Source organism: Ramlibacter sp. bp-362, assembly GCF_054956735.1.
This window is the reverse complement of sequence record NZ_JBUDXE010000019.1, coordinates 1-52,111: the sequence shown is the minus strand read 5'-3', so window position 1 is coordinate 52,111 and position 52,111 is coordinate 1. Positions and strand designations below refer to the sequence as shown.

General features: G+C 69.1%; 65 protein-coding genes (1 of these 65 cut by a window edge). 28 read left to right on the top strand and 37 right to left on the bottom strand.

Annotated features, from left to right (window positions below):
* On the top strand, window positions 1–230 hold the 3' portion of the coding sequence (locus tag ACY0MJ_RS20115) for a hypothetical protein (RefSeq protein WP_462640326.1). It extends 169 nt beyond the left edge of the window; the window shows 230 of its 399 coding nt (coding positions 170–399); the start codon falls outside the window, past its left edge; it ends in the stop codon at window positions 228–230.
* Window positions 231–263: 33 nt separating this feature from the next.
* A complete protein-coding gene (locus ACY0MJ_RS20110; RefSeq protein WP_462640325.1) occupies window positions 264–1,361 on the top strand; it encodes a phospholipase A in 1,098 nt (365 codons plus the stop codon).
* A gap of 3 nt (window positions 1,362–1,364) precedes the next feature.
* On the opposite strand, the gene ACY0MJ_RS20105 is transcribed toward ACY0MJ_RS20110, so the two are convergent.
* Window positions 1,365–2,249, bottom strand: coding sequence for a universal stress protein (locus ACY0MJ_RS20105; RefSeq protein ID WP_462640324.1), 885 nt, complete (start codon window positions 2,247–2,249; stop codon window positions 1,365–1,367).
* 71 nt (window positions 2,250–2,320) lie between these two features.
* On the opposite strand from ACY0MJ_RS20105, the gene ACY0MJ_RS20100 reads away from it, so the two are divergent.
* Window positions 2,321–2,884, top strand: coding sequence for a sugar O-acetyltransferase (locus ACY0MJ_RS20100; RefSeq protein ID WP_462640323.1), 564 nt, complete (start codon window positions 2,321–2,323; stop codon window positions 2,882–2,884).
* A 2-nt stretch (window positions 2,885–2,886) separates the two neighbouring features.
* Here ACY0MJ_RS20100 and ACY0MJ_RS20095 read toward each other — a convergent pair whose 3' ends face one another.
* Window positions 2,887–3,678: an exodeoxyribonuclease III gene (locus ACY0MJ_RS20095; protein WP_462640322.1), complete on the bottom strand. Its 792-nt coding sequence runs from the start codon at window positions 3,676–3,678 to the stop codon at window positions 2,887–2,889.
* Window positions 3,679–3,688: 10 nt separating this feature from the next.
* On the opposite strand from ACY0MJ_RS20095, the gene pyrE reads away from it, so the two are divergent.
* The 3 genes from pyrE to ACY0MJ_RS20080 all read left to right on the top strand — a co-directional run bounded on the left by pyrE (window position 3,689) and on the right by ACY0MJ_RS20080 (window position 5,224).
* On the top strand, window positions 3,689–4,369 hold the full coding sequence (pyrE, locus tag ACY0MJ_RS20090) for an orotate phosphoribosyltransferase (protein WP_462640321.1): 681 nt from the start codon (window positions 3,689–3,691) through the stop codon (window positions 4,367–4,369).
* A 12-nt stretch (window positions 4,370–4,381) separates the two neighbouring features.
* Window positions 4,382–4,855, top strand: a complete 474-nt coding sequence (locus ACY0MJ_RS20085; protein ID WP_462640320.1) for a hypothetical protein — start codon at window positions 4,382–4,384, stop codon at window positions 4,853–4,855.
* Window positions 4,856–4,939: 84 nt separating this feature from the next.
* Complete coding sequence (locus tag ACY0MJ_RS20080; RefSeq protein WP_462640319.1) at window positions 4,940–5,224, top strand: GIY-YIG nuclease family protein; 285 nt, start codon at window positions 4,940–4,942, stop codon at window positions 5,222–5,224.
* 291 nt (window positions 5,225–5,515) lie between these two features.
* On the opposite strand, the gene gatB is transcribed toward ACY0MJ_RS20080, so the two are convergent.
* From gatB to gatC, 3 genes are read right to left on the bottom strand one after another with little or no spacing between them, the layout of a single operon-like run.
* Complete coding sequence (gene gatB / locus ACY0MJ_RS20075) at window positions 5,516–6,961, bottom strand: Asp-tRNA(Asn)/Glu-tRNA(Gln) amidotransferase subunit GatB (protein ID WP_462640318.1); 1,446 nt, start codon at window positions 6,959–6,961, stop codon at window positions 5,516–5,518.
* A complete protein-coding gene (gene gatA, locus ACY0MJ_RS20070) occupies window positions 6,958–8,424 on the bottom strand; it encodes an Asp-tRNA(Asn)/Glu-tRNA(Gln) amidotransferase subunit GatA (protein WP_462640317.1) in 1,467 nt (488 codons plus the stop codon). The genes gatB and gatA overlap by 4 nt, the downstream gene beginning before the upstream one ends.
* Window positions 8,421–8,720 (bottom strand): Asp-tRNA(Asn)/Glu-tRNA(Gln) amidotransferase subunit GatC, encoded by a 300-nt coding sequence (gene gatC, locus ACY0MJ_RS20065; RefSeq protein ID WP_462640316.1) that lies wholly within the window; start codon window positions 8,718–8,720, stop codon window positions 8,421–8,423. Before gatC ends, gatA begins: the two co-directional genes overlap by 4 nt.
* A 171-nt stretch (window positions 8,721–8,891) precedes the next feature.
* On the opposite strand from gatC, the gene ACY0MJ_RS20060 reads away from it, so the two are divergent.
* From ACY0MJ_RS20060 to mrdA (ACY0MJ_RS20040), 5 genes are all read left to right on the top strand, one after another.
* A complete protein-coding gene (locus ACY0MJ_RS20060; RefSeq protein ID WP_462640315.1) occupies window positions 8,892–9,935 on the top strand; it encodes a rod shape-determining protein in 1,044 nt (347 codons plus the stop codon).
* Between the two features lie 44 nt (window positions 9,936–9,979).
* Window positions 9,980–10,903 carry a rod shape-determining protein MreC gene (gene mreC / locus ACY0MJ_RS20055; protein ID WP_462640314.1) on the top strand — a complete coding sequence of 308 codons (924 nt, stop codon included), beginning with the start codon at window positions 9,980–9,982 and terminating at the stop codon, window positions 10,901–10,903.
* 13 nt (window positions 10,904–10,916) lie between these two features.
* Entirely contained in the window at window positions 10,917–11,435 is a 519-nt protein-coding gene (gene mreD / locus ACY0MJ_RS20050) for a rod shape-determining protein MreD (protein WP_462640313.1), read from the top strand.
* Between the two features lie 4 nt (window positions 11,436–11,439).
* Window positions 11,440–13,446, top strand: a complete 2,007-nt coding sequence (mrdA, locus tag ACY0MJ_RS20045; RefSeq protein WP_462640312.1) for a penicillin-binding protein 2 — start codon at window positions 11,440–11,442, stop codon at window positions 13,444–13,446.
* A gap of 74 nt (window positions 13,447–13,520) precedes the next feature.
* Window positions 13,521–15,659 (top strand): penicillin-binding protein 2, encoded by a 2,139-nt coding sequence (gene mrdA / locus ACY0MJ_RS20040; protein WP_462640311.1) that lies wholly within the window; start codon window positions 13,521–13,523, stop codon window positions 15,657–15,659.
* A gap of 4 nt (window positions 15,660–15,663) precedes the next feature.
* Here the strand turns inward: mrdA (ACY0MJ_RS20040) and ACY0MJ_RS20035 are convergent, their stop codons facing one another.
* Genes ACY0MJ_RS20035 through ACY0MJ_RS20025 form a run of 3 tightly spaced genes read right to left on the bottom strand, consistent with a single transcriptional unit; the run spans window position 15,664 to window position 17,934 of the window.
* On the bottom strand, window positions 15,664–16,728 hold the full coding sequence (locus tag ACY0MJ_RS20035; RefSeq protein WP_462640310.1) for a YheT family hydrolase: 1,065 nt from the start codon (window positions 16,726–16,728) through the stop codon (window positions 15,664–15,666).
* Entirely contained in the window at window positions 16,706–17,158 is a 453-nt protein-coding gene (locus tag ACY0MJ_RS20030; protein WP_462640309.1) for a YybH family protein, read from the bottom strand. The genes ACY0MJ_RS20035 and ACY0MJ_RS20030 overlap by 23 nt, the downstream gene beginning before the upstream one ends.
* A 35-nt stretch (window positions 17,159–17,193) precedes the next feature.
* Window positions 17,194–17,934 carry a hypothetical protein gene (locus ACY0MJ_RS20025; RefSeq protein ID WP_462640308.1) on the bottom strand — a complete coding sequence of 247 codons (741 nt, stop codon included), beginning with the start codon at window positions 17,932–17,934 and terminating at the stop codon, window positions 17,194–17,196.
* A gap of 43 nt (window positions 17,935–17,977) precedes the next feature.
* On the opposite strand from ACY0MJ_RS20025, the gene ACY0MJ_RS20020 reads away from it, so the two are divergent.
* The 5 genes from ACY0MJ_RS20020 to ACY0MJ_RS20000 all read left to right on the top strand — a co-directional run bounded on the left by ACY0MJ_RS20020 (window position 17,978) and on the right by ACY0MJ_RS20000 (window position 22,055).
* A complete protein-coding gene (locus tag ACY0MJ_RS20020) occupies window positions 17,978–18,595 on the top strand; it encodes a LemA family protein (RefSeq protein WP_462640307.1) in 618 nt (205 codons plus the stop codon).
* 10 nt (window positions 18,596–18,605) lie between these two features.
* On the top strand, window positions 18,606–19,520 hold the full coding sequence (locus tag ACY0MJ_RS20015) for a TPM domain-containing protein (protein WP_462640306.1): 915 nt from the start codon (window positions 18,606–18,608) through the stop codon (window positions 19,518–19,520).
* The gene (locus ACY0MJ_RS20010; protein ID WP_462640305.1) at window positions 19,520–20,029 is read left to right on the top strand and encodes a TPM domain-containing protein; all 510 of its coding nucleotides are present in this window, start codon (window positions 19,520–19,522) and stop codon (window positions 20,027–20,029) included. Before ACY0MJ_RS20015 ends, ACY0MJ_RS20010 begins: the two co-directional genes overlap by 1 nt.
* Before the next feature lie 71 nt (window positions 20,030–20,100).
* Window positions 20,101–20,676 carry a DUF2239 family protein gene (locus ACY0MJ_RS20005; protein WP_462640304.1) on the top strand — a complete coding sequence of 192 codons (576 nt, stop codon included), beginning with the start codon at window positions 20,101–20,103 and terminating at the stop codon, window positions 20,674–20,676.
* Window positions 20,673–22,055 (top strand): MATE family efflux transporter, encoded by a 1,383-nt coding sequence (locus ACY0MJ_RS20000; protein ID WP_462640303.1) that lies wholly within the window; start codon window positions 20,673–20,675, stop codon window positions 22,053–22,055. Before ACY0MJ_RS20005 ends, ACY0MJ_RS20000 begins: the two co-directional genes overlap by 4 nt.
* Here the strand turns inward: ACY0MJ_RS20000 and ACY0MJ_RS19995 are convergent.
* The 11 genes from ACY0MJ_RS19995 to ACY0MJ_RS19945 form a co-directional block, all read right to left on the bottom strand.
* Window positions 22,052–23,155 (bottom strand): ABC transporter substrate-binding protein, encoded by a 1,104-nt coding sequence (locus tag ACY0MJ_RS19995; protein ID WP_462640302.1) that lies wholly within the window; start codon window positions 23,153–23,155, stop codon window positions 22,052–22,054. The genes ACY0MJ_RS20000 and ACY0MJ_RS19995 overlap by 4 nt on opposite strands.
* 119 nt (window positions 23,156–23,274) lie before the next feature.
* A complete protein-coding gene (locus ACY0MJ_RS19990; RefSeq protein ID WP_462640301.1) occupies window positions 23,275–23,703 on the bottom strand; it encodes a F0F1 ATP synthase subunit epsilon in 429 nt (142 codons plus the stop codon).
* 86 nt (window positions 23,704–23,789) lie between these two features.
* Window positions 23,790–24,218, bottom strand: a complete 429-nt coding sequence (locus ACY0MJ_RS19985; protein ID WP_462640300.1) for a F0F1 ATP synthase subunit epsilon — start codon at window positions 24,216–24,218, stop codon at window positions 23,790–23,792.
* Window positions 24,219–24,221: 3 nt separating this feature from the next.
* Window positions 24,222–25,631, bottom strand: coding sequence for a F0F1 ATP synthase subunit beta (gene atpD, locus ACY0MJ_RS19980; protein ID WP_462640299.1), 1,410 nt, complete (start codon window positions 25,629–25,631; stop codon window positions 24,222–24,224).
* A gap of 18 nt (window positions 25,632–25,649) precedes the next feature.
* Window positions 25,650–26,531 (bottom strand): F0F1 ATP synthase subunit gamma, encoded by an 882-nt coding sequence (gene atpG / locus ACY0MJ_RS19975; RefSeq protein ID WP_462640298.1) that lies wholly within the window; start codon window positions 26,529–26,531, stop codon window positions 25,650–25,652.
* 75 nt (window positions 26,532–26,606) lie between these two features.
* Window positions 26,607–28,160 (bottom strand): F0F1 ATP synthase subunit alpha, encoded by a 1,554-nt coding sequence (gene atpA / locus ACY0MJ_RS19970; RefSeq protein ID WP_462640297.1) that lies wholly within the window; start codon window positions 28,158–28,160, stop codon window positions 26,607–26,609.
* Between the two features lie 29 nt (window positions 28,161–28,189).
* Entirely contained in the window at window positions 28,190–28,720 is a 531-nt protein-coding gene (locus ACY0MJ_RS19965; protein WP_462640296.1) for a F0F1 ATP synthase subunit delta, read from the bottom strand.
* Window positions 28,721–28,729: 9 nt separating this feature from the next.
* Window positions 28,730–29,200: a F0F1 ATP synthase subunit B gene (locus tag ACY0MJ_RS19960; protein ID WP_462640295.1), complete on the bottom strand. Its 471-nt coding sequence runs from the start codon at window positions 29,198–29,200 to the stop codon at window positions 28,730–28,732.
* Window positions 29,201–29,269: 69 nt separating this feature from the next.
* Window positions 29,270–29,533 (bottom strand): F0F1 ATP synthase subunit C, encoded by a 264-nt coding sequence (atpE, locus tag ACY0MJ_RS19955; protein ID WP_440480530.1) that lies wholly within the window; start codon window positions 29,531–29,533, stop codon window positions 29,270–29,272.
* A gap of 62 nt (window positions 29,534–29,595) precedes the next feature.
* Complete coding sequence (gene atpB, locus ACY0MJ_RS19950) at window positions 29,596–30,468, bottom strand: F0F1 ATP synthase subunit A (protein WP_462640294.1); 873 nt, start codon at window positions 30,466–30,468, stop codon at window positions 29,596–29,598.
* Between the two features lie 6 nt (window positions 30,469–30,474).
* Complete coding sequence (locus tag ACY0MJ_RS19945; protein WP_462640293.1) at window positions 30,475–30,954, bottom strand: ATP synthase subunit I; 480 nt, start codon at window positions 30,952–30,954, stop codon at window positions 30,475–30,477.
* Window positions 30,955–31,107: 153 nt separating this feature from the next.
* On the opposite strand from ACY0MJ_RS19945, the gene ACY0MJ_RS19940 reads away from it, so the two are divergent.
* From ACY0MJ_RS19940 to ACY0MJ_RS19910, 7 genes are all read left to right on the top strand, one after another.
* Window positions 31,108–31,554, top strand: a complete 447-nt coding sequence (locus ACY0MJ_RS19940) for a DUF4149 domain-containing protein (RefSeq protein ID WP_462640292.1) — start codon at window positions 31,108–31,110, stop codon at window positions 31,552–31,554.
* A 69-nt stretch (window positions 31,555–31,623) separates the two neighbouring features.
* Entirely contained in the window at window positions 31,624–32,505 is an 882-nt protein-coding gene (locus tag ACY0MJ_RS19935; RefSeq protein ID WP_462640291.1) for a D-amino acid aminotransferase, read from the top strand.
* Between the two features lie 4 nt (window positions 32,506–32,509).
* Window positions 32,510–32,812 (top strand): YbeD family protein, encoded by a 303-nt coding sequence (locus tag ACY0MJ_RS19930; protein ID WP_462640290.1) that lies wholly within the window; start codon window positions 32,510–32,512, stop codon window positions 32,810–32,812.
* A 4-nt stretch (window positions 32,813–32,816) separates the two neighbouring features.
* Entirely contained in the window at window positions 32,817–33,473 is a 657-nt protein-coding gene (gene lipB / locus ACY0MJ_RS19925; protein WP_462640289.1) for a lipoyl(octanoyl) transferase LipB, read from the top strand.
* A gap of 8 nt (window positions 33,474–33,481) precedes the next feature.
* Window positions 33,482–34,480, top strand: coding sequence for a lipoyl synthase (lipA, locus tag ACY0MJ_RS19920; protein WP_462640288.1), 999 nt, complete (start codon window positions 33,482–33,484; stop codon window positions 34,478–34,480).
* A gap of 68 nt (window positions 34,481–34,548) precedes the next feature.
* Complete coding sequence (locus ACY0MJ_RS19915; RefSeq protein ID WP_462640287.1) at window positions 34,549–36,201, top strand: alpha-amylase family protein; 1,653 nt, start codon at window positions 34,549–34,551, stop codon at window positions 36,199–36,201.
* A gap of 35 nt (window positions 36,202–36,236) precedes the next feature.
* Window positions 36,237–37,058 (top strand): DMT family transporter, encoded by an 822-nt coding sequence (locus ACY0MJ_RS19910; RefSeq protein ID WP_462640286.1) that lies wholly within the window; start codon window positions 36,237–36,239, stop codon window positions 37,056–37,058.
* Here the strand turns inward: ACY0MJ_RS19910 and ptsP are convergent, their stop codons facing one another.
* From ptsP to ACY0MJ_RS19890, 4 genes are read right to left on the bottom strand one after another with little or no spacing between them, the layout of a single operon-like run.
* Window positions 37,059–38,825 carry a phosphoenolpyruvate--protein phosphotransferase gene (ptsP, locus tag ACY0MJ_RS19905; protein WP_462640285.1) on the bottom strand — a complete coding sequence of 589 codons (1,767 nt, stop codon included), beginning with the start codon at window positions 38,823–38,825 and terminating at the stop codon, window positions 37,059–37,061. It lies immediately after the preceding gene.
* Window positions 38,822–39,091 carry an HPr family phosphocarrier protein gene (locus ACY0MJ_RS19900; RefSeq protein WP_462640284.1) on the bottom strand — a complete coding sequence of 90 codons (270 nt, stop codon included), beginning with the start codon at window positions 39,089–39,091 and terminating at the stop codon, window positions 38,822–38,824. The genes ptsP and ACY0MJ_RS19900 overlap by 4 nt, the downstream gene beginning before the upstream one ends.
* The gene (locus ACY0MJ_RS19895) at window positions 39,060–39,515 is read right to left on the bottom strand and encodes a PTS sugar transporter subunit IIA (RefSeq protein WP_462640283.1); all 456 of its coding nucleotides are present in this window, start codon (window positions 39,513–39,515) and stop codon (window positions 39,060–39,062) included. The genes ACY0MJ_RS19900 and ACY0MJ_RS19895 overlap by 32 nt, the downstream gene beginning before the upstream one ends.
* Window positions 39,512–40,741, bottom strand: coding sequence for an MFS transporter (locus ACY0MJ_RS19890; RefSeq protein ID WP_462640282.1), 1,230 nt, complete (start codon window positions 40,739–40,741; stop codon window positions 39,512–39,514). The genes ACY0MJ_RS19895 and ACY0MJ_RS19890 overlap by 4 nt, the downstream gene beginning before the upstream one ends.
* Before the next feature lie 75 nt (window positions 40,742–40,816).
* Here ACY0MJ_RS19890 and ACY0MJ_RS19885 point away from each other — a divergent pair, with 75 nt between their 5' ends.
* The 3 genes from ACY0MJ_RS19885 to ACY0MJ_RS19875 all read left to right on the top strand — a co-directional run bounded on the left by ACY0MJ_RS19885 (window position 40,817) and on the right by ACY0MJ_RS19875 (window position 43,384).
* Window positions 40,817–42,052 (top strand): CaiB/BaiF CoA transferase family protein, encoded by a 1,236-nt coding sequence (locus tag ACY0MJ_RS19885; protein ID WP_462640281.1) that lies wholly within the window; start codon window positions 40,817–40,819, stop codon window positions 42,050–42,052.
* 1 nt (window position 42,053) lies between these two features.
* Window positions 42,054–42,788, top strand: coding sequence for an alpha/beta fold hydrolase (locus ACY0MJ_RS19880; RefSeq protein ID WP_462640280.1), 735 nt, complete (start codon window positions 42,054–42,056; stop codon window positions 42,786–42,788).
* 92 nt (window positions 42,789–42,880) lie between these two features.
* Complete coding sequence (locus ACY0MJ_RS19875) at window positions 42,881–43,384, top strand: TlpA family protein disulfide reductase (protein ID WP_462640279.1); 504 nt, start codon at window positions 42,881–42,883, stop codon at window positions 43,382–43,384.
* A gap of 65 nt (window positions 43,385–43,449) precedes the next feature.
* Here ACY0MJ_RS19875 and ACY0MJ_RS19870 read toward each other — a convergent pair whose 3' ends face one another.
* Complete coding sequence (locus ACY0MJ_RS19870) at window positions 43,450–43,908, bottom strand: c-type cytochrome (RefSeq protein ID WP_462640278.1); 459 nt, start codon at window positions 43,906–43,908, stop codon at window positions 43,450–43,452.
* Window positions 43,909–44,049: 141 nt separating this feature from the next.
* On the opposite strand from ACY0MJ_RS19870, the gene ACY0MJ_RS19865 reads away from it, so the two are divergent.
* Both ACY0MJ_RS19865 and ACY0MJ_RS19860 read left to right on the top strand, forming a co-directional pair.
* Window positions 44,050–44,739: a cytochrome b/b6 domain-containing protein gene (locus tag ACY0MJ_RS19865; RefSeq protein ID WP_462640277.1), complete on the top strand. Its 690-nt coding sequence runs from the start codon at window positions 44,050–44,052 to the stop codon at window positions 44,737–44,739.
* A 110-nt stretch (window positions 44,740–44,849) separates the two neighbouring features.
* Entirely contained in the window at window positions 44,850–45,326 is a 477-nt protein-coding gene (locus ACY0MJ_RS19860; protein WP_462640337.1) for a GNAT family N-acetyltransferase, read from the top strand.
* A 6-nt stretch (window positions 45,327–45,332) separates the two neighbouring features.
* Here ACY0MJ_RS19860 and ACY0MJ_RS19855 read toward each other — a convergent pair whose 3' ends face one another.
* The 13 genes from ACY0MJ_RS19855 to ACY0MJ_RS19795 all read right to left on the bottom strand — a co-directional run.
* Window positions 45,333–45,839 (bottom strand): redoxin family protein, encoded by a 507-nt coding sequence (locus tag ACY0MJ_RS19855; protein ID WP_462640276.1) that lies wholly within the window; start codon window positions 45,837–45,839, stop codon window positions 45,333–45,335.
* Window positions 45,840–45,918: 79 nt separating this feature from the next.
* Entirely contained in the window at window positions 45,919–46,188 is a 270-nt protein-coding gene (rpsQ, locus tag ACY0MJ_RS19850; RefSeq protein ID WP_462640275.1) for a 30S ribosomal protein S17, read from the bottom strand.
* A gap of 12 nt (window positions 46,189–46,200) precedes the next feature.
* Entirely contained in the window at window positions 46,201–46,410 is a 210-nt protein-coding gene (gene rpmC, locus ACY0MJ_RS19845) for a 50S ribosomal protein L29 (protein ID WP_462640274.1), read from the bottom strand.
* Window positions 46,411–46,424: 14 nt separating this feature from the next.
* On the bottom strand, window positions 46,425–46,841 hold the full coding sequence (gene rplP / locus ACY0MJ_RS19840) for a 50S ribosomal protein L16 (protein WP_462640273.1): 417 nt from the start codon (window positions 46,839–46,841) through the stop codon (window positions 46,425–46,427).
* Between the two features lie 2 nt (window positions 46,842–46,843).
* Window positions 46,844–47,782, bottom strand: coding sequence for a 30S ribosomal protein S3 (gene rpsC / locus ACY0MJ_RS19835; protein WP_462640272.1), 939 nt, complete (start codon window positions 47,780–47,782; stop codon window positions 46,844–46,846).
* Between the two features lie 8 nt (window positions 47,783–47,790).
* The gene (gene rplV, locus ACY0MJ_RS19830; RefSeq protein WP_462640271.1) at window positions 47,791–48,123 is read right to left on the bottom strand and encodes a 50S ribosomal protein L22; all 333 of its coding nucleotides are present in this window, start codon (window positions 48,121–48,123) and stop codon (window positions 47,791–47,793) included.
* Window positions 48,124–48,132: 9 nt separating this feature from the next.
* Window positions 48,133–48,411, bottom strand: a complete 279-nt coding sequence (rpsS, locus tag ACY0MJ_RS19825; protein WP_462640270.1) for a 30S ribosomal protein S19 — start codon at window positions 48,409–48,411, stop codon at window positions 48,133–48,135.
* Window positions 48,412–48,424: 13 nt separating this feature from the next.
* On the bottom strand, window positions 48,425–49,249 hold the full coding sequence (rplB, locus tag ACY0MJ_RS19820; protein ID WP_462640269.1) for a 50S ribosomal protein L2: 825 nt from the start codon (window positions 49,247–49,249) through the stop codon (window positions 48,425–48,427).
* A 2-nt stretch (window positions 49,250–49,251) separates the two neighbouring features.
* A complete protein-coding gene (gene rplW / locus ACY0MJ_RS19815; protein WP_462640268.1) occupies window positions 49,252–49,569 on the bottom strand; it encodes a 50S ribosomal protein L23 in 318 nt (105 codons plus the stop codon).
* Complete coding sequence (rplD, locus tag ACY0MJ_RS19810; protein WP_462640267.1) at window positions 49,566–50,186, bottom strand: 50S ribosomal protein L4; 621 nt, start codon at window positions 50,184–50,186, stop codon at window positions 49,566–49,568. Before rplD ends, rplW begins: the two co-directional genes overlap by 4 nt.
* Window positions 50,187–50,885, bottom strand: coding sequence for a 50S ribosomal protein L3 (gene rplC, locus ACY0MJ_RS19805; protein WP_462640266.1), 699 nt, complete (start codon window positions 50,883–50,885; stop codon window positions 50,187–50,189).
* A gap of 193 nt (window positions 50,886–51,078) precedes the next feature.
* The gene (gene rpsJ / locus ACY0MJ_RS19800; RefSeq protein ID WP_145895499.1) at window positions 51,079–51,390 is read right to left on the bottom strand and encodes a 30S ribosomal protein S10; all 312 of its coding nucleotides are present in this window, start codon (window positions 51,388–51,390) and stop codon (window positions 51,079–51,081) included.
* A 4-nt stretch (window positions 51,391–51,394) separates the two neighbouring features.
* On the bottom strand, window positions 51,395–52,111 hold a 717-nt coding region (locus tag ACY0MJ_RS19795; RefSeq protein WP_462640265.1), incomplete at its 5' end, for an EF-Tu C-terminal domain-related protein.

The window sequence follows — 52,111 nt, the reverse complement described above, 5'->3', positions numbered from 1 at the left end:
AATATGCGCTGAGCCTCAGCGGCGCGATCAACCGCAACGGCGACCGCCGGCCGGTCGCCGGCGACATCGAGGACGGCGAGTTCACGCTGGAGGAATCCGCCGACGGCGTGCACATCGCCGCCACCTGGATCGGCGAGCTGGTGGAAGGCTCCTGCGGCAAGGAGATCCGCGGCGTCTGGCGGCGCGACGGCGAGTCGGACGGGCGGGCCTTCGTGATGCGCAAGGACTGAGCGCGGCCGTGGCGCCCGATTACCATCGGGCGCATGCGCCGCCTCACCGCCACCGCGCTTGCCGCGGCCCTGCTGCCGCTCGCCGCCCACGCGCAGCCGGATGAACCCTGGCAGGCCTGCACCGCCATCACCGACGGCGCGCAGCGCCTCGCCTGCTTCGACCGCTGGGCGGCGGGACAGAAGCCCCTGCCCACGCTGGCCGCGCCCGAGTTGCCGGCGACGCTGCCCTCGCCCGTGCGGCCGCGCCGCGGCCTGCGGCTGACGGAGCTCGACGGCTGCCGCGAGCAGCGTTACTCCGAGCTCTCGCGCTTCTGGGAGCTGGAGCCCGGCGCCGACTGCGGCACCTTCGGCATCCGCGGCTACCGGCCGATCTCGGTGGACCTGGTCACGGCCGACACGATCAACCGGCAGCCCACGTCGGAGAACCCGCGCAACGATGCGACGAGCGCCCAGGACTACCGCACGACCGAGACGCGGCTGCAGCTGTCGGTGCGCGCGAAGATCGCGCAGGGGCTCTTCGCGTATTCGCCGCGCGGCATCGATTCGCTCTGGTTCGCGTACTCGCAGCAGTCGTACTGGCAGCTGTTCACGCCCAACCTGTCGCGGCCCTTCCGCAGCACCGACCACGAGCCGGAGCTGATCTACGTCTATCCGCTGCAGTCGGCGCAACCGGGCGCGTGGCGCCTGCGCTATGCCGGGGCCGGCGTGGTGCACCAGTCCAACGGCCAGTCGCTGCCGCTGTCGCGCAGCTGGAACCGCGCCTACCTGATGGCGGGCGCCGAGCGCGACGAGGTGCAGCTGCAGGGGCGCATCTGGCGGCGCATCCACGACGACGCGGACGACGACGACAACCCGGGCATCTCCAACTTCATCGGCCGCGCGGAGCTGCAGGCGCGCTGGCGGCCGAACCGCAACCACCAGTTCGTGGCGACGCTGCGGCATGCGCTGCGCAGCGAGGGCCGCGGCTCGTTCCGGATGGAGTGGTTCCGGGCACTGGCGGATCCGGGCGAAGGGCCGCCCGCGGGGCTGCAGCTGCACACGCAGTTCTTCACCGGGTATGGGGACACGCTGCTGGACTACAACCGGCGGCGGTCGGTGTTCAGCATCGGGTTGAGTCTGGTGGAGTGGTAGGAGCTAAGGCAGGACGAGGACGTCCGCGTCGGATTCCGCCAGCACGCGGCGGCTGACGCTGCCCAGGAGCAGGTCGTCCACCGGGCCCTGGCCCTGGCGGCCGATGACGATCAGGTCGATGTCCTGCTCCTGTTCCTGCTCGAGGATGCGCACCGAGGCCGGGCCGTGCACCAGCACCTGCGCGACCTGCTGCGCCGGCACGCCCGACTGCTGCACCAGCGCCGCCATGCGCTCCTGCGCCTCGGCCTGGGCCTGGGTGCGGTAGTGCTGCAGGTATTCGTCGTCGACGCCGGCGCGGAACAGGCTGCCCTCGAACGGGGCCTCGTACGCATGCATGGCCACGATGCGGCCCGTGGGCGACACGGCGTGGGCCATCTGCAGGGCGGGCAGCGAGGCGTCGGAGAAGTCCACCGGCACGAGCACGGAGCAGAAGTCCGCGGCCGGCGCGCGCTTCACCACCAGCAGCGGCCGCCCGAAGCTGCCCACCAGGCGCTCGGCGGTGGAGCCGAGCACGAAGCGCCGCAGCACGCTGCTGCCGCGCACGCCCAGCACCAGCAGGTCGGCGGCGGTGGCCTCCGCCGCGGCCGCGAGCGCCGTCGGCACCGTGCCTTCCACCACCCGGGCGCCGGCCTTCACGCCATAGCGCTGGTCGAGCGTCGCGGCGAGCGCCTCCACGAGCATCTGCTCCTGCTCGCGCACGCGCTCCGTCACTTCCTGCGGCAGGCCGGCGACGAGCCGGCGCAGTTCGGTCAGGCGCGCGTCGGCGCCGACGTGCACCAGTTCCAGCGCCGCGCCGCTGGCGCGGGCGACGCGCGCGGCCCGCTCGACGGCATGGCGCGCGGGCGCGGAGAGATCGGTGGCGGCGAGCAGGCGCTGCAGGCGTTTCATGCAGTTCCTCCTGGAGTTCGCCCCATTCTAGGCACGCCCCCGGCTACAGTGTCCTCGCCAAGGAGCACGCGATGACCGAGCGCGAGAAGATGCTGGCCGGCCAGCTGTACAACGCCTTCGACCCGGATCTGGTGGAGGCCCGCCTGCGGGCCAGGCGCCTGTGCGCCGAGCTGAACGTGCGGGCCGAGGACGATCCGGCGCGGCGCGCCGCGTTGGAGCAGCTGTTCGGCGCCGGCGGCGACACCGTCGGCCTGACCTCGCCCTTCTTCTGCGACTACGGCAGCCAGATCGAGCTGGGCGAGAAAGTGTTCTTCAACTTCAACTGCGTGGTACTGGATGTGTGCAAGGTGACCATCGGGTCGTTCACGCTGTTCGGGCCCGCGGTGCAGATCTACACGCCGCTGCATCCCCTCGATGCGGCGAGCCGCCGGGTCGAGGAGTACGGCAAGCCGGTGGCCATCGGCTCGGACGTCTGGGTGGGCGGGGGCGCGATCATCCTGCCGGGCGTGACCATCGGCGACCGCGCGGTGATCGGCGCCGGGAGCGTGGTCACGCGGGACGTGCCGCCGGACGTGTTCGCCGCGGGGAATCCGTGCCGGGTGGTCCGGCCGATCGGGGCCTCGGACCGGAGCTGAGGCTACAGCGCCAGCTCGTACTGGATCGTCAGCGGCGCGTGGTCGCTGAATCGGCCGTCCTTGTAGATGGCCGCGGCGCGGGCATGCTGCGCGAGGCCCGGCGTGGCGATCTGGTAGTCCAGGCGCCAGCCCACGTTCTTGGCCCAGGCCTGGCCGCGGTTGCTCCACCAGGTGTACGAGGCGTCGGTGGTGTCCGGGTGCAGGTGACGATAAACGTCGACCAGGCCCGTCTCGGATAACAGTTTTGTCATCCAGGCCCGTTCCTCGGGCAGGAAACCGCTGTTCTTCTGGTTGCTCTTCCAGTTCTTCAGGTCCTGCTCCTTGTGGGCGATGTTGACGTCGCCGCACAGGATGAACTCGCGCTGCCGCTTCAGGGCCGCCAGGTGCGGGTCCACCACGTCCAGGAAGCGGAACTTGGCCTGCTGGCGGTCCTCGCCCGAGGACCCCGAGGGAAAGTAGCAGCTGATGATCGACAGCTTGCGTTGCGGCGTGTCGAAGCGCAGTTCGACATAGCGGCCCTCGGCGTCGAACTCCTCGCAGCCGAAGCCGACGATCACGTCGCTGGGCTCGTGCCGGCTGAAGGCGCCGACGCCGGAATAGCCCTTCTTCCGGGCGAAGTGGAAGTGGCCCTTCAGGCCGGCCAGGCTGTCGTGCTTGCCGTGCACGTCGGCGGCCTGGGCCTTGACCTCCTGCACGCAAATACAATCCGGGCTGTTTTGTGCGACCCAGGCCTCGACACCCTTGGAGGCGGCCGAGCGGATGCCGTTCAGGTTGAGGCTGGTCAGTTTGAACAAGGACTTTCCCATGGTGGCGGTGACGAGCCAGGACCAGCTGGCGCAGGATTTCGTGGAGTTCGCGGTGCGCTCCGGGGTCTTGCGCTTCGGCGAATTCAAGACCAAGGCCGGGCGGCTGTCGCCTTACTTCTTCAACGCCGGCCTGTTCGACGACGGCGCGAAGCTCGGGCGGCTGGCGCAATTCTATGCACAGCGCATCCTCGCCTCCGGCATCGAGTTCGACATGCTGTTCGGGCCGGCCTACAAGGGCATCCCGCTGGCGGCGGCGGTGGCGATCGAGCTGGCGCGCCTGGGGCGCAACGTGCCCTACGCCTACAACCGCAAGGAAGCCAAGGACCACGGCGAGGGCGGCACGCTGGTGGGCGCGCCGGTGCAGGGCAAGGTGCTGATCGTCGACGACGTGATGTCCGCCGGCACGGCCGCCCGCGAGTCGATCGCGCTGATCCAGGCGGCCGGCGCCACGCCGCATGCGGTGGCGATCGCGCTGGACCGGCAGGAGAAGGCCACGGAGAACGGCCAGGATGTTTCCTGGAGTGCCGTGCAATATGTCCGTGAAAAACTGGGCCTGCAGGTGTGCGCGATCGCGAAGCTGGCAGACCTCTTGCATGTCCTGGAGGCCCACGCCGGCGACGAGCTCGGCCAGCACCACGCGAAGGTGCTCGCTTACCGGGACCGCTATGGCGCGGGGTGAAAGGATGTACCCGTGCGCACTGTCCATCGTCTTGCCTGTGCCTGCCTGCTGTTCGGCGTGCTGGGGAGCGCCGTCGCGCAGACACGGAGCATCTACACCTGCACCGACGCCAAGGGCCGCAGGCTGACCGCCGACCGCCCGATCGCCGAGTGCAATGACCGCGAGCAGCGCGAACTCGCCCCCAACGGCCGGCTGCGCCGCACCGTCGGGCCCACGCTGACCGCCGCCGAATCCGCGGCCAAGGAAGCGCAGGACCGCAAGGCGGCGGAAGAGGCGCAGCGGGTCGCGGAGGAGAAGCGCCAGCAGAAACTCCTGGTGGTGCGCTACCCCAACCAGGCCGCCCACGACGCCGAACGGGCCCGCGCCCTCGCCAACGTGACGCACCCGGAGGAGCGCAAGCGCATCAACGCGCGCTACGACGAGGAACTGCAGCGGCTGAAGCTGCTGTGGAGGGAGTCGTCGGCGCCGGACGCGGCGCGGGGCTGACCCGGCTGCGCCTTGTGAAGCGCGTTCCACGGTTCATGTCATTGCGGGCTTGACCCGCAGGCCAGGCTGCCCTGAGATGCAGCCATGGACTACTACGTCTACCTGCTCGCGAGCCAGCGGCACGGCACGCTCTATGTCGGCGTGACCAGCGACCTGGTGAAGCGCGTGTACCAGCACCGGGAGGGCCTGCTGGAGGGCTTCACGAAGAAGTACGGGGTGAAGACGCTGGTGTGGTTCGACCGGACCGGGTCGGTGGAGGGGGCGATCCGGACGGAGAAGCGGATCAAGAACTGGAAGCGGGAGTGGAAGGTCGCGCTGATCGAGGAGGGGAATCCGGAGTGGAGGGATCTGTATCCGGATTTGCTGTGAGGCGGGCGCAGTGCCACGCACGCGTGGATCCCGGGTCGAGCCCGGGATGACAAACCTCTTGTCATTGCGGCCTTGAGCCGCAATCCACTGCCGGCGCAGTGCCACGCATCCGTGGATCCCGGGTCAGGCCCGGGATGACAAACCTCTTGTCATTGCGGCCTTGAGCCGCAATCCACTGCCGGCGCAGTGCCACGCATGCATGGATCCCGGGTCGAGCCCGGGATGACAAATCTCTTGTCATTGCGGCCTTGAGCCGCAATCCATCGTTGCGTGGCACTTCGCCAGGAGGCCTCAGATCCCCAGCTTCTTCCGCAGCATCTCCCCCACCTGCTGCGGATTCGCCTTGCCCTTCGAGGCCTTCATCGCCTGGCCCACCAGCGCGTTGAACGCCTTGTCCTTCCCGGCGCGGACCTGTTCCACGTTGCCCGGGTTCGCCGCGATCACCTCGTCGACGATCTTTTCCAGGGCGCCGCTGTCGTTCATCTGCTTCAGCCCCTTGGCCTCGATGAGCGCATCGACGTCGCTGCCCTCGCCCGCCCACAAGGCGTCGAACACCTGCCGCGCGGCATTGTTCGACACGGTCCCGTCGGCGACGCGCTGGATCAGCTTCGCCAGCGTGGCCGCGCCGACCGGCGCCTGCTCGATCGCGATCTCCTGCGCGTTCAGGCGCCGCGAGACCTCGCCCATGATCCAGTTGCTCGCCAGCTTGGGCTGGCCGCTCGCGCGCGCCGCTTCCTCGAAGTACGCGCCCATCGCCTTGCTCTGCGTCAGCGTCGTCGCGTCGTACTCCGGCAGGCCGTAGTCCGCGACGAAGCGCGCCGCCATCACGCGCGGCAGTTCGGGCATTTCCGCCTTCACGCGCTCCACCCACTCCGGCGCCACCACCAGCGGCGGCAGGTCGGGGTCGGGGAAGTAGCGGTAGTCGGCCGCGTCTTCCTTGGTGCGCATCGCGCGGGTCTCGCCCGTGTCGGGGTCGAACAGCACCGTGGCCTGCTCGATGGCGTGGCCGTCCTCCAGCTGCTCGATCTGCCAGCGCACCTCGAAGTCGATCGCCTCCTTCATGAAGCGGAAGCTGTTCAGGTTCTTGATCTCGCGCCGCGTGCCGAAGGGCTGGCCCGGCTTGCGCACCGACACGTTCGCGTCGCAGCGGAAGCTGCCTTCCTGCATGTTGCCGTCGCAGATGCCGATCCAGGTGACGATCTTGTGCAGCTCCTTCGCGTACGCCACCGCCTCGTCGGACGAGCGCATGTCCGGCTCGGTGACGATCTCCAGCAGCGGCGTGCCGGCGCGGTTCAGGTCGATGCCGGACTGCCCCACGAAGTCCTCGTGCAGCGACTTGCCTGCGTCCTCCTCGAGGTGCGCACGCACGAGGCGCACCGACTTCTTCTCCTCGCCGAGGTAGAACTCGACGACGCCGCCCTGCACCACCGGGATCTCGTACTGCGAGATCTGGTAGCCCTTGGGCAGGTCCGGGTAGAAGTAGTTCTTGCGGGCGAAGATGCTGCGGGGCGCCACGTGCGCGCCGATCGCCAGGCCGAAGCGGATCGCCCGCTCCACCGCGCCGACGTTCATCACCGGCAGCGTGCCGGGCAGCGCCAGGTCCACCGGCGAGGCCTGCGTGTTCGGCTCGGCGCCGAAGCTGGTGGGCGCGCGGCTGAAGATCTTGCTGGCGGTGGACAGCTGGGCGTGCGTCTCGAAGCCGATGACGACTTCGTAACCCTGGACGAGCTTGCTCATTGCAGGCCCTCCGGCGCGCGTAGGTGGAAGTCCGTCGCCTGCTGGAAGCGGTGCGCCGCGGCCAGCAGCCGCGATTCCTGGAAGTAGTTGCCGATCAACTGCAGCCCCACGGGCATGCCGCCCTCGCCGAAGCCGCAGGGCACGCTCATGCCCGGCAGGCCCGCGAGCGACGCGGGCAGCGTGAAGATGTCGGCCAGGTAGTCCGCGAGCGGGTCGCCCCCGTGCTCGCCCAGGCGCCACGGGACCGTGGGCGCCACCGGGCCGGCGATCAGGTCGCAGGACTTGAACGCCTGCTGGAAGTCGTCGGCGATCATGCGGCGGATCTTCTGCGCCTGCAGGTAGTAGGCGTCGTAGTAGCCGTGCGAGAGCACGTAGGTGCCCACCATGATGCGGCGCTGCACCTCCAGCCCGAAGCCCTCGGCGCGCGTCTTCTTGTACATGTCCAGCAGGTCGCCGTAGTCCTTCGCGCGGTGCCCGAACTTCACGCCGTCGAAGCGCGAGAGGTTGGAGCTCGCCTCGGCCGGCGCGATGATGTAGTACACGGGGATGGCGAGCTCCGTGCGCGGCAGCGAGATCTCCACGATGCGCGCGCCCAGCGCCTCGTACTGCTTCAGCGCCTCGCCGATCGCGGCGCGCACGTCCGGCGCCACGCCCTCGGCCAGGAATTCCTTCGGCACGCCGATGCGCAGTCCGGCGATGGAACCCTGCAGCTCGCGCGTGTAGTCCTCCGCCGGAACGTCCAGCGAGGTCGAGTCGCGGTCCGGGTCCGGCCCGCACAGCGCCGACAGCAGCAGCGCGCAGTCCTCGGCGCTGCGCGCCATCGGGCCGGCCTGGTCCAGGCTGGACGCGTAGGCGATCATCCCGTAGCGCGACGCCCGCCCGTAGGTCGGCTTGATGCCGGTGATGCCGCAGAAGGACGCCGGCTGGCGGATCGATCCGCCCGTGTCGGTGCCCGTCGCGGCCGGCGCCAGGCGCGCCGCCACGGCGACCGCGCTGCCGCCGGAGGAGCCGCCCGGGATGCGCGCGGTGTCCCACGGGTTCTTCACCGCCCCGTAGGCGGAGTTCTCGTTGGACGAGCCCATGGCGAACTCGTCGCAATTGAGCTTGCCCAGCGTCACCGTGCCGGCCTCGGCCAGCTTGCGCACCACCGTCGCATCGAAGGGCGAACGATAGTTCTCCAGCATCTTCGAGCCGGCGGTGCTGGGGAAGTCCTTCGTGACGAAGATGTCCTTGTGGGCGATCGGCACCCCCAGCAGGGGCGCGGTGTCGCCGGCGGCCAGGCGGGCGTCGGCCTCCCGGGCCTGGGCCAGCGTGACGGCCTCGTCGGTCGCCAGGAAGGCGCCGAGCGCCGCGTGCTGCTTGCCGCGGGCGAGGAAGTGCTGCGCCACCTCGGTCGCCGACACCTCCTTCGCGCGCAGCTTCGCGGCGAGCTGCGCCACCCCGAGTTCGTGCAGCGCGCTCATTCGATCACCTTCGGCACCAGGAACAGGCCGCGCTCCACGGCGGGGGCGCTGCGCTGGTTCGCCTCGCGGTCGATTCCGGCCGCCGCGACGTCCTCGCGCAGGCGCAGGGCGACCTCCTGCACGGCGGCCACCGGGTGGGTCAGGGGCTCGACCCCGGACGTGTCCACGGCGCGCATCTTCTCCACGATCTCGAAGAAGCCGTTGATGCGGGCGAGCATGCGCTCGCTTTCCTCGGGCGGCAGTTCCAGCCGCGCCAGGTGGGCGATGCGCGCGATGTCTTGGGAGTTCAGGGACATGGTGGAATTCGGTCTTTGCGCCGGAGCCACAGGTGGCCCGCGCGAGGGCGCTCGCGCGGGGTCCGGCACAGGGGATCGGGTATTATCCCGCCATCGGCGAGCGGAGCTCCGCCGCCCGGTGCAACGGCCGCGCAAAGCGGCCGCTTTCACAGAAGAAAGAGGATTCCCCCCATGTTCGGAGCTTTCCGACGCTACCTGTCCACGGACCTGGCCATCGACCTGGGCACGGCCAACACCCTCATCTTCGTCCGCGACAAGGGGATCGTCCTCGACGAGCCTTCCGTGGTGGCGATCCGCCACGAGGGCGGCCCGCAGGGCAAGAAATCCATCCAGGCCGTCGGCCACGAGGCCAAGGCCATGCTGGGCAAGGTGCCCGGCAACATCGAGGCGATCCGCCCGATGAAGGACGGCGTGATCGCCGACTTCACCGTCACCGAGCAGATGCTCAAGCAGTTCATCAAGATGGTCCACCCCCGGTCCGTCCTGAAGCCCAGCCCCCGCATCATCATCTGCGTGCCCTGCGGCTCCACCCAGGTGGAGCGCCGGGCCATCCGCGAGTCGGCGCTGGGCGCCGGCGCGAGCGAGGTCTACCTGATCGAGGAACCCATGGCCGCGGCGATCGGCGCCGGCCTGCCGGTGTCCGAGGCCTCGGGCTCGATGGTCGTCGACATCGGCGGCGGCACCACCGAGGTCGGCGTGATCTCCCTGGGCGGCATGGTCTACAAGGGCAGCGTGCGCGTCGGCGGCGACAAGTTCGACGAGGCCATCATCAGCTACATCCGCCGCAACTACGGCATGCTGATCGGCGAGCCCACCGCCGAAGGCATCAAGAAGCAGATCGGCTCCGCCTTCCCCGGCAGCGAGGTGAAGGAGATGGAAGTCAAGGGCCGCAACCTCTCCGAGGGCGTGCCGCGCAGCTTCACCATCAGCTCCAACGAGATCCTGGAAGCGCTCACCGACCCGCTGAACAACATCGTGTCGGCCGTCAAGAACGCCCTGGAGCAGACCCCGCCGGAACTGGGCGCCGACATCGCCGAGCGCGGCATGATGCTCACCGGCGGCGGCGCGCTGCTGCGCGACCTCGATCGCCTGCTGGCCGAGGAAACCGGCCTGCCCGTGCTGGTCGCCGAGGATCCCCTCACCTGCGTCGTGCGCGGCTGCGGCATCGCCCTGGAACGCATGGAACGGCTGGGCTCGATCTTCACCAGCGAGTGATCGTCTGACGCCCGGCTCAGCCGGGCCGGGGCACAATCGCGCACATGCCTCTCGGCACCCTCGACCGCACCCCGCCACCCTTCTTCAAGCAGGGACCCTCGGCACTCTCCAAGCTGATGGTCTGCAGCGCCCTGGCGCTGTTCCTGATGGTGGCCGACACCCGCTTCCGCATCACGCAGCCGGTGCGCGCCGCCGTGGCCACCGTGCTGTTCCCGGTCCAGTGGCTGGCGCTGCGGCCGGTGATCGCGGTGCGCGAGGTGGAGGACTACTTCACGTCGCTCAGCACCGCCCTGCACAACGAGGAGGCGGCGCGCCGCAAGCTGATCCTGCAGTCGCAGAAGGCCAACCAGGCCGAGCAGCTGCTCAACGAGAACGCGCAGCTGCGCAAGCTCCTGGGACTGCGCGAGCGCCTGAACACGCCCTCGCAGACGGCCGAAGTGCTCTACGACGCCGCCGACCCGTACACCCGCAAGGTCGTGATCGACAAGGGCCTGGCGCAGCACGTGCAGCCCGGCTCGCCGGTGGTGGACGAGTCCGGCGTGCTGGGCCAGGTGACGCGCGTGCATCCGCTGATCAGCGAGGTGACGCTGGTGACCGACAGCGACCAGGCCATCCCCGTGCTGAACACGCGCACCGGCAGCCGCGGCATCGCCTACGGCGACGCGGGCCGGCACGGCAGCGGCGGGCTGGAACTGCGCTACATGGCCGCCAACGCCGACGTGCAGCCCGGCGACCTGCTCACCACGAGCGGCGTCGACGGCGTCTACCCGCCCGGCATCCCGGTGGCGCGCGTCGTGAAGGTGGAGCGCCGGCCCGATTCGGCCTTCGCGCGCATCGTCTGCTATCCCATCGCCCAGGTGGACGGCGCCCGGCACGTGATCGTGCTCGATTCGCTGCTGAACCAGATCCCGCCGCGGCCCCCCGCGGAAGACCCGGCGCCCGCGGCCAAGCGCCCCGCCCGCAAGTGAGGAACCCGCCCGCATGATCATGCGCCCGGGGCAGCCGCTGCTGCTGCCAGCCAATCCGCTCTTCATCTGGTTCACCCTGATCCTGGCGCTCATGGTGACCATGCTGCCGCTCGGCCGCATTCCCTGGATGCCCGACGTGCTGGCGGTCGTGCTGGTGTTCTGGAGCGTGCACCAGCCGCTGCGCATCGGCGTCGTGGCCGCCTTCCTGTTCGGGCTGGCCGTGGACGTGCACGAGACCTCGCTGCTCGGCCAGCACGCCCTGGCCTACACCACCCTCAGCTACTTCGCCATCACCATCCACCGCCGGCTGCTCTGGTTCAAGGTGCCGTCGCAGGCGGTGCAGGTGCTGCCGCTGTTCGCCGCCGCCCACGCCATCGAGCTGGCCATCCGCCTGCTCGCGGGCGGCGCCTTCCCGGGGCCGTGGTTCCTGCTGCGGCCCGTGATCGAGGCCGCGCTCTGGCCGGTCGTGAGCGTGCTGCTGCTGCTGCCGCAGCGCCGCGCGCCCGACCCGGACGAGAACCGGCCGCTGTAGCGCCATGACCGAACTGCGCAACCTCGATGCGGAGCTGCGGGGCTTCCGCAGCCGCGTGCTGGCGGCGAGCGTCGTCGTGCTGCTGTGCTTCGGCCTGCTGGTGGCCCGGATGGTCTGGCTGCAGGTGATCCAGCACGACGCGATGGACGAACAGGCGGAGGCCAACCGTACGGCCATCCTCCCCATCGTGCCGAACCGCGGCCTGATCCTGGACCGCAACGGCATCGTGCTGGCCAACAACTACTCCGCCTACACGCTGGAGATCACGCCTTCGCGGCTGGACCGGCCGCTGGAGGACGTGGTGGACGAACTCGCGAACATCGTCGAGATCACGCCGCGCGACCGCCGCCGCTTCAAGCGGCTGCTGGAGGAAGGCAAGAGCATCGACTCCGTGCCGCTGCGCACCAAGCTCTCCGACGAGGAGGTCGCGCGCGTCACGGTGCAGCGCTACCGCTTCCCGGGCGTGGAGATCAAGGCGCGCCTGTTCCGCAACTATCCCTGGGGCGAGCTGGCCAGCCACGCGATCGGCTACATCGGCCGCATCAACCAGAAGGAGAAGGCGCAGATCGGCGAGTGGGACGAGGAGGCGCAGGCCAACTACCGCGGCACCGAATACATCGGCAAGCTGGGCGTGGAACAGAGCTACGAGCAGGAGCTCCACGGCATCACCGGCATGGAGCAGGTGGAAACGTCCGCCGGCGGGCGCGCCGTGCGCAAGCTGGCCAGCAGCCCCGCGACCTCGGGCAACACCGTGGTGCTGTCGATCGACATCAAGCTGCAGCGGCTCGTGGAGGAGCTGTACGGCGACCGCCGCGGCGCGCTCGTCGCCATCGATCCGAAGACGGGCGAGATCCTCGCCTTCGTCAGCAAGCCGACCTTCGACCCCAACCTGTTCGTCGACGGCATCGACCAGGAGAACTGGTCGCTGCTCAACGAGTCGATCGACAAGCCGCTGCTCAACCGCGCCCTGCGCGGCACCTACCCGCCCGGCTCCACGTACAAGCCCTTCATGGCGCTGGCCGCGCTGCACACCGGCAAGCGGACCGCGCAACAGGTGATCATGGACAACGGGTCCTGGACCTTCGGCGGCCACGTGTTCCGCAGCCACGGCGACAAGGGGCTCGGCCCGGTCGACATGCACACCAGCATCGTCAAGTCCAGCAACGTCTACTACTACGCGCTGGCCAATGACATGGGCGTGGACCTGATCCACGACGCGATGAAGCCGCTCGGCTTCGGCCAGCTCACGGGGATCGACATCTTCGGCGAGGTGCGCGGCATCCTGCCGAGCCAGGAGTGGAAGCGCAACTACTACAAGCGGCCGGAGCAGAAGAAGTGGTACGCCGGCGAGACCATCTCGCTGGGCATCGGCCAGGGCTACAACAGCTTCACCATGCTGCAGCTGGCGCACGCGCTGTCCACCGTGGTGAACGACGGCGTCAAGCGCAAGCCGCACCTGGTGATCGCCACCGAGGATGCGAGCACCCGCCAGCGCACCCACGTGCCCAAGGCGGACCCGGTGCCGCTGGGCTACGACCCCGAGCACCTGGCCGTGATCCGCAAGGCGATGGTGGCCGTCACGCAGGAAGGCACTTCCGCGCGCGTGTTCCGCGGCGCCGGCTATCTCTCCGGCGGCAAGACGGGCACGGCGCAGGCCGTCACCATCGGGCAGCGCGAGAAGTACAACGCCAGCAAGCTGGAGGAGCACCAGCGCGACCATTCGCTCTACATCGCCTTCGCGCCGGCCGAGGACCCGCAGATCGCGCTGGCGCTGATCGTCGAGAACGCCGGCTTCGGCGCGGCCGCGGCGGCGCCGATCGCCCGGCGCGTGTTCGACTACGTGCTGATGGACCACTACCCGAGCGAAGAGGACATCGCGGCGGTGCGCGAGGGCAAGGCCGCCAACCCGGTCGGTACGCCGCGCCCCGCCCGCGAGGCCGCGTGGCCGCCGGCGCAGGTGGCCGAGGCGGAGCCGGATTCCGTGCAATCCTTGGGGTTCACGGCCCGCTGAACGGCCGGCGAGGACACCCCCGCACGCAGGGCCCCGGCTCCGGAGGAAAATAGGACCTTGGCCCCCGCGAACCCATGACCGAGCTGCGCAACGTCGAAGCCGACCTCTCCCGCTTCCGCGGGCGGGTGCTGGCCGCCAGCGTCGCCGTTCTGGTGTGCTTCCTGCTGCTGGTGGCGCGGCTGGTCTGGCTGCAGATCGTGCAGCACGAGGCGCTGGACGAACAGGCCGAGGCCAACCGCACGGCGATCGTGCCCATCGTGCCGAACCGCGGCCTGATCCTGGACCGCAACGGCATCGTCCTGGCCAACAACTATTCCGCCTACACGCTGGAGATCACGCCGGCGCGGCTGGCCGCGCCGATGGAGTCGGTGATCGACCAGCTGGCCCAGATCGTCGACATCTCGTCGCGCGACCGCCGCCGCTTCAAGAAGCTGCTGGAGGAGAGCAAGGGCATCGACTCGCTGCCGATCCGCACCAAGCTCTCCGACGAGGAGGTGGCGCGCTTCACCGTGCAGCGCTTCCGCTTCCCCGGCGTGGAGATCAAGGCGCGCCTGTTCCGCAACTATCCCTGGGGCGAGCTCGCGAGCCACGCCATCGGCTACATCGGCCGCATCAACCAGAAGGAGAAGGAGCAGATCGAGGGCTGGCCCGAGGACGAACAGGCCAACTACCGCGGCACCGAATACATCGGCAAGCTGGGCGTGGAGCAGAGCTACGAGCAGCAGCTGCACGGCATCACCGGCGTCGAGCAGGTGGAGACGTCCGCCGGCGGCCGCGCCGTGCGCAAGCTGGCCAGCACGCCGGCCACGCCCGGCAACACGGTGAAGCTGTCCATCGACATCAAGCTGCAGAAGCTGGTGGAAGACCTGTACGGCGACCGCCGCGGCGCGCTGGTGGCGATCGACCCGAAGACGGGCGAGATCCTCGCGTTCGTGAGCAAGCCGACCTTCGACCCCAACCTGTTCGTCGACGGCATCGACCAGGAGAACTGGCAGGCGCTGAACGAGTCGATCGACAAGCCGCTGCTCAATCGCGCGCTGCGCGGCACCTACCCGCCCGGCTCCACCTTCAAGCCCTTCATGGCGCTGGCGGCGCTGAACACGGGCAAGCGGCGGCCGGAACAGGCGATCTCCGACCCGGGCTACTTCTGGTTCGGCAACCACAAGTTCCGCGACGACAAGGAAGGCGGGCACGGCACGGTGGACATGTACAAGTCCATCGTCCAGTCCTGCGACACCTACTACTACATGCTTGCCAACGACATGGGCGTGGACCTGATCCACGACCAGCTGTCGCACTTCGGCTTCGGCGAGGTCACCGGCATCGACATCCAGGGCGAGGCGCACGGCCTGCTGCCCTCCACCGAGTGGAAGCGCAAGGCCTACCGCCGGCCCGAGCAGCAGAAGTGGTACGCGGGCGAGACGATCTCGCTGGGCATCGGCCAGGGCTACAACAACTTCACCATGCTGCAGATCGCCACGGCGATCTCGACCATCGCCAACCCGCAGGGCGCGCGCATGAAGCCGCACCTGGTGAAGGAGGTGGTGGACGTGACGACCAAGGAGCGCAAGCCGGTGGCGCCCGAGCAGGTGGGGCAGCTGACGGCCTCGCCGGAGAACCTGGCGGTGATCCGCAGGGCCCTGGTCGGCGTGAACATCGAGGGCACGGGCGCCACGGCCTTCCGCGGCGCCGGCTACACGAGCGGCGGCAAGACCGGCACGGCGCAGGTGCTGACGATCGCGCAGGGCGCCAAGTACAACGCCGCGCAGCTGGACGAGCGCCACCGCGACCACGCCCTGTTCGAGGCGTATGCCCCGGCGGAGGACCCGAAGATCGCGCTGGCGCTGATCGTGGAGAACGCCGGCTTCGGCGCCGCCAACGCCGCGCCGATCGCGCGCCGCGTGTTCGACTACTACCTGATGGGGCTGTACCCGAGCGAGGAAGACATGGCGCTGGTGCGCCAGGGCAAGGCGACCACGCCCGTGGGCACGCCCCGCCCCGCCTCCGAATACGCCTGGCCGCCGGCGCCGATGGCGGCGGCGAGCGCGCCCGCCGGCGCGGCGTCGATGCCGATGGCGGCGCTGCCGGCGACGCAGAGCATCGCGGCGGCGTTCCTGCCCCCGGGCACCGTGCCCGCGCCGCAACCCATGCCGTCGGCATCGGCGCCGGCCGTGGCGGCTTCCGCCATCAAACCCGTTTCGGTGAAGCGCTGACGGCCTACAACGCCGCCGGCACCGTCATCGGATGGTCCGGCCACGCCTTCGGCACCTGCGGCGTGATCCCCGCGGCCTGCAGCAGCCAGGCGCTCACCGCCTCCGGCATCGCCATCACGTGCCCCGGGAAGCTGCCCGCGGGGAAGCCCACGTGGCCGCCGTGCTCCGGCTGCCACAGCGTCACCCAGTCGCTCACCTCCTCGCGCCGCGGCAGGCTGGCCGTGGGGATGAAGGGATCGTTGCGCGAATTGAGCGCCAGCGCCGGGATGCGGATGCGGCGCAGGTGCGGCTTGGCCGACGCGCGCGCCCAGTAGTCGTCGGTGCTGGTGAAGCCGTGCACCGGCGCGGTGAAGATGTTGTCGAACTCGTAGAGGTCGCGTGCCCGCAGCAGCGCCTCGCGGTCGAACAGCCCCGGGTGCTGCGCCCACTTCGACAGCGCCTTGGGCTTCATGGTGCGCAGGAACATCGTCGTGTACACCACGCGGTTGAAGCCGCGCCCGATGGCGTGGCCGCCGGCCGCCAGGTCCAGCGGCGAGCACACCGCCGCCACCGCCTGCGCGACGCTGCCCGCGGCCTCGCCGTTCTCCGCGGCCCAGCGCAGCAGCGCGTTGCCGCCCAGCGAGACGCCCACGGCCACCATGGGCCCCAGGTGCCGCTCGCGCAGGCGCCGCAGGATGAAGTCGATCTCCTGGTGGTCGCCGGAGTGGTAGGCGCGCGGCGCCAGGTTCATCTCGCCGCTGCAGCCGCGGAAGTGCGGCACCACGTAGGTGAGCTTGCCGCGCCAGGCGACGTCGGCGAAGGCCTCGGAGTAGTGGCTGCGCGAGGAGCCCTCCAGCCCGTGGAACAGCACGATCAGCGGCCGGCGCGGCGAGACGTCGTTGTCCAGGAAGTCGAGGTCCACGAAGTCGCCGTCGGGCGTCGTCCAGCGTTCGCGCCGGTAGGCGGGCACGGGCCCGCGCGTGCGGCGCGCGACCAGCGCCGGCCAGATGGTCTGCAGGTTGCCCCCGGGCAGCCACCACGGCGCCCGGTAGGCCTGCATGAAATCGCTAGTGAAGGACCGCAGGGGCATCCGAGACTTCCTGGATTTCGCTGGTGGTGCCCGGGCTCGCGTGGTGCGCGACGAGCCGCCAGCCCTGCGCCGTGCGGTGGTAGACGTTGGTCGCGATCACCCAGGCGTTGGCCGGCCCGCCGGGCGCGAGCACCTCCACGCGTTCGAGCACGTTGTGCACGCTGCTGCCCACCGCCACCGTCTTGCGCACCCGCTCGGGCCAGGCGCGCACCGAGCCGCCTTCGGCGAACATGGCCTCGAAGGTGGCGCGGATCGCGGTGGCGCCGACGACGCGCGGGCCGCCGGGATGGATGCAGAAGATGTCGTCCTCGTCGGCCCAGCACGCCATGAGCTTGTCGATGTCCCCGCGCTGGAGGGCATCGTAGAAGGCGGCTTCGATGTCGTCGGCATCGCCCTCGAGATGGGCGGCCTGGAGCTTGGACTTGCGCATACGGACGGCTGTGCACCGATTGTGCCCCGCCTCGCTCAGCGCAGCCAGCGCCGCGCGACCGTCCAGGCGTCCTGTTGCGCCGCTTGCCACACCAGCTCCGGCGCGGCCACGTGGATCCCGGGCGGCGCGAGGCGCAGGGCGGCCGCGAGCAGCTGCGCCACCTTGGCCGCGCGCACCGGCTGCTCGCTCGAAGGCACCATGTACTTGAAGACCGACAGCATCCAGCCCGCGAGCCGGCCGCCCGCGCTCGCGTGGCGACGGGCTTGCGGCTTCTGTGCCGAGCGAAGCAGCAGCAGGCGCTCGAAGCCGAGGCTGGCGATCGCCTGCTCGTCGAGGCTGGCGAGCCCGCGCTTGAGCGCCTCGGGCAGCCGCCCCGCCGCGTGCGGCAGCACGATCGCGAGCGTCTGCACGCCGCCTTCGCGCAGCCAGCGCGCGAGAGCGGGCAGCTGCGCGGGCGTCGGCGTCCACAGGGCGCGCTCGCGCTCGTAGAACATGCGGGGCGGGTCGAACAGGACGACGGCGACGTCGGCATCGGCGGGCGGCCACTGCTCCGGCGCGCTGGAGGGCACGAGCGTCGTGCGCACTCCGCGCACGCCTTCGGTGATGGGCTCGCGGGCGAGCACCTGCGTGTCCTCGAAGGCCGAGGACCCCGCGAGCCGCCGCAACACTTCGTTGCCGAGGACGCCGGTGGCCCCCGCGATGAGCAGGCGCGGCTTGCGCACGGATGGCGTCGGCCGGGCGGCGGCGTGGAGCACTTGAATCGGGTCCTGCGCCATCCCATCTATGCTACCTTTGCACGTTGCCGAGGAAGGAACCGACATGAAGAAGTGGCTGCTGATCCTGGCTTTGCTCGCGACGCTCACCGGTTGCGGCTACAACGATTTCCAGCGCCTGGACGAACAGACCAAGTCCGCCTGGGCCGAGGTGCTGAACCAGTACCAGCGCCGCGCCGACCTGGTGCCCAACCTCGTGGCCACCGTCAAGGGCGAGGCGAACTTCGAACAGGACACGCTCACCAAGGTGATCGAGGCGCGCGCCAAGGCGACTTCGGTGCAGGTCACGCCCGAGACCCTGAACGATCCGCAGGCCTTCCAGCGCTTCCAGCAGGCGCAGGGCGAACTCTCCAGCGCGCTGTCGCGGCTGCTGGTGGTGAGCGAACGCTATCCCGACCTGAAGGCCAACCAGTCCTTCCGCGACCTGCGCGTGCAGCTGGAGGGCACCGAGAACCGCATCACGGTGGCCCGCAACCGCTACATCCAGGCGGTGCAGGAGTACAACGTGCTCGCCCGCAGCTTTCCGAGCAACCTGACGGCGATGATCTTCCACTACGAACCCAAGCAGAACTTCACCGTGCAGAACGAGGCGCAGATCTCCGCCCCGCCGACGGTGGACTTCAGCAAGCCGGCGGCGCCGGCGGCTCCCGCGGCGTCGCGCTGACGCCTTTGCCGTGAGGTGGTTGTTCGCGTTCCTGCTGGCGGCCTGCGCGGCCTTCGGCGCGGCCGCCCAGGGCGTGCTGCCCGTGCCCGAGATCACGGCGCGGGTCATGGACCAGACCGGCACGCTCGATGCGATCCAGCGCAAGGGGCTCGAGGAGAAGCTCGCCGCCTTCGAGCAGGCGAAGGGCACGCAGATCGTCATCCTGATCGTGCCGACGACGCTGCCGGAGGACATCGCGAGCTATGCCAACCGCGTCGGCAACACCTGGAAGATCGGGCGCAAGGAGGTCGGCGACGGCATCCTGATCATCGTCGCCAAGGAGGACCGCCAGGTGCGCATCGAGGTCGCGAAGACGCTCGAAGGCGCGGTGCCCGACCTCGCGGCCAAGCAGATCATCGACGAGGCGATCACGCCGCGCTTCCGCCAGGGTGACTTCGCCGGCGGCCTGCAGGCGGGCGTGGACCAGCTGATCGCGCGCATCAGCGGCGAGCCGCTGCCGGCGCCGCAGCGCCCCGCGCAGCGCCCGGGCGGCGGCAACGCGGGCTTCGACTGGTTCGACCTCGCGATCTTCCTGTTCTTCGCCGTGCCCATCGCGGGCGGCGTGCTGCGCGGCATCTTCGGACGCAAGCTCGGCTCGCTCGTCACGGGCGGCGGCGTGGGCCTGGTCGCGATGCTGGTCACCTCCAGCATCGTCGTCGCCGTGCTGGCCGGCGTGTTCGGCCTGTTCCTGTCGCTGCTCTCGGGCGGCGGGCCCTTCGGCGGCGGCATGCGCCGGCGCGGCTGGGGCGCGCCGGTGATCTTCCCCGGCGGCGGCTGGGGCGGCGGCCATCGCGGCGGCTTCGGCGGGGGCGGGTTCGGCGGCGGGGGCTTCGGCTCCGGCGGCGGCGGCGATTTCGGTGGCGGCGGCGCCTCGGGGAACTGGTGATGATCGCGCGCCTGAAACGCATCCTGCGCCACCGCTGGCTCGACGAGTCGGACACGCGCCGCGCCATCCCGCCCGCGCTGCTGGAGACACTCGCCGCCTACGTCGCCGACAGCGAGCGCCGCCACACGGGCGAGATCCGCATCTACGTCGAAGCGGGCCTGCCCCTCAGCTATCTCTGGCGCGACGCGCCCCCGCGCGAGCGCGCCGTGGCCCTCTTCGGCAAGCTGGGCGTGTGGGATACCGAGCAGAACAACGGCGTGCTGATCTACCTTCTGCTGGCCGAACACGCGATCGAGGTCGTCGCCGACCGGGGCCTGAGCGCCCATGTGCCGGCGCAGCACTGGCAGCAGATCGTGCAGGGCATGGGCGAGGCCTTCCGCGCCGGCCGCTACGAGGAGGGGCTGAAGCAGGCGGTGGACGCGGTGTCGGCCCTGCTGGTGCGGCACTTCCCGGCGGCGCCGGGCGCGGCCAACGCCAACGAGCTGCCGGACGAGCCGGTGCTGGGCTGAGGCAACAGTCCTTCACAATTTACCCGGGCTCAATTCACTTTCTGCATTTAAGCCCGGGTAGAATTTGGCGCATGCACAGCGCCTCCTCCACCTCCTACGCCGCCTTCCTGGGCACCCGCCGCCTCGCCGAAGGCTCCCTGTCCGAAGTCGCGCGCGCGGCCGCCCGCCTCGGCGAGCCTGGCGACGCGCCGCTCCTGGTCTTCGACGAGGAAGGCCGGCAGGTCGAACTCGATCTCCGCGGCGGCCCCAAGGAAGCGGCGCAGCGCGCGGCCCCGGCCGCCGCCCCGGCGCCTGCCCGCGGGCGCGGCCGCCCGCACCTGGGCGTGGTCGCGCGCGAAGTGACGCTGCTGCCCCGGCACTGGGAGTGGCTCGCGGCGCAGCCTGGCGGTGCCTCGGTGACGCTGCGCAAGCTGGTGGAAGAAGCGCGCCGCAGCGGCGCCGGCGATGCCAAGCGCGCGCAGGAGCGCGCCTATCGCTTCCTCACCGCCATCGGCGGCGACCTGCCCGGCTACGAAGAGGCGCTGCGCGCGCTGTTCGCCCGCGATGCGACGCGCTTCGCCGCCACGCTTGCCGGCTGGCCGCCGGACGTGCGGGAGCACGCGCAGCGGCTGGCCAAGGGCGCCTTCGCCCAGGAAGGCGCGCCATGAAGAACCCTGGCACGACCACCCTCGCCACGCCGGCCGCGCCGCCGCCCCTGTGGCGCAGCTTCCTCGTGTTCCTCGGGCCGATGATCCTGGCCAACCTGCTGCAGTCGCTGTCCGGCACGCTGAACAACGTGTTCGTCGGCCAGATGCTGGGCACGCAGGCGCTGGCCGCGGTCGCGGGCCTGTTTCCCATCCTGTTCTTCTTCATCTCGCTGGTGATCGGCATCGGCGCCGGCGCCTCGGTGCTGATCGGCCAGGCCTGGGGCGCGCGCGAACCGCACAAGGTGAAGGCCATCGCCGGCACGGCGCTGGCGCTCGGCCTCGCGATCGGCGCGGTGGTGGCGCTGTTCGGCGGCGCCTTCACGCAGGCGCTGCTGCACGCGCTGGGCACGCCGCCGGACGTCGTGCCGATCGCGCTCGGCTACGCGCGCACCATGATGCTGGCGATGCCGGGGCTGCTGGTGTTCATCCTGCTCACGCAGCTGATGCGCGGCGTGGGCGACACGGTAACGCCGCTGTGGGCGCTGCTCATTTCCACCGCGGTGTCCTGCGTGCTCACGCCGGCCTTCATCCGCGGCTGGGGCGGGCTGCCGCAGCTGGGGGTGACGAGCGCCGCCGTCGCGTCGATCTGCGCCTTCCTCGCGGCGCTGGGTTTCCTGTTCTGGCACATGCGGCGCAGGAACCATCCGCTGGCGCCGGACCGCGAGCTGCTGCACGCGCTGCGCATCCAGCCGCGGCTGCTGAAGCTGGTGGTGCGCATCGGCCTGCCCACCGGCGTGCAGATGATCGTGATCTCGGTGGCGGAGATCGCGCTGCTGTCCATCGTCAACGGATTCGGCTCGGACGCGACGGCCGCCTACGGCGCCGTCAACCAGGTGGTGAACTACGTGCAGTTCCCGGCGCTGTCGATCGCGATCACCGCCTCCATCCTGGGCGCGCAGGCCATCGGCCGCGGCCAGCCCGAGCGCCTGCGCGCGATCACGCGCACGGGACTGAAGATGAACCTGGCGATCACGGGCGCGCTGGTGCTGCTCGGCTACCTGTTCTCCCGTCACCTGATGGCGATGTTCATCACCGAGGAGCCGGTGCTCGAGGTGGCGCAGCACCTGCTGCACATCATGCTGTGGAGCAGCCTGGTCTTCGGCTGCGCTTCGGTGCTGAGCGGCGTGATGCGCGCGAGCGGCGCGGTGCTGGTGCCCACGGCGATCTCGATCTTCTGCATCCTGGCGATCGAGGTGCCCTCGGCCTGGGTGCTGAGCCGCGCGCGCGGGCTCGATGGCGTGTGGCTGGCATACCCGATCACCTTCGCGGCGATGCTGGTGCTGCAGGCGCTCTATTACAAGCTGGTGTGGAAGAAGCGGCGGATCGAGCGGATGGTCTAGTCGCGCACTTCGCCGTTCGGGCGCAGGAGGGCCATGCCCACGTAGCTGCCGCCGTGGTGGAAGTTGGGCTTGAAGTCGACGACGTAGCCGCCGGCGTCGTAGCGGCCCAGCGCCGCCAGCGAGCGGTGCAGCGAGGCGCGCGTGACTTCGCGGCCGCTGCGGCGCATGCCTTCCACCAGCACCTTGGCGGCGATGCAGGACTCCAGCGCCGTCACGGACAGGGGCTCCTTGAAGCCGGCGGCCGTCCAGGCCTCGTTGCATTCGCGCACGACCGGCACGCTCTGCGCCCGCGGCGTCGGCACGGTGATCGACACGGAGACGCCCGTGGCCGCCGGGCCGAGCGCCTTGGCCAGCTGGCTGGCGCCCGCGAACGACAGGCTCGTCACCATGGTCGCGCGGTTGGCGGCCTTCAGGCGCTTGATCATCTGCGCGGCCGGCGCGTACAGCGTGGTGATCACGAGCACGTTGGGATCGGAGTCGACCACGGCCTTGAAGTTGGCGTCGGTGACGTCGGCGTTGCGCTTGATGGCCACCGACACGGGCGTGCGGTTGAACTTCTGCAGCACGCGCGCCACCGTTTCGAAGTTCTGCTTGCCCACCGTGTCGTCGTAGTGCAGCACGGTGACCTTGGTCGAACCGAGGTTGCCCCAGAAGTTGATGATCTTCTCGATCTCGTCGGCGTAGGTGGCGCGGATCGTGTAGACGTATTCGTTCTGCTTGCGGATCGTGTCGGCCCCGGTGAAGGGCGCGATGAACGGGACCTTGCCCTCCAGCACCGCCGGCATCGCCGGGATGCTGAGGGTGGAAGAAGCGAAGCCGAAGAGCGCGACGACCTTCTCCTCGTTCACCAGCTTCTGCGCGTTCTCGGCCGACAGCTTGGTCTGGTTCTGGTCGTCGAGCGTGACGAGCTTGAGCTTCCCCTGGGGCAGGCCGCCGGCATCGTTGACTTTCTTGAAATAGGCGAGCGCGCCGTTGCGGATGTCGTTGCCCAGCTCGGCATTGGCGCCGGTGAGCGGGGCCGACTGGCCGACGACGATGTCCTGCGCGAAGGCGAGGGCGGGGGCTGCCGCGAGCAGCAGGGTGCAGGCTAGGGTGCGCATGGGGTCTCCAGCAACGGACGCGGCTGCCGCCGTCTTTGGCGGCAAGCTTACCGCCGGGCGGCCGGGCTGGTGCTCGGGTGTGACCCGCAGGCAACGGATCCCGGGGCTAGGGGGTTTTCTTACTTCTTGCGCAAATAGCGGCGCACTGCCGCCATTTCGGCCACGGCCACCGCCAGTTCCGACTGCGCGCGGGCCAGGTCGATTTCGCTGCTGGCGTTGCGCAGGGCCTCCTCCGCGGCGGCGCGGGCCGCGTTCGCCTTTTCCTCGTCGAGGTCGCGGCCGCGGATGGCGGTGTCCGACAGCACGGTCACCCGGCTCGGCTGCACCTCCAGGATGCCGCCGGCGATGAACACGAACTCCTCGCCGCCATCGGGCTTGACGATCCGCACGGACCCGGGCCTCACCCGCGTGATCAGCGGCGTGTGGCGCGGGTAGATCCCCAGTTCGCCGGCCTCGCCGGGCAGCGCGACGAAGCGGGCTTCGCCGGCATAGATGGATTCGTGGGCGCTGACGACGTCGACGTGGAGGGTGGGAGCGGCTTCGGCCATGCCCGGTTGTACTGCAAATAAAAAAGCCCCGTGACTTGCGGCACGGGGCTCGAGTGGGCTGGTTTTTAGCCCGTTCTTATTCAGTGCTACTTGTGTGCGCGAAACTTCCGCAGCGCCGCGATCTGCGCCGCCATCACGGCGAGTTCCGACTGGGCGCGGGCCACGTCGATCTCGCTCTTCGCGTTCTTCAGCGCCTCTTCGGCGGCCGCCTTCGCTTCGTTGGCCTTCTCTTCGTCCAGGTCCTTGCCGCGGATGGCGGTGTCGGACAGCACGGTCACGCGGTTCGGCTGCACTTCCAGGATGCCGCCGGCGACGAAGACGAATTCCTCGCCGCCGTCGGCCTTCTCGATGCGCACCGAGCCGGGCTTCACGCGCGTGATCAGCGGCGTGTGGCGCGGGTAGATGCCGAGCTCGCCGGCCTCGCCGGGAAGCGCGACGAAGCGCGCCTCGCCGGAGAAGATCGACTCCTCGGCGCTCACCACGTCGACGTGGATGGTGTGGACAGCGTCTGCCATCGCTTACGCGGCGATCTTCTTGGCCTTCTCGAAGGCCTCGTCGATCGTGCCGACCATGTAGAAGGCCTGCTCGGGCAGGTGGTCGCACTCGCCGGCCACGATCATCTTGAAGCCGCGGATGGTCTCGGCCAGGGGCACGTACTTGCCCGGCGTGCCCGTGAACACCTCGGCCACGTGGAAGGGCTGCGACAGGAAGCGCTGGATCTTGCGCGCGCGCGCCACGGCCAGCTTGTCTTCCGGCGACAGTTCGTCCATGCCCAGGATGGCGATGATGTCGCGCAGTTCCTTGTAGCGCTGCAGGGTCGCCTGCACCGAGCGGGTCGTCGTGTAGTGGTCCTCGCCGACCACGTTCGGGTCGACCTGGCGGCTGGTGGAATCCAGCGGGTCCACGGCGGGGTAGATGCCCAGCGCGGCGATGTCGCGCGACAGCACCACGGTGGCGTCCAGGTGGGCGAAGGTCGTGGCGGGCGACGGGTCGGTCAGGTCGTCCGCGGGAACGTACACGGCCTGGATCGAGGTGATCGAGCCCACCTTGGTGGAGGTGATGCGCTCCTGCAGGCGGCCCATTTCCTCGGCCAGCGTCGGCTGGTAGCCCACGGCGGAAGGCATCCGGCCCAGCAGGGCGGACACTTCCGTGCCGGCCAGCGTGTAGCGGTAGATGTTGTCCACGAAGAACAGCACGTCGCGGCCTTCGTCGCGGAAGGACTCGGCGATCGTCAGGCCGGTCAGCGCCACGCGCAGGCGGTTGCCCGGGGGCTCGTTCATCTGGCCGTAGACCATGGACACCTTGGAGTCGCCCAGCTTCTCCAGGTTGACCACGCCGGAGTCGGCCATCTCGTGATAGAAGTCGTTGCCTTCGCGGGTGCGCTCACCCACGCCGGCGAACACCGACAGGCCCGAGTGCGCCTTGGCGATGTTGTTGATCAGCTCCATCATGTTGACGGTCTTGCCGACGCCGGCGCCGCCGAACAGGCCCACCTTGCCGCCCTTGGCGAAGGGGCAGATCAGGTCGATCACCTTGATGCCCGTTTCCAGCAGCTCCTGCGAGGGCGACAGTTCGTCGTACGCGGGGGCCTTGCGGTGGATCGAGGCCGTCAGCGACTGGTCGATCGGGCCGCGCTCGTCGATGGGGTTGCCCAGCACGTCCATGATGCGGCCGAGGGTCGCCTTGCCGACCGGCACGGTGATCGCGGCGCCGGTGTTGTACACCGTCAGGCCGCGGCGCAGGCCGTCGGTGGAGCCCAGCGCGATGCAGCGCACCACGCCGTCCCCCAGCTGCTGCTGCACTTCCAGCGTCAGGGCGCTGCCTTCCATCTTCAGCGCGTCGTACACGCGCGGCATCTCGTCACGGGCGAACTCGACGTCCACGACGGCGCCGATGCACTGAACGATCTTTCCTTGGGTCTGGGCCATTGTCGATGCTCCGAATATTTAAACCGCTGCCGCTCCGGACACGATCTCCGAAAGTTCCTTCGTGATCGCGGCCTGGCGCGTCTTGTTGTAGACCAGCTTGAGTTCGTTGATCAGGTTGCCGGCGTTGTCCGTGGCGGCCTTCATCGCCACCATGCGCGCCGACTGCTCCGACGCCATGTTCTCCGCCACCGCCTGGTAGACCAGCGCCTCGACGTAGCGAAGCAGCAGGTCGTCGATCACCGTCTTCGCGTCCGGCTCGTAGATGTAGTCCCAGCCGTGCTCGTGCGAACCCGAGGCCTTGCTGTCGGCTTCCATCTTGGCGGCCGACAGGGGCAGCAGCTGCTCCACCACCGGCTCCTGCCGCATGGTGTTGATGAAGCGCGTGTAGCACAGGTACACGGCGCTCAGCTTGCCTTCGGCGTACTGGTCCAGCAGCACCTTCACCGGGCCGATCAGGCGCTCGAGGTGCGGCGTGTCGCCCAGCTGGGTGACATGCGACACAACCTGCGCGCCGATCCGGTTCAGGAAGCCGAGGCCCTTGTTGCCGATCGCCACGGTCTGCACGTTGACGCCTTCGGACTGCAGCTCGCGCAGCTTCTGCGTGACGGCGCGCAGCACGTTGGTGTTGAGGCCGCCGCACAGGCCCTTGTCGGTGGAGACGACGATCAGGCCGGCGGCCTTGGTGTCGTTCACCTTCATGAACGCGTGCGTGTACTCCGGGTTGGCCTTGCCGAGGTTGGACGCGATGTTGCGGACCTTGTCGCTGTAGGGCCGGGCCGAACGCATGCGGTCCTGCGCCTTGCGCATCTTGCTCGCGGCCACCATTTCCATGGCCTTGGTGATCTTCTTGGTGTTCTCCACCGACTTGATCTTGCCGCGAATCTCTTTTCCTGCAGCCATTGCCTTCCTTAGTCAGTTGAGGACAGAGCAGTCGCTTCGCTTCCTGGTCTGTCCCGCAAAGTTACTCGAACGGGCTCAGGCGAAGGTCTTCTTGAACGCTTCGATCGCGCTCGTGAGTTCCGCTTCCGCGTCCTTGTCCATGGCCTTCTGGGTGTCCAGCTTGTTGACCAGGGCGGCATGCTTGTCCTTCAGCCAGGCGTGCAGGCCCGACTCGAACGGCAGGACGCGCTTGACGTCGAGGTCGTCCAGGTAGCCCTTGTTCACCGCGAACAGCGAGGCGGCCATCAGCGAGATGGGCAGCGGGCTGTACGGGGGCTGCTTGAGCAGTTCCGTCACGCGCTGGCCGCGATCGAGCTGCTTGCGCGTGGCGGCGTCGAGGTCGGAGGCGAACTGCGCGAAGGCCGCGAGTTCGCGGTACTGCGCGAGGTCGGTCCGGATGCCGCCGGACAGCGACTTGATCAGCTTGGTCTGCGCCGCCGAACCCACGCGCGACACCGAGATACCGGCGTTGATGGCGGGGCGGATGCCGGCGTTGAACAGGTTGGTTTCCAGGAAGATCTGGCCGTCGGTGATCGAGATCACGTTGGTCGGCACGAACGCGGACACGTCGCCGGCCTGCGTCTCGATGATCGGCAGGGCGGTCAGCGAACCGGTCTTGCCCTTCACTTCACCCTTGGTGAACGCTTCCACGTAGTCGGCGTTCACGCGCGCGGCGCGCTCCAGCAGGCGGCTGTGGAGATAGAACACGTCGCCGGGGAAGGCTTCGCGGCCCGGCGGGCGGCGCAGCAGCAGCGAGACCTGGCGGTAGGCGACGGCCTGCTTGGACAGGTCGTCATAGATGATCAGGGCGTCCTGGCCGCGGTCGCGGAAGTACTCGCCCATCGTGCAGCCGGAGTAGGCGGAGATGTACTGCATCGCGGCGGACTCGGAGGCGGACGCGGCGACGACGATGGTGTATTCCATCGCGCCGTTCTGCTCCAGCGCGCGCACGATGTTCTTGATCGTGGACGCCTTCTGGCCGATCGCGACGTACACGCAGGTCATGTTCTGCCCGCGCTGGTTGATGATCGTGTCGACGGCGACGGTGGACTTGCCGGTCTGGCGGTCGCCGATGATCAGCTCGCGCTGGCCGCGGCCGATCGGCACCATGGAGTCGATCGACTTCAGGCCGGTCTGCACCGGCTGGTCCACCGACTGGCGCGCGATCACGCCGGGGGCGACCTTCTCGATCACGTCCGTCATCCTGGCGTTGATCGGGCCCTTGCCGTCGATCGGCTGGCCGAGGGCGTTGACGACGCGGCCGATCAGCTCGGGGCCGACCGGCACTTCCAGGATGCGGCCCGTCGTGCGGACGGTGTCGCCTTCCGAGATGTGCTCGTATTCGCCCAGGATCACCGCGCCCACCGAGTCGCGCTCGAGGTTCAGCGCCAGGCCGAAGGTGGGGGTGCCGTCGGGCGTGGGCTTGAACTCCAGCATTTCGCCGGCCATCGCGTCGGACAGGCCGTGCACGCGGACGATGCCGTCGGTCACGGAGATCACCGTGCCCTGGTTGCGGATGTCGGCGCTGGCGGCCAGGCCTTCGATCCGGCTCTTGATCAGTTCGGAAATTTCAGCGGGATTGAGCTGCATGACTTGTCCTTGGGGGAGGGCTGGGGCGCTTACGCCGCCAGCGCGACTTTCATTTGTTCCAGGCGGGCCCGCACCGAGGTGTCCAGCACCTCGTCGCCCACGACCGCGCGGATGCCGCCGATGAGCGACGGGTCTTCCTGCACGGTGACATTGAGCTTACGGCCAAACCGCTTCTCCAGCGCCGCGGCGACGCCGGCCAGCTGCTCGGCCGCGATCGGGAAGGCGCTGTAGACCACCGCGTCGGACGAGCCGGACTGCGCGTTCTTCATCGCACGGAACTGCCCGGCAATCTCGGGCAGCGCGGCCAGGCGGCCGTTCTCGATCACGGTGCGAAGGAAGTTCTGCGCGGCCGGCGGCAACTGCACGCGCGCGACGTCGGCGACGACGTCGAACACCTGGCGGTTGTCGACCTTGGGGTTGTCCGCGAACTGCAGCAGCTGGTCGTTGCCCGCCACCGCGGCGAGGGCATCGAGCCATTGCTCCGTGCCCTGCAGGTCGGCCTGCGAGGACTGGAACAGCGCTTCCGCGTACGGACGGGCGATGGTGGCGAGTTCGGCCATGCGTGCTCCTTACAGCTCGGTCTGCAGGCGCTTCAGCAGCTCGGAGTGCACCTGCGGGTTCACTTCCTTGCGCAGGATCTGCTCGGCGCCCTTGACGGCCAGCACGGCGACCTGCTCGCGCAGGGCCTCGCGGGCCTTCACCGTCTGCTGCTCCGCTTCGGCGCGGGCCGCGGCGATGATCTTGGCGCCTTCCTCGCTCGCGCGGGACTTGGCTTCCTCGACGATCGCCTGCGCCCGGCGCTCGGCGTCGGCCAGCAGGGAGGCGGTGTCGTTGCGCGACTTCGCCAGTTCCTCTTCCACGCGACGGTCGGCGGCGGCCAGTTCGGCCTTCGCCTTGTCGGCGGCAGCCAGGCCTTCCGCGATCTTGCGGGCGCGCTCGTCGAGCGCAGCCGCGATCGGCGGCCACACGAACTTCATCGTGAACCAGACCAGGATCATGAACACGATGATCTGAATGATGAGGGTGCCGGTGATGCTCACTTTTTCATCCTTGAACTCCCGCGTATTGCTCGGTTGCGCGGGAAGGGTTGGCCGGAAGGATGGACGCTCTTACTTCGGCAGGTTGGCCAGCTGGCCCAGGAACGGGTTGGCGGTGGCGAACCACAGGGCGATACCGACGCCGATGATGAACGCCGCGTCGATCAGGCCGACCAGCAGGAACATCTTGGTCTGCAGCTCGTTCATCAGCTCGGGCTGGCGGGCGGCGGACTCCAGGTACTTGCTGCCCATGATGCCGATGCCGATGCAGGCGCCGATGGCACCCAGACCGATGATCAGGCCGGCGGCCAGGGCGACAAAGCTGATAACTTCCATGATTGCTCCTAAAGGGACTTTGGTGGTTGACGAGAAAGGGTGGAAACGGTTGCCGCGGCGCGCTAGTGCGCGTCGTGGGCCTGGCCGAGGTACACGAGGGCCAGCATCATGAACACGAAGGCCTGCAGCACGATGATCAGGATGTGGAAGATGGCCCAGGCCGTGCCGGCGATGACGTGGCCGATGGCCAGGCCGATGCCGGTGCCGGACAGCGAGAACGCGCCGCCCATCATCGCGATCAGCAGGAAGATCAGTTCGCCGGCGTACATGTTGCCGAACAACCGCATGCCGTGCGAGACGGTCTTCGAGATGAACTCGATGATCTGCATGGCGAAGTTGGCGGGCCACAGCAGCGGGTGGTTGCCGAAGGGCGCGGTGAACAGCTCGTGCACCCAGCCGCCCATGCCCTTGATCTTGACGTTGTAGAACAGGCAGATCAGCAGCACCGAGACCGACAGGCCCATGCTGATCGACAGGTCCGCCGTCGGCACGACGCGCATGTAGGCGTGCGCGGGGTCGTGGCCGGCGGCCGCGTAGATGTGGCCCCAGATCCAGGGCAGCAGGTCCACCGGCAGCAGGTCCATCGTGTTCATCAGGATGATCCAGACGAAGATGGTCAGCGCCAGCGGCGACACGAACTTGCGGCTGTTGGCGTTGTGGACGATGCCCTTGGCCTGGGATTCGACCATCTCCACCAGGATCTCCACGGCCGCCTGGAAGCGGCCCGGGACGCCCGGCGTCGCCTTGCGCGCGGCGCGCCAGAAGAAGTAGCAGGTGAGCACGCCCAGCAGGACGGCCCAGAAGATGGAGTCGTAGTTGAAGACGGAGAAGTCGACGACGTTGCCCGGCTCGTGGTTCTGCAGGAAGGTGAGGTGGTGGACGATGTACTCGCCGGCGCTCATCCCGTGTTCCGCAACCGTGTTTTCGCTAGCCATTTCGTTTTAGCTCGATTTCGTCTTGGACCGTGGCGTGAATGCCAACGCCACCCAGTACACCTTCATCGCGAGCACCAGGCCCACCAGCAAAGCCGGCCAGCTCAGTGCCGCCACCAGCCTCGGCGCGGCCGCCAGCATGGCGAGCGACAAGGCGATCTTCACCATCTCCCACACGAGGAAGCCGACGGCGGCCGTCCCCGCGTTGATCGATGCGATCCGTCCGGTGAGCCCCCGCGCGAACACCGCTGCGGGAAGGACCACAGCCAATGCACCGTACGCGACGGACCACCCGACGTTTTGCTTCCCGGTGATTGCCCAGGCGACCAAGGCCGCCACGGCGCCCACCACCGCCTGGCCCGCCACCACCCACCAGGGACTGACCGGCGGGTTCTGCTCGCGCACGCGGCGCGCCTCTTCGGCGCTCAACGGGCGAACGGGGGGTTCCTGCGGCTCTTCAGGCAGCGGGGCGATTCTTCTTGTTGGCATGGACCGCCGCTGTAAGTCCTGAAAATTCTGGAAAGCCTCCCATTATAAGTAGAAACCCAGGCCGGTCCGCCAGCCCCGGCCATGGGCAGGCGCGGAGGCGACAGTGCGCGGCGCGCGCAGCACAATCCGCGCTCCTCCCTGGACTGGAATCCCATGGCCGACCTGCTCGTCTTCCTCCACCTCGCCGCCGCCATCTTCTGGATGGGCGGGATGGCCTTCGTCGTGCTGGCGCTGCGCCCCGTGCTGCACACGCAGCTGCAGCCGCCGGTGCGCCTGCCGCTGATGGCGCAGGTGCTGCGGCGCTTCTTCGCGGTGGTGGGGGCGAGCATCGCCGTGCTGCTGCTGACCGGCGTGCCGCTGCTGCTGCAGGCCCCGGCCGGGCAGGCGCCGCGCGGCTGGCACGCGATGGCGGGGCTGGGCGTGGTGATGATGCTGGTGTTCGGGCACATCGTGTTCTCGCCATGGCGCAGGGCGAAGCGGGCGATCGCGGCGCAGGACTGGCCGGAGGGCGGGAAGGGGATGAACCAGATCGCGGTGCTGGTGAAGGTGAACCTGGCGCTGGGGTGGATCGCGATTGCGGCCGTGCTGCTCTGGCGTTGAGTGAGTGCTGGGGTTCGCTGCGCTCACCGCCAGCCTACGAAGGCAGTGGGCTTGCCGCACAATGCTCCCATGAGCGAACCCATCCCCGCCCTTCCCTGCTGGCTCAATGGCCGCATGAGCACCACCGACCAGGCGCAGGTGAGCGTGCTGGACCGCGGCTTCATCTTCGGCGACGGCGTGTACGAAGTCGTGCCGGCGTACGCGGGGCGGCCTTTCCGCTTCGAGCAGCACATGGCCCGCCTGGACCGCAGCCTGGCCGAGATGCGCATCCGCAACCCGATGGACCGCGCCGGCTGGCGCGCGCTGGTGGAGCAGCTGGTCGATGCCTACGCGAAGCACGTGGGCAAGCCGGCCGCGGAAACCAACCAGCTCGTGTACCTGCAGATCACGCGCGGCGTGGCATGGCGCGACCACGTGATGCCGCCGGACCTCGAGCCCACGGTCTTCGGGATGGTGAACCGCCTCTACATCTACCCCGCCGAGGAGCGCGCCAAGGGCGTGGCCTGCGTCACGGCCGACGACTTCCGCTGGAAGAAGGCCCACATCAAGAGCACCAGCCTCGCCGGCGCGGTGCTGTCGCGCCAGATGAGCGCCGACGTCGGCGGCACCGAGACCATCATGTTCCGCGACGGCTTCCTGAGCGAGGCCGCGGCGTCGAACGTCTGGGTGGTGAAGGACGGCGTGGTCCTCGGTCCGCCCAAGGACAACCTGGTGCTGGAAGGCATCCGCTACGGCCTGCTGGAGGAGCTGTGCCGCGCGCAGGGCATCCCCTTCGAGCTGCGCCCGGTCTCCCGGGCGGAGGTGCTGGGCGCCGACGAGATCATCCTTTCCTCGGCCACGAAGGAAGTGCTGCCCTGCACCGTGCTGGACGGAAAGCCAGTTGGAAACGGCAAGCCGGGCCCCATCTACGACAGGCTGTTCGCAGGCTACCAGCAAGCCAAACGCTCCTGACCGCATGTCCGCTTCCATCTTCCCGCCGCCCTCCGCCGCCGACCCCCGCAAGGATTCGCTGATCGAATACCCCTCGGCCTTCCCCATCAAGGTGATGGGCCCGAAGGTGGACGGCTTCGTCCACGCGGTGACGACGATCGCCCGCCAGTTCGACCCCGGCTTCGACGCCGCAACGGTGGAGCTGCGCGACAGCAGCAAGGGCAACTACCTCGGCATCACGATCACCGTGACCGCGACCAGCCGCGAGCAGCTGGACGACCTGTACCGGGCGCTCACTTCGCACCCGATGGTCAAGGTCGTCCTGTAAGCCGATGCAGGTGAAGGTGCTCGGGCGGGTGGACTACCTGCCCACCGTGCAGGCAATGGCCGCCTTCACCGAAGCGCGCACGCCCGACTCCCCCGACGAACTGTGGCTCTGCGAACACCCCCCGGTGTTCACGCAGGGCCTCGCCGGCAAGCCGGAGCACGTGCTCGCGGCGGGGGACATCCCGGTGGTGCCCACCAACCGCGGCGGCCAGGTGACCTACCACGGGCCCGGGCAGGTGGTCGCGTACCCGCTGCTGGACCTGCAGCGGGCCGGGTACTTCGTCAAGGAGTACGTGTACCGGCTGGAAGAAGCCGTGATCCGCACGCTGGGCAAGGCCGGCGTGACGGGGCACAGGGTGCGGGGGGCGCCGGGGATCTATGTGCGTCTCGAGGATCCCTTCAGTCACGCGCGGTTGCCCGCCCCGGAGGATTTCACCGGCCTCGGCAAGATCGCCGCCCTCGGCATCAAGGTCTCCCGCCACCGCACCTACCACGGCCTCGCCTTCAACGTCGCGATGGACCTGGAACCCTTCTCCCGCATCAACCCTTGCGGTTACGCAGGACTGCGCACCGTCGACCTTTCTACAATGGGCGTTCCCATGACATGGAATGATGCCGCCGCGCTGCTGGGCCACGAGCTCGAGGTGCTGCTGGCCCCCTGAAAGCCCCCATGAGCACCAGCAACGTCGTGCGCGAGGCGCAGACCGTCGAGAACTACCAGGCCGGCGCCAAGCAGAAGGCCGCGGCCAAGCTCTCGCGCATCCGCATCCACGTCGAGCAGGGCGAAGTCCTCAAGAAGCCCGACTGGATCCGCGTGAAGGCGGGCTCCGCCAGCTCGCGCTTCTACGAGATCAAGCAGATCCTGCGCGAGCACAACCTGCACACGGTCTGCGAGGAAGCCTCCTGCCCCAACATCGGCGAGTGCTTCGGCCGCGGCACGGCGACCTTCATGATCATGGGCGACAAGTGCACGCGCCGCTGCCCTTTCTGCGACGTCGGCCACGGCCGGCCCGACCCGCTGGACGCGAGCGAGCCCGAGAACCTCGCCCGCACGATCGCCGCGCTGAAGCTCAAGTACGTGGTGATCACCAGCGTGGACCGCGACGACCTGCGCGACGGCGGCGCCGGCCACTTCGTCGAGTGCATCCGCCGCACGCGCGAGCTCTCGCCGTCCACCACCATCGAGGTGCTGGTGCCCGACTTCCGCGGCCGCGACGACCGCGCGCTGGAGATCCTGAAGGCCGCCCCGCCCGACGTGATGAACCACAACCTGGAGACGATCCCGCGCCTGTACAAGGAAGCGCGGCCGGGCTCCGACTACCAGTTCAGCCTGAACCTGCTGAAGAAGTTCAAGGCGCTGTTCCCGGACATCCCGACCAAGAGCGGCCTGATGGTCGGCCTGGGCGAGACCGACGAGGAGATCCTGGAGGTCATGCGCGACATGCGCGCGCACGGCATCGAGATGCTGACCATCGGCCAGTACCTCGCGCCCAGCACCTCGCACCTGCCGGTGCGCCGCTACGTGCACCCGGACACGTTCAGGATGTTCGAGGCGAAGGCCTACGAGATGGGCTTCCACCACGCCGCCGTCGGCGCGCTGGTGCGCAGCTCCTACCACGCCGACCAGCAGGCGCATGCCGCCGGGGTGGCGACCGAAACGAACGCCTGAGCTGGGTTCCGCGGCCCCCGGAAGGGCGGCGCTCCGTGATACTGCGCGCAACGCGCCACGGAGCGGCCATGATCAAGGACCTCTGGTACAAGAACGCCGTCATTTACAGCCTGCACGTCGGGACCTACATGGACTCGAACGGCGACGGCATCGGTGACTTCGAGGGGCTGACCCGCCGGCTCGACTACCTGCACGGCCTGGGCGTCACCTGCCTGTGGCTCGGCCCGTTCCAGAAGTCGCCGCGGCGCGACGACGGCTACGACATCAGCGACTTCTACCAGGTCGACCCCTGCTTCGGCACCCTGGGCGACTTCGTGGACTTCACCCACCAGGCCAAGCAGCGCGGCATCCGCGTGATGATCGACCTGGTCGTCAACCACACGAGCAGCGAGCACCCCTGGTTCCAGGAGGCGCGCAAGGACCCCGCGTCCAGGTACCGCGACTACTACGTGTGGTCGGAAAAGAAGCCCGAGAACGCCGACGAGGGCATGGTGTTCCCGGGCGTGCAGAAGACCACCTGGACGCGCGACCCCGTGGCGGGCCAGTACTACTTCCACCGCTTCTACGAGTTCCAGCCCGACCTCAACACCGAGAACCCGCTGGTGCTGGCCGAGATCCGCAAGATCATGGGCTTCTGGCTGGAGCTGGGCGTGTGCGGCTTCCGCATGGACGCGATGCCCTTCGTGATCCAGACCAAGGGCGCGGGGAAGAAGTCGCGCGAGCGCTACGGGCTGCTGCGCGACCTGCGCGAGTTCCTCCAGTGGCGACGCGGCGACGCGATCATCCTCGCCGAGGCGAACGTCGAGCCGAAGAACAACATGCACTACTTCGGCGACGACGGCGACCGGCTGCAGATGATGTTCAACTTCTGGGTGAACCAGCGGGTTTTCTACGCCCTGGCCACGGGCGACAGCAAGCCGCTGGCGAAGGCGCTGGAGCAGACGCGCGGCCGCCCGGACACGGCGCAGTGGGGCCACTTCCTGCGCAACCACGACGAGCTGGACCTCGGCCGCCTCACCGAGACGCAGCGCGCCGAGGTGTTCGAGGCGCTCGGGCCCGACAAGGACATGCAGCTGTACGGGCGCGGCATCCGGCGGCGCCTCGCGCCCATGCTGCGGGGCGACTGCCGCCGCATGGAGATGGCGTACAGCCTCATGTTCACCCTGCCCGGCACGCCGGTGATCCGCTACGGCGACGAGCTGGGCATGGGCGACGACCTGTCGCTTAAGGAACGCAACTGCGCGCGCACGCCGATGCAGTGGTCCACCGAGCCGCACGGGGGCTTCACGCGCGGCACGCCGGTGCTGCCCGTGATCGAGCAGGGGCCCTACGGCTTTCACAAGATCAACGCGGCGGACCAGCGGCGCGACGCCGGCTCCATGCTGAACTGGACGGAGCGCATCATCCGCATGCGCAAGGAAGTGCCCGAGATCGGCTGGGGCGATTTCACCGTGCTGGAGACCGGCAACGACGGCGTGCTCGCGCTGCGCTACGACTGGCGCAACAACGCGGTCGTGGTGATCCACAACCTCACGGGCGAGGCCGCCGAGATCAAGCTGAACTCGCGCGACGAGCGCGGCCGCCAGCTGATCAACCTGCTCACGCAGGACCACAGCTACGCCAACGGGCGCGGCGTCCACACGATCGTGATGGAGCCCTACGGCTACCACTGGTACCGCGCCGGCGGCCTGGGCTACCTGCTGGAACGCTCCCAGGAGTGAGGTGCGGATGGGCAGGCGAAGTATGCTCCGCGCCCATGCATCCCAACCTCCATGCCCTCGGCGCGATCGCGCTCTGGGCCTCGCTCGCCTCGCTGGGCGTGGCGCTGCGGCACGTGCCGCCCTTCCTGCTCACCGGCCTCGCGCTCGTCATCGGCAGCGTCCCCGCCTGGCCGCTCGTGCGGCAGTGGAAGGTGCCGGGCCGCACGCTGGCGATGGGGGTGGGTGGCCTCTTCGGCTACCACCTGCTGCTGTTCGTCGCGCTGCGCATGGCGCCGGCGGTGGAAGCCAACCTGGTGAACTACCTGTGGCCGCTGCTGATCGTCGTGCTGGCGCCGCTGTTCCTGCCGGGGCTGCACCTGCGGCCGGCGCACGTGCTCGCCGCTCTGGTGGGCTTCGCGGGCGCGGCGATCGCCATCCTCGGCGGCGGCGGCGCGAGCGGCGCCTGGTCCTGGGGCTACCTGCCGGCGCTGGCCTCGGCCATCATCTGGGCGAGCTATTCGCTGGGCACGCGCCGCGTCCCTGCCTTTCCCACCGCGGCGATCGGCCTGTTCGGGCTGCTCTCTGGCCTGCTCTCGCTCGCCTGCCACGCGCTGCTGGAAACCCGCGTGGACCTGTCGCCGCGCGACTGGGCGCTGATCGTCGTGACCGGCCTGGGGCCGCTGGGCGCCGCGTTCTTCTTCTGGGACAAGGCGCTCAAGGGCGGCGACGCGCGGCAGATCGGCATACTGAGCTACATCACGCCGCTGGCATCGACCGCCCTGCTGGTGCTGGTCACGGGACGCGCGTTCAGCGCGAGCATCGCGGTGGCCGCGGCGCTGATCATCGGCGCGGCCGTCGTGGGCACGCGCACGCGCTGATCAGGACAGGAGCGCCTGCGCCGGGTCTTCCGCGTCCACGACGCTGCGCGCCCAGGCTTCCAGCCGGCCCGCGTCGGCGCGCAGCACCTCCTGCTTCACCGTGAGGATCTGCGCCGGGTGCATCGAGAAGATGCGCAGGCCCAGCCCGAGCAGCAGGCGCGTGAACTGCGTGTCGCCGGCCATCTCGCCGCACACGCTCACCGGCTTGCCCTGGCGGCGGCACTCGGTGATGGTGTCCGCGATCAGGCGCAGCACGGCGGGGTGGCAGGGGTCGTACAGGTGCGCCACCGATTCGTCGGAGCGGTCGATCGCCAGCGTGTACTGGATCAGGTCGTTGGTGCCCAGCGAGAGGAAGTCGAAGTACTTGAGGAAGGTGCGCAGAGTGAGCGCCGCCGCCGGGATCTCGATCATCGCGCCGATGCTGACCGGGCCGTAGGCGACGCCCTGCGCGTCCAGCTCCGCGCGGGCGAAGTCCACCAGCGCCAGCGTCTGCCGGATCTCGCTCGCGTGCGCGATCATGGGCACCATCATGTTCACCTTGCCGTGCGCGGCGGCGCGCAGGATGGCCCGCAGCTGCGTGCGGAACATCTCCGGCTCCGCCAGGCTCCAGCGGATGGCGCGCAGGCCCAGCGCCGGGTTCAGGTGCGCCTCGTCGCGGCGGCCGTCGTCCAGCGGCTTGTCGGCGCCGACGTCCAGCGTGCGGATGGTCACCGGCAGGCCTTCCATGCCTTCGACGGCCTTGCGGTAGGCGAGGTACTGCTCCTCCTCGCCGGGCATGTTGCCCTGCCGCCCCATGAACAGGAACTCGCTGCGGAACAGGCCGACGCCGACGGCACCCGCCTTCAGCGCGCCGGCGGCGTCCTCGGGCAATTCGATGTTGGCGAGCAGCTCCACCTTCTGGCCGTCGAGCGTGACGGCCGGCGTGTGGCGCAGGCGCCCCAGGCGCCCGCGTTCCAGCTCCACCTGCCGCTGCTTGTAGCCGTACTCGGCCAGGATGATCGGCGAAGGGTCGACGATCATGAAGCCGCTGTCGCCGTCAATGATCACCCAGTCGTCCTGGCGCACCAGGGTGCTGGCGGCGCGCGCGCCCACCACGGCGGGGATGTCCAGGCTCCGCGCGACGATGGCCGTGTGCGAGGTCTTGCCGCCGACGTCGGTGACGAAGCCCGCGAACACGCTCTGCTTGAACTGCAGCATGTCGGCCGGCGACAGGTCGTGCGCCACCAGCACCAGCGGCACGTCGACGCTGTCGTCCAGCAGCAGGTCCTGCGCCGTCTTGCGCTTCTGCGCGGGGGGCTGTGCGACGGGCGAGGGGATGCCCTTCATGTAGCGCAGGATGCGTTCGGCCACCTGCTCGAGGTCGGCCTTGCGCTCGCGCAGGTAGTCGTCCTCCATGTCGTCGAACTGGCGCGACAGCACTTCCAGCTGCGTCGTCAGCGCCCACTCGGCGTTGTAGAGGCGGTCGGTGATCCAGTGCTTGATGCCGCTGATCAGCTCCTCGTCCTGCAGCAGCATCAGGTGCACGTCCAGCAGGGCCGACAGCTCGTGCGGCGTCTCCTTGGGGCTGAGCGTGGAGATGGTCTGCTGCAGGCGGTGGATCTCCTCGACCACCGCGTTGCGGCCGGTGCGGATGCGCTCGATCTCCGCCGCCACCTGCGACGGCTCGATGAAGTAGTGGACGACGTCGGCGCGTCCCGAGCCCATGATCACCGCCCGCCCGATGGCGATGCCCCGGGCGACCGCGATGCCATGGATCGAGAAGGTCATTCGCCTTCCCCGAACTTCTCGTGGATCAGCGCGAGCAGCGCGTCCATCGCCTCCTGCTCCTTCTCGCCGTTGGTCTCGATCGTCACCTCGGTGCCGATGCCCGCGGCGAGCATCATCACGCCCATGATGCTCTTGGCGTTGACGCGGCGCTCGCCGCGGCTCATCCAGACCTCGCACGGGTAGCTGCCCGCCAGCTTGGTGAGCTTGGCCGAGGCGCGCGCGTGCAGGCCGAGCTTATTGCTGATGGTCGTGGTCTTCTGGATCATGGTTGCGTCTGGGCTGGTTCTGCGGCGCGGTGATCGCCACCTGCATGACGCCCTGCGTGCCGCCCACCACCGCGCGCGACACCAGGGTGTCGAGCGACTCGTGCCGGTAGCTCACGGCGCGCAGCAGCATGGGCAGGTTCACGCCGGTGATGAGGCGCGAGGACACGCCGTCCACCAGCTTCTGGGCCACGTTGCTGGGCGTGGCGCCGAAGATGTCGGTGAGGACCAGCACGCCCTGGACGTTGGGCGGCTGGGACAGCTGGTCGAGCGCGATGCGGGCCGAGGCGAGCGTCTCCTCCGGCGAGAGGTTGGGCTGCACGTCGATCGCCATCACGCTGCCGCCGCAGTCCGGGAACACGTGCAGAGCGCACTGCCGCAAGGCGTTGGCCAGCGGCGCATGGGCGATCAGCAGGATGGCGTTCATGGGCTTTGCTGCCGATTATGGCTTCTGCTCCACAGGAACCATGCGTAGGACAGCACGCTCGTGGCGAGGAAGACACCGAAGGCGCCGCGGAAGGCCGCCGCCTCCGTGAAGCCGCCCGCGCGCAGGGCGTCGATGACCAGGCCCATGCCCCACTGGACGACGAACACGCCGACGAAGATGACCAGGTTGTAGGCCGAAAGGGCGCGGCCCGCCAGCGACGCGGGGAACACCATGCCCACGGCCGGCTGCGCGAGCGCGACGAAGGTGCTGCTGGTGCAGATCAGCGCCAGCACGGCCGGCCCGGCGTCCGGCCCCAGCACGATCAGCGCGCCCAGCGCGACGAAGCTGAGGGGCAGGCCCCAGGCGATCAGGCGGTCGGTGACGATTCCGCGCCGCTGCAGCCACGGGTTCACCAGTCCCCAGCACCAGAAGGTGACAAGCATCGAGAGATTGATGGTGAACAGGCCGCCGGCCGCCGCCGCCGGCTCGTAGCCGGCCACGCGCACCAGCCAGGGCCCGGCCCACAGCGACTGCACGGCGATCATGCCGCCGTAGCTGAAGAAGCCGATGGGCGCCATCTGCCAGAAATAGGGATGGCGCCACACGGGCGCATAGCTGCCGCGCGGCGCGCCGGCCGGCTGCGCGTGGTCCTCCTCCGACCAGTGCGGCACGCGCCAGGCGATGACGAACATCGAGGCCGCCATCAGCACGGCGAGGATCCAGAAGATCGGCCGCCAGCCCATCACCGGCAGCAGCCACTGCACGGGCAGCGTGGAGGCGACCATGCCGAAGGAGCCCGTCATCAGCATCCAGGAGTTGGTGCGCAGCTGCACGCCCGGGGTGAACCAGCGGCGGAAGCCCGTGAGCGGCGCCATCAGGCAGGCCGCCACGCCGACGCCGCACAGCACGCGGGCGGCCAGCAGCCAGGCGAAGCTGTCGGCCAGCGCGAAGGCGGCGCAGCTCATCACCGCCAGCGAGACGAAGCGCAGGATCACCTTGCGCGGGCCGTGCCGGTCCAGCCAGGTTCCCAGCGGCAGCTGGATCAGCGCGAAGCCGAGGAAGTAGCCGCCGGCCAGCAGGCCCAGCTCGCCGGCGTCGAGGCGGAATTCCTGCGTGAGCACCGGCGAGAGGGTGGCGGTGATCGCGCGCAGCACGGCGGCGAAGAAGTAGGCGAAGGCGAAGGCGAGGAAGACCAGCACCGCCTGGCGGCGATCGAGCAGGGACATCGGGATCCTGGGTTGGAGGAAGGGCGTGCCCCGGGGGCCGCGGCCGGGCATTATCCCGCGCCCATAATGGCGCGCATGAACGCCCTTGCCGGAATCCGCGTCCTCGACCTCTCGCGCGTGCTGGCCGGCCCCTGGTGCACGCAGACGCTCGCGGACCTGGGAGCCGACGTGATCAAGATCGAGCGCCCGGGCACGGGCGACGACACGCGCACCTGGGGCCCGCCCTTCCTCAAGGACCGCGAGGGCCGCGACACGGCGGAGGCGGCCTACTACCTGGGCACCAACCGCAACAAGCGCTCGGTCACCTGCGACATCGCGCGGCCCGAAGGCCAGGCGCTGATCCGCGAGCTGGCGAAGCACTGCGACGTGTTCGTGGAGAACTTCAAGGTCGGCGACATGGCGCGCTACGGGCTGGACTACCCGTCGCTGCGCGCGATCCATCCGCGCATCGTCTACTGCAGCGTGACGGGCTTCGGCCAGACCGGTCCCTATCGCGAACGGGCCGGCTACGACTACGCGATCCAGGGCATGGGCGGGCTCATGAGCATCACCGGCGAGCGCGACGACCTCGGCGGCGGGCCGCAGAAGGTCGGCGTGGCGGTGGCCGACCTGTTCACGGGCATGTATTCGACGGTCGGGATCCTCGCGGCGCTGCGCCACGCGGAGCACACGGGCGAAGGCCAGCACCTGGACATGGCGCTGCTGGACACGCAGGTCGCGATGCTGGCGAACCTGGGCGCCAACTACCTGGTGAGCGGCAAGGTGCCCGGCCGCGCCGGCAACGCGCACCAGAACATCGTGCCCTACCAGGTGTTCGAGGTCGCACCCGCCGCCGACGGCAGCAAGGACCACATCATCCTGGCCGTGGGCAACGACGGCCAGTTCGCCAAGTTCTGCCAGGTCGCGGGCCGGCCCGAGCTGGCGAGCGACCCGCGCTTCGCGAAGAACCGCGACCGCGTCGGCAACCGCGCCGTGCTGGTGCCGCTGCTGGAAGAAGTGCTCAAGACGCGCGGCAAGCAGGACTGGCTGCGCGCGCTGGAGGCGGCCAAGGTGCCTTGCGGCGCGATCAACAACCTGGCCGAGGTGTTCGCCGACCCGCACGTGCGCGAGCGCGGCATGGTGCACCAGTGGGAGCATCCGCTCTCCGGGCCGCTGAACCTGGTGGCGAGCCCGCTCAAGCTCGGGGGCACGCCGGTGCGCAGCGACCTTCCGCCGCCGCTCCTGGGCCAGCACACCGAGGAAGTGCTGCGCGAACTGCTCGGCGCCGACGGCGAACGCATCGCGCAGCTGCGCGCGCAGGAGGTGATCTGACATGGCCGATTTCGTCCTCGTGCACGGGGCCTGGCACGGCGGCTGGTGCTGGCGCCGCGTCGTCGATGCGCTGCACGCGCAGGGGCACCGCGCGCACGCCGTCACGCTGACCGGCGTGGGCGAGCGCGCCCACCTGCTGTCGCCGGCGATCACGCTGGAGACCCACATCGCCGACGTCGCGAACCTGATCGAGGCCGAGGAGCTGCAGCAGGTCGTGCTGGCCGTGCATTCGTACGCCGGCATGATCGGCACCGCGATCGCCGACCGCATGCCGCAGCGCCTGAAGCACCTGGTGTACGTGGATGCCGTGGTGCCGCGGCCCGGCGAGAGCTGGAGCAGCACGCACGCCGCCGCGACGCGCGAGGCGCGCCTCGCGGCGGCGCAGGCTTCGCCCGACTTCGCCTTCCCGCCGCCGGACCCGGCCGTGTTCGGCCTGGCCGACGCCGACCACGCATGGGTCCGACGCCGCCAGACCCCGCATCCGGGCCACACCTACCAGGCGCCGCTGGACTTCGATGCGCGGCGGGTCGCCGGCGTGCCGCGCACCTTCATCGACTGCGTCCGGCCCCGGCTCGGGACCATCGATGCGATCCGCCCGCGCGTGCGCGATGCGAACTTCTGGGACGGTGCCTGGACCGGCGGGGGCGGCGTGCGCGTCGTGGAGCTGGAAACCGGCCACGACCCCATGGTGAGCGCCCCGCAGGAGCTCACCCGCCTGCTGGTCGGTTGCGCCTGACGGCCGGGGCGACCCTGCCGGCGCATGAACTTTCCCGTTGCGCCACAATCTTCCCTGGAAGGCCGCCTCCCGCGGCCGGAAGCGGAGCAGACATGACGGCGAAGATTCGGTGGGCAGTGGGCGCGGCGGCGCTGGCCGTGGCGGCAGCGGGCGCGTTCTTCGTGGCGGGCGGGGCCTCGGCCGCGCCGGAGACGACCTTCGTCCTGCTGGACGGCTCGCACAAGACCACGGCCGACCTGAAGGGCAAGGTCGCGCTGGTCAACTTCTGGGCCACCAGCTGCACCACCTGCGTGGCGGAGATGCCCAAGATGGTCTCCACCTACGACAAGTACCACGCCAAGGGCTACGAGCACCTGGCCGTGGCCATGAGCTACGACCCCCCGAGCTACGTGGTGAACTACGCGGAAACGCGCAAGCTCCCCTTCAGCGTCGCCATCGACAACACCGGCGCCGTGGCCAAGGCCTGGGGCGAGGTGCAGCTGACGCCCACCTCCTACCTGGTCAACAAGAAGGGCGAGATCGTCAAGCGCTACGTCGGCGAGCCCGACTTCGACGAGCTGCATGCGCTGATCGAGAAGCTGCTGGCCGAGTCCTGATCCGGCGCCTTCCTCCACGAAAAAGCCCCGCGACGCGGGGCTTTTCGCTTGTGGGCGCGCGGCGCTCAGTCCTTGCGGAAATCGTCGTGGCAGGCCTTGCAGGTACGCCCGGCCGGGCCGAAGGCCGCCTTCATCGCGTCCAGGTTGCCGGTCTTGGCGGCGGCGGCCAGCTTGCCGACGGCGTCCTGCATCTTCTCGGCGTCGGCCTTGAACTTCGCCGGCTCCAGCCAGATGTCCGCCTTGGCCCGGGTCTCGCCCTTTTCCGTGCCGGGCAGGAAACCGGCGAAGGGCAGGTGCGACATCATGGCGATCACGTCCGCGTTGCGGGCGGCGGCCGCGGCGTCGAACGGCACCCGGCCGTTGGCCATGGCGCCGAGGGCGCCGAAGTGCGCCCCGAGCACCGTCATGGCGCTGCGGCGGTACTTGATCGCGTCTTCGGGCTTCTGGAAGCTCTGGGCGGATGCGCCGGAGGCAAGCAGGAGTCCGGCGGTGGCAAGCGCCAGTGGCGCGGCAAACTTCTTCATTTCTTCTCCGTGGTTAAAGTGGCGGGTGCCGCAGCGGCCGCGTCGGGACGGAAGGGCATGGCCGCCCGGCACTGTACTAACGATGGGCGCCGCCGCGGTATTCCGCGTTGCCCGGCCCCCACGACAACGAGGTAACGAGACATGACGCATCGCGTGCGCGTGTGGGACCTGCCCACGCGCCTGTTCCACTGGCTGCTCGCTGCCTGCGTGGTGCTGCTGGTCGTCACCGGCTATGTGGGCGGCGACGCCATGCCCTGGCACGCGCGCTTCGGCTACGCGGTGCTGTCGCTGCTGCTGTTCCGGTTCGTGTGGGGCTTCGTGGGCGGGCACTGGTCGCGGTTCCGTACTTTCCTCTACAAGCCCGCCAGCGTGCTGGCCTATGTCGGTGGCCGGGCCCATCCCGACCACCTGGTGGGCCACAACCCGCTGGGGGCCGGGTCGGTGTTCGCGATGCTGCTGGTGCTGGCGGCCCAGGTGGGCACCGGCCTCTTCGCCGACGACGAGATCGCCTTCACCGGACCGCTCAACCGTTTCGTGGACAGCGCCACCGGGCTGGCCGCCACCTGGTACCACAAGGCCGTGGGACAGTGGCTGCTGATCGGGCTGGTCGTGCTGCACCTGGCGGCGATCGCCTGGTACGCCACGAAGAAGGGCGAGGGCCTGGTGCAGGCGATGGTGGTGGGCGACAAGGAGGTGGCAGGGCCGGCGCGCTCGTCCCGCGACGACGCAAGATCGCGCCTGCTGGCGCTGGTGGTGGCCGCGGCCTGCGCCGGGCTGGTGGCCTGGGTGGCGAGCCTGGGTTCCGGAGGCGGCAGCGGGGGCTTCAACTAGACCGGCCGCGCCGGGGCGCTAAGATGTCCCGTCCACCACTCCCTCGCAGGACATTGGACACAGCCCCGCTGCCCCTGATCGCCCTGAGCACGCCGGAGGGCGCGCGCGACATGGACGAAGTGCGCGCCATCTTCCGGGAATACGCCGACGGGCTCGGCGTCGACCTCTGCTTCCAGGATTTCGAGCAGGAACTCGCCGGCCTCCCGGGCGAGTACGCCGCCCCGCGCGGCGTCCTGTTCCTGGCCCGCGTGGACGGCGAGCTGGCCGGCTGCTGTGCGCTGCGGCCGCTGGACACCGCCGATTACCCGAACGCCTCGGAGATGAAGCGCCTGTACGTGCGGAAAGCCTTCCGGGGCTTCGGCCTGGGCCGGCACCTGGCCGAGGCCACGCTCGACGCGGCCCGCCGCGCCGGCTACGACTGCGTGCTGCTCGACACGCTCGACGACATGGAAGCCGCCCGGGCGCTGTACGAGGACCTCGGCTTCGAGGAGATCCCGCCGTACTACCACAACCCCATCGCGGGGGCGCACTACCTCAAGGCGGACCTGTGGAACAGCACCCCGGCGCCGTTGAGCAGCCGGGGCTAGCGGGGATCAGCCGCGCACCTGGCCCAGCATGGTCTGGGCGTCGCTCACCTCGAACTTGCCCGGGGCCTCGACGTTCAGGCTGGCGACCTTGCCGTCCTTGACCAGCATGGAGTAGCGGTTGCTGCGCAGGCCCATGCCGCGGCCGGTGAGGTCCAGCGTCAGGCCGGTGGCCTTGGCGAAGTCGGCGCTTCCGTCGGCCAGCATGCGCACCTTGCCTGCGCTCTTCTGGTCGCGGGCCCAGGCGCCCATCACGAAGGCGTCGTTGACGCTCAGGCACCAGATCTCGTCCACCCCGGCCTTCTTCAGCTCGTCGAACTTCTCGACGTAGCCGGGCACGTGCTTGGCCGAGCAGGTCGGCGTGAAGGCGCCGGGCAGCGCGAACAGGGCGATGGTCTTGCCCTTGGCGGCCTCGCGCACCTTCACCGGGTTGGGGCCGATGCTGCAGCCATTGCCTTCGACTTCGGAATACTCCTGCAGGGTCACGTCAGGGAGTTGGTCGCCGACCTGGATCATGGGATCTCCTCGTAGGTGTGCAAAAAGAAAACGGCCCACGATTGTGGGCCGTTTCCGGATTGCCTGCAGGCGGGGTGGCTTAGACCAGCGCCGCCTTTTCCAGCAGCCTGGTCGCGACCCAGTTCTTGGTCTTGGAGATCGGGCGGCTTTCCTCGATCTCGATCAGGTCGCCCGTGTGGAACTCGCCGTTCTCGTCGTGCGCGTGGTACTTGCTCGACTTGATCACGATCTTCCCGTAGATCGGGTGCTTCACGCGGCGCTCGACCAGCACGGTCACGGTCTTGGCACGCTTGTCGCTCACCACGCGGCCGACCAGAGTGCGCTTCAGAGAAGTCTTTGCTTCCGTCATCTTCGTCACTCCTTACGACTTGGCGGATTCCGCACGCTTCTGCGCCAGGATGGTCTTGGCGCGGGCGATGTCACGGCGCGTGGAGCGCAGCGTGGCGGTGTTGTTGAGTTGCTGGGTGGCCTTCTGCATGCGCAGGCCGAAATGGGCCTTCTGCAGGGCCTTCACTTCGGCTTCCACGCCGGCGGCGTCCTTGGCGCGGAGATCCTTGGCTTTCACGGTCATGGTTCTCTACTCCTTCAGGCGCCGATCTGGCGGGTCACGAACGTGGTGCGCAGCGGCAGCTTGGCGGCGGCCAGCTTGAACGCCTCGCGCGCGAGTTGCTCGGGCACGCCCACGATCTCGAAGACGACCTTGCCCGGCTGGATCTCGGCCACGTAGTACTCGGGGTTGCCCTTGCCGTTGCCCATGCGGACTTCGGCGGGCTTCTGCGAGATCGGCTTGTCCGGGAACACACGGATCCAGATGCGGCCGCCGCGCTTCACGTGGCGGGAGATCGCGCGACGCGCGGCCTCGATCTGGCGGGCCGTCAGGCGGCCGCGGTCCGTGCACTTCAGGCCGAAGTCACCGAAGGCCACGGAGTTGCCCGTCGTGGCGATGCCGGTGTTGCGGCCCTTCTGCTCTTTGCGGTATTTGCGGCGAGCGGGTTGCAGCATGTTTACTCTCCTTTACCGTCGGCCGGGGCGGCCGGCGCGGAGCCCGCAGTCTTGCGGGGCACGCGCTTAACGGTAGATTTCGGCGCCTCGGGGGCGCCTGCGGTTGCTTCAGCGGGCTTGTCGCTGCCTTCGGCCGGCGCCACGTTGGTGGCGCCCGCGGTACGGGCATCGGTGCGGGGGCCACGGCCGCCGCCGCCACGGCGGTCGCCGCCGGGGCCGCCACGGCGGTCGCCGTCACGGCGCGGGCCGCGCGGGCCACGGCGCTCCTCGCCCTCGGGGCGCGGGGTGCTGTCCAGGGACGGCAGGTCGCTGCGGCCCAGGGTGTCGCCCTTGTAGACCCACACCTTGACGCCGATGACGCCGTAGGTGGTCTTCGCTTCGGAGAAGCCGTAGTCGATGTCGGCGCGCAGCGTGTGCAGCGGCACGCGGCCTTCGCGGTACCACTCGGTGCGCGCGATCTCGATGCCGTTCAGGCGGCCCGACGACATGATCTTGATGCCCTGCGCGCCCAGGCGCATCGCGTTCTGCATGGCGCGCTTCATCGCGCGGCGGAACATGATGCGCTTCTCGAGCTGCTGGGTGATCGAGTCGGCGATCAGCTGGGCATCGACTTCGGGCTTGCGCACTTCCTCGATGTTCACAGCAACCGGCACGCCCAGGCGGGTGGCCAGTTCCTTCTTCAGGTTCTCGATGTCCTCGCCCTTCTTGCCGATCACCACGCCCGGACGGGCCGAGTAGATGGTGATGCGGGCGTTCTTGGCGGGGCGCTCGATCAGCACGCGGGAGACCGCGGCGTTCTTCAGCTTGGTCTTCAGGTAGTCGCGGACCTTGATGTCCTCGGCCAGCATGTCGCCGAAGTCGCGGTTGTTCGCGTACCAGCGGCTGTTCCAGTTGCGGGTGACGGCCAGGCGGAAGCCGGTCGGATGGATCTTCTGTCCCATGTTCTTCCTCAGTTCCCGACGGTCACGTACACATGGCACGTGCCCTTGCTGATGCGGTTGCCGCGGCCCTTGGCGCGCGCGGTGAAGCGCTTCAGCACGGTGCCTTGTTCCACGTAGATCGTCTTGACCTTCAGCTCGTCGATGTCGACGCCGTCGTTGTGCTCGGCGTTCGCGATCGCGGACTCCAGCACCTTCTTGACGATGACGGCACCTTTCTTCTGGGTGAAGTTCAGGATGTTGAGGGCCTGGTCCACCTTCTTGCCGCGGATCAGGTCGGCCACGAGGCGGCCCTTGTCGACGGACAGGCGCACGCCGCGGAGGACTGCTTTGGTTTCAGCCATGGTTCAGCCTCACTTCTTCACGACTTTTTTGTCGGCGGGGTGACCCTTGAAGGTGCGCGTCAGGGCGAACTCGCCCAGCTTGTGGCCCACCATCTGGTCGGTGATGTAGACCGGAACGTGCTGCTTGCCGTTGTGCACGGCGATCGTCAGCCCGATGAAGTCGGGCAGGATCATCGAGCGGCGCGACCAGGTCTTGATCGGCTTCTTGTCCTTGGTGGCGACGGCCTTGTCGACCTTGCCCACCAGGTGGTGGTCCACGAACGGACCCTTCTTGAGAGAACGCGTCATTTGTGCGGACCCCTTACTTCTTGCGGCGCGAGACGATGAACGTCTGCGTGCGCTTGTTGTTACGCGTGCGGTAGCCCTTGGTCAGGTTGCCCCACGGATCGACCGGCGGCTTGCCGGTGCCGGTGCGGCCCTCACCACCACCGTGCGGGTGGTCGATCGGGTTCATCGCGACGCCGCGCACCGTCGGGCGGATGCCCATGTGGCGCTTGACGCCGGCCTTGCCGATCTGGCGCAGGCTGTGCTCTTCGTTGGCCACTTCACCGATGGTGGCGCGGCACTCGATGTGGATGCGGCGCACTTCGCCCGAGCGCATGCGAACCTGCGCGTAGGAGCCTTCGCGGGCCAGCAGCGTGGCGGACGTGCCGGCGGAACGCGCGATCTGCGCGCCCTTGCCGGGCTGGATCTCGATGCAGTGGATCGTCGAGCCCACCGGGATGTTGCGGATCGGCAGGGTGTTGCCGGCGCGGATCGGGGCTTCCGAACCGGACACCAGCTGCGCACCCACTTCCAGGCCGCGCGGCGCGATGATGTAGCGGCGCTCGCCGTCGGCGTACACCACCAGGGCGATGTGGGCCGTGCGGTTCGGGTCGTACTCGATGCGCTCCACCTTCGCCGGGATGCCGTCCTTGTTGCGGACGAAATCCACCACGCGGTAGTGGTGCTTGTGGCCGCCACCCTTGTGGCGCACGGTGATGTGGCCGTTGTTGTTGCGGCCGGCCTTCTGGAACTTCGGCTCGAGCAGCGGCGCGTAGGGCTCGCCCTTGTGCAGGTGGCCGCGCGAGACCTTCACCACGGCGCGCTGGCCGGGCGAGGTCGGTTTCATCTTGATGACTGCCATGATTAAGCGGCCTCCCCGGAGAAGTTCAGCTCCTGGCCCGGCTGCAGCGTCACGTAGGCCTTGCGCACGTTGTCGCGGCGACCCACCGAGCGGCCGAAGCGCTTGGTCTTGCCCTTGATGTTGGCGACCGAGACGCCCTTCACCTGCACGTTGAACATCAGTTCCACGGCGGCCTTGATCTCGGGCTTGGTCGCGTCGCGCAGGACCTTGAAGGTCACCGCGTTGGTCTTGTCGGCCACCATCGTCGCCTTCTCGGACACGATGGGGGCGACCAGGACCTGCATCAGGCGGCCTTCGTCAAACCTGGTGGCGGTGCTCATGCGAACATCTCCTTCAGCTTGTCGATCGCGCCCTTGGTGACGAGCACTTTCTTGTAGTGCACCAGCGACAGCGGATCGGCGTAGCGCGGCTCGACGACGAGCACGTTGCGCAGGTTCCGGGAGGCGAGGTACAGGTTTTCGTCCACTTCGTCGGCGATCACCATCACCGACTCCAGGTTCATGGCCTTGAACTTGGCGGCCAGCTGCTTGGTCTTGGGGCTGTCGACCTTCAGGGAGTCGACGACCGCCAGGCGCCCGTCACGGGCGAGCTGGGAGAAGATGGACGCCATGCCGGCGCGGTACATCTTCTTGTTGATCTTCTGGGTGAAGTTCTCTTCCGGGCTGTTCGGGAAGATGCGGCCGCCCCCGCGCCACAGCGGCGAGGAGGTCATGCCGGCGCGGGCGCGGCCCGTGCCCTTCTGGCGGAACGGCTTCTTGGTCGAGTGCTTGACCTGCTCGCGGTCCTTCTGGGCGCGCGTGCCCTGGCGGGCGTTGGCCTGGAAGGCCACCACGATCTGGTGGACCAGCGCTTCGTTGTATTCGCGGCCGAACACGGTCTCGGGGGCGTCGAACTTCGACGCGGCCTGGCCCTGCTCGTTCAGGAGTTCGAGTTGCATTTACTTCTTCCCCTTCTCGGCCTTGGGCTGGGCCTGGACCGGCTTGGGCTGGCCCTTGGCGGCCAGGCGCACGGTCACGAAGCCGTTCTTCGCGCCCGGGACCGCGCCGCGGACCATCAGCAGGCCGCGGGCCTCGTCCACGCGCACGACGTCGAGGTTCTGCACGGTCGTGGTCACGTCGCCCAGGTGGCCGGACATCTTCTTGCCCGGGAACACGCGGCCCGGATCCTGCGCCATCGAGATGGAGCCCGGGACGTTGTGGGAACGGCTGTTGCCGTGGGAGGCGCGCTGCGAACCGAAGTTGTGGCGCTTGATGGTGCCCGTGAAGCCCTTGCCGATGGAGGTGCCCTGCACGTCCACCAGCTGGCCGGCGGAGAAGACCTCCTGCACCGGCACGGCCTTGCCCGCGGCGTACTTGCCGGCGGTGTCGGCGTCGACACGGAATTCACGGATGATTTCGCCGGGCTCGACACCCGCCTTGGCGAGGTGGCCGGCGAGCGGCTTGGTGACGCGGGACTTGCGGCGTTCGCCGAAGGTCACCTGCAGCGCCACGTAGCCGTCGTTGTCCTGGTTCTTGACCTGGGTGACGCGGTTGTTGGACACGTCCAGCACCGTGACAGGAACGGCGTCCCCGTCATCGGTGAACAGGCGCATCATGCCCACCTTGCGGCCCAGCAACCCGAGGCTGCTCAGACTCATGTTGTTACTCCGTTGCTCCCGCCGCGCCTGCTGCAATTGGCCTGCGCGTTTGAGTACGAGAGAGGGTTGATAAAAGCTCCGCCTGCCCGAAAGCAAGCGAAGCCGGCAATTGTAGCAGTACTCCTACAGGCCTGCCAGCCATGAGAAAGGCCGCCCGGAGGGGCGGCCTTTCGGGGGAGCGCAAACCGCAGGGTTACTGCAGCTTGATCTCCACGTCCACGCCGGCCGGCAGGTCCAGCTTCATCAGGGCGTCGACCGTCTTGTCGGTCGGGTCGACGATGTCCATCAGGCGTTGGTGGGTGCGGATCTCGAACTGGTCGCGGCTCGACTTGTTCACGTGCGGCGAACGCAGGATGTCGAAGCGCTTCATGCGCGTCGGCAGGGGCACCGGGCCCTTGACGATGGCGCCGGTGCGCTTGGCCGTGTCGACGATCTCGGCGGCGGACTGGTCGATCAGCTTGTAATCGAAGGCCTTCAGGCGGATGCGGATCTTCTGCTGGGCCATCGCATCACTCCATGATCTTGGCGACGACGCCGGCGCCGACGGTGCGGCCACCCTCGCGGATGGCGAAGCGCAGGCCTTCTTCCATGGCGATCGGGGCGATCAGCTTGACCGTGATGGTCACGTTGTCGCCGGGCATGACCATTTCCTTGTCCTTCGGCAGCTCGATCGAGCCGGTCACGTCGGTCGTGCGGAAGTAGAACTGCGGCCGGTAGTTGTTGAAGAACGGCGTGTGGCGGCCGCCCTCGTCCTTGCTCAGCACGTACACCTCGGCGGTGAAGTGCGTGTGCGGCTTGATGGAGCCGGGCTTGCACAGCACCTGGCCGCGCTCGACTTCCTCGCGCTTGGTGCCGCGCAGCAGGATGCCGACGTTGTCACCGGCCTGGCCCTGGTCCAGGAGCTTCCGGAACATTTCCACGCCCGTGCAGGTGGTCTTCTGCGTGGGCTTGATGCCCACGATCTCGATTTCCTCGCCGACCTTGATCACGCCGCGCTCCACGCGCCCCGTGACCACGGTCCCGCGGCCGGAGATGGAGAACACGTCTTCCACCGGCATCAGGAAGGCGCCGTCCACCGCGCGCTCGGGGGTGGGGATGTAGCTGTCCAGCGCATCGGCCAGCTTCAGGATGGCCTGCTCGCCCAGCTCACCCTTGTCGCCTTCCAGCGCCAGCTTGGCCGAGCCCTTGATGATCGGGGTGTCGTCGCCGGGGAAGTCGTACTTGGA

Excerpts from the sequence above, each read along its gene's own strand:
- gatB (WP_462640318.1), bottom strand. The coding sequence starts at position 6,961 with ATGAGCAAGCTCGTCCAGGGTTACGAAGTCGTCATCGGCTTCGAGACG.
- mrdA (WP_462640312.1), top strand. The coding sequence starts at position 11,440 with ATGACCGAACTGCGCAACCTCGATGCGGAGCTGCGGGGCTTCCGCAGC.
- mreC (WP_462640314.1), top strand. The coding sequence starts at position 9,980 with ATGCCTCTCGGCACCCTCGACCGCACCCCGCCACCCTTCTTCAAGCAG.
- rplD (WP_462640267.1), bottom strand. The coding sequence starts at position 50,186 with ATGCAACTCGAACTCCTGAACGAGCAGGGCCAGGCCGCGTCGAAGTTC.
- atpD (WP_462640299.1), bottom strand. The coding sequence starts at position 25,631 with ATGGCCCAGACCCAAGGAAAGATCGTTCAGTGCATCGGCGCCGTCGTG.
- ACY0MJ_RS20060 (WP_462640315.1), top strand. The coding sequence starts at position 8,892 with ATGTTCGGAGCTTTCCGACGCTACCTGTCCACGGACCTGGCCATCGAC.
- gatC (WP_462640316.1), bottom strand. The coding sequence starts at position 8,720 with ATGTCCCTGAACTCCCAAGACATCGCGCGCATCGCCCACCTGGCGCGG.
- rpmC (WP_462640274.1), bottom strand. The coding sequence starts at position 46,410 with ATGACCGTGAAAGCCAAGGATCTCCGCGCCAAGGACGCCGCCGGCGTG.
- rplW (WP_462640268.1), bottom strand. The coding sequence starts at position 49,569 with ATGAGCACCGCCACCAGGTTTGACGAAGGCCGCCTGATGCAGGTCCTG.
- ACY0MJ_RS20025 (WP_462640308.1), bottom strand. The coding sequence starts at position 17,934 with ATGGCGCAGGACCCGATTCAAGTGCTCCACGCCGCCGCCCGGCCGACG.
- ACY0MJ_RS20080 (WP_462640319.1), top strand. The coding sequence starts at position 4,940 with ATGGACTACTACGTCTACCTGCTCGCGAGCCAGCGGCACGGCACGCTC.
- ACY0MJ_RS19915 (WP_462640287.1), top strand. The coding sequence starts at position 34,549 with ATGATCAAGGACCTCTGGTACAAGAACGCCGTCATTTACAGCCTGCAC.
- ACY0MJ_RS20035 (WP_462640310.1), bottom strand. The coding sequence starts at position 16,728 with ATGCCCCTGCGGTCCTTCACTAGCGATTTCATGCAGGCCTACCGGGCG.
- ACY0MJ_RS19900 (WP_462640284.1), bottom strand. The coding sequence starts at position 39,091 with ATGATCCAGAAGACCACGACCATCAGCAATAAGCTCGGCCTGCACGCG.
- ACY0MJ_RS19940 (WP_462640292.1), top strand. The coding sequence starts at position 31,108 with ATGGCCGACCTGCTCGTCTTCCTCCACCTCGCCGCCGCCATCTTCTGG.
- ACY0MJ_RS20105 (WP_462640324.1), bottom strand. The coding sequence starts at position 2,249 with ATGAAACGCCTGCAGCGCCTGCTCGCCGCCACCGATCTCTCCGCGCCC.
- ACY0MJ_RS20010 (WP_462640305.1), top strand. The coding sequence starts at position 19,520 with ATGATCGCGCGCCTGAAACGCATCCTGCGCCACCGCTGGCTCGACGAG.
- rplB (WP_462640269.1), bottom strand. The coding sequence starts at position 49,249 with ATGGCAGTCATCAAGATGAAACCGACCTCGCCCGGCCAGCGCGCCGTG.
- rpsS (WP_462640270.1), bottom strand. The coding sequence starts at position 48,411 with ATGACGCGTTCTCTCAAGAAGGGTCCGTTCGTGGACCACCACCTGGTG.
- ACY0MJ_RS19910 (WP_462640286.1), top strand. The coding sequence starts at position 36,237 with ATGCATCCCAACCTCCATGCCCTCGGCGCGATCGCGCTCTGGGCCTCG.
- gatA (WP_462640317.1), bottom strand. The coding sequence starts at position 8,424 with ATGAGCGCGCTGCACGAACTCGGGGTGGCGCAGCTCGCCGCGAAGCTG.
- ACY0MJ_RS20000 (WP_462640303.1), top strand. The coding sequence starts at position 20,673 with ATGAAGAACCCTGGCACGACCACCCTCGCCACGCCGGCCGCGCCGCCG.
- ACY0MJ_RS19935 (WP_462640291.1), top strand. The coding sequence starts at position 31,624 with ATGAGCGAACCCATCCCCGCCCTTCCCTGCTGGCTCAATGGCCGCATG.
- ACY0MJ_RS19875 (WP_462640279.1), top strand. The coding sequence starts at position 42,881 with ATGACGGCGAAGATTCGGTGGGCAGTGGGCGCGGCGGCGCTGGCCGTG.
- ACY0MJ_RS19880 (WP_462640280.1), top strand. The coding sequence starts at position 42,054 with ATGGCCGATTTCGTCCTCGTGCACGGGGCCTGGCACGGCGGCTGGTGC.
- ACY0MJ_RS19870 (WP_462640278.1), bottom strand. The coding sequence starts at position 43,908 with ATGAAGAAGTTTGCCGCGCCACTGGCGCTTGCCACCGCCGGACTCCTG.
- ACY0MJ_RS20005 (WP_462640304.1), top strand. The coding sequence starts at position 20,101 with ATGCACAGCGCCTCCTCCACCTCCTACGCCGCCTTCCTGGGCACCCGC.
- ACY0MJ_RS19855 (WP_462640276.1), bottom strand. The coding sequence starts at position 45,839 with ATGATCCAGGTCGGCGACCAACTCCCTGACGTGACCCTGCAGGAGTAT.
- rplV (WP_462640271.1), bottom strand. The coding sequence starts at position 48,123 with ATGGCTGAAACCAAAGCAGTCCTCCGCGGCGTGCGCCTGTCCGTCGAC.
- ACY0MJ_RS20100 (WP_462640323.1), top strand. The coding sequence starts at position 2,321 with ATGACCGAGCGCGAGAAGATGCTGGCCGGCCAGCTGTACAACGCCTTC.
- ACY0MJ_RS19945 (WP_462640293.1), bottom strand. The coding sequence starts at position 30,954 with ATGCCAACAAGAAGAATCGCCCCGCTGCCTGAAGAGCCGCAGGAACCC.
- atpA (WP_462640297.1), bottom strand. The coding sequence starts at position 28,160 with ATGCAGCTCAATCCCGCTGAAATTTCCGAACTGATCAAGAGCCGGATC.
- ACY0MJ_RS19995 (WP_462640302.1), bottom strand. The coding sequence starts at position 23,155 with ATGCGCACCCTAGCCTGCACCCTGCTGCTCGCGGCAGCCCCCGCCCTC.
- ACY0MJ_RS19890 (WP_462640282.1), bottom strand. The coding sequence starts at position 40,741 with ATGTCCCTGCTCGATCGCCGCCAGGCGGTGCTGGTCTTCCTCGCCTTC.
- ACY0MJ_RS19895 (WP_462640283.1), bottom strand. The coding sequence starts at position 39,515 with ATGAACGCCATCCTGCTGATCGCCCATGCGCCGCTGGCCAACGCCTTG.
- pyrE (WP_462640321.1), top strand. The coding sequence starts at position 3,689 with ATGGTGGCGGTGACGAGCCAGGACCAGCTGGCGCAGGATTTCGTGGAG.
- ACY0MJ_RS20110 (WP_462640325.1), top strand. The coding sequence starts at position 264 with ATGCGCCGCCTCACCGCCACCGCGCTTGCCGCGGCCCTGCTGCCGCTC.
- ACY0MJ_RS19885 (WP_462640281.1), top strand. The coding sequence starts at position 40,817 with ATGAACGCCCTTGCCGGAATCCGCGTCCTCGACCTCTCGCGCGTGCTG.
- rpsQ (WP_462640275.1), bottom strand. The coding sequence starts at position 46,188 with ATGACGGAAGCAAAGACTTCTCTGAAGCGCACTCTGGTCGGCCGCGTG.
- atpE (WP_440480530.1), bottom strand. The coding sequence starts at position 29,533 with ATGGAAGTTATCAGCTTTGTCGCCCTGGCCGCCGGCCTGATCATCGGT.
- ACY0MJ_RS20030 (WP_462640309.1), bottom strand. The coding sequence starts at position 17,158 with ATGCGCAAGTCCAAGCTCCAGGCCGCCCATCTCGAGGGCGATGCCGAC.
- ACY0MJ_RS19860 (WP_462640337.1), top strand. The coding sequence starts at position 44,850 with ATGGACGAAGTGCGCGCCATCTTCCGGGAATACGCCGACGGGCTCGGC.
- ACY0MJ_RS19930 (WP_462640290.1), top strand. The coding sequence starts at position 32,510 with ATGTCCGCTTCCATCTTCCCGCCGCCCTCCGCCGCCGACCCCCGCAAG.
- lipB (WP_462640289.1), top strand. The coding sequence starts at position 32,817 with ATGCAGGTGAAGGTGCTCGGGCGGGTGGACTACCTGCCCACCGTGCAG.
- lipA (WP_462640288.1), top strand. The coding sequence starts at position 33,482 with ATGAGCACCAGCAACGTCGTGCGCGAGGCGCAGACCGTCGAGAACTAC.
- rpsJ (WP_145895499.1), bottom strand. The coding sequence starts at position 51,390 with ATGGCCCAGCAGAAGATCCGCATCCGCCTGAAGGCCTTCGATTACAAG.
- ACY0MJ_RS19965 (WP_462640296.1), bottom strand. The coding sequence starts at position 28,720 with ATGGCCGAACTCGCCACCATCGCCCGTCCGTACGCGGAAGCGCTGTTC.
- rpsC (WP_462640272.1), bottom strand. The coding sequence starts at position 47,782 with ATGGGACAGAAGATCCATCCGACCGGCTTCCGCCTGGCCGTCACCCGC.
- rplC (WP_462640266.1), bottom strand. The coding sequence starts at position 50,885 with ATGAGTCTGAGCAGCCTCGGGTTGCTGGGCCGCAAGGTGGGCATGATG.
- ACY0MJ_RS19985 (WP_462640300.1), bottom strand. The coding sequence starts at position 24,218 with ATGGCAGACGCTGTCCACACCATCCACGTCGACGTGGTGAGCGCCGAG.
- ACY0MJ_RS19865 (WP_462640277.1), top strand. The coding sequence starts at position 44,050 with ATGACGCATCGCGTGCGCGTGTGGGACCTGCCCACGCGCCTGTTCCAC.
- ACY0MJ_RS20020 (WP_462640307.1), top strand. The coding sequence starts at position 17,978 with ATGAAGAAGTGGCTGCTGATCCTGGCTTTGCTCGCGACGCTCACCGGT.
- rplP (WP_462640273.1), bottom strand. The coding sequence starts at position 46,841 with ATGCTGCAACCCGCTCGCCGCAAATACCGCAAAGAGCAGAAGGGCCGC.
- atpB (WP_462640294.1), bottom strand. The coding sequence starts at position 30,468 with ATGGCTAGCGAAAACACGGTTGCGGAACACGGGATGAGCGCCGGCGAG.
- atpG (WP_462640298.1), bottom strand. The coding sequence starts at position 26,531 with ATGGCTGCAGGAAAAGAGATTCGCGGCAAGATCAAGTCGGTGGAGAAC.
- ACY0MJ_RS19990 (WP_462640301.1), bottom strand. The coding sequence starts at position 23,703 with ATGGCCGAAGCCGCTCCCACCCTCCACGTCGACGTCGTCAGCGCCCAC.
- mrdA (WP_462640311.1), top strand. The coding sequence starts at position 13,521 with ATGACCGAGCTGCGCAACGTCGAAGCCGACCTCTCCCGCTTCCGCGGG.
- ptsP (WP_462640285.1), bottom strand. The coding sequence starts at position 38,825 with ATGACCTTCTCGATCCATGGCATCGCGGTCGCCCGGGGCATCGCCATC.
- mreD (WP_462640313.1), top strand. The coding sequence starts at position 10,917 with ATGATCATGCGCCCGGGGCAGCCGCTGCTGCTGCCAGCCAATCCGCTC.